The sequence below is a fragment of the Mycobacterium ahvazicum genome (assembly GCF_900176255.2).
GTDB classification, from domain to species: domain Bacteria; phylum Actinomycetota; class Actinomycetes; order Mycobacteriales; family Mycobacteriaceae; genus Mycobacterium; species Mycobacterium ahvazicum.
The window spans coordinates 790,724-847,108 of the sequence record NZ_FXEG02000002.1; the positions used below are offsets into that span (position 1 = coordinate 790,724).

The window sequence follows — 56,385 nt, forward strand, 5'->3', positions numbered from 1 at the left end:
CGCCTGCTTCCGGCTGACGCTTCCGCTGGTCCGCGGCCACAAGGTCACCACCAGCCCGTTGCCGATGAAGCCGATCCCGCAGCCGGCGCCGCCGGCCGGGGAGCCGGTGCCACCGGCGGGCAAAGAACGTCCGCGCCAACATGAGCACGCCGAAAGGAGCGTGTGATGCGGCGGGTCCTCGTCGCACTGCTGGCGCTGTTGCTGGCCGGCTGTGCGGGGGTTCCCAGTACATCGGCGCCGCAGGCCATCGGCACGGTCGAGCGGCCGGCCCCGTCGAATTTGCCCAAGCCAACCCCCGGCATGGATCCCGACGTGTTGCTGCGCGAATTCCTCAAGGCCACAGCCGATCCGGCGAACCGGCATTTGGCGGCGCGGCAGTTCCTCACCCAGTCGGCGTCCAATGCCTGGGACGACGCCGGTAGCGCATTGTTGATCGACCATGTCGTGTTCGTCGAAACCCGTGGTGCAGAACGTGTTTCGGCCACCATGCGGGCCGACATCCTGGGCTCGCTGTCCGACGTCGGGGTGTTCGAAACGGCCGAGGGTGTGCTGCCCGACCCCGGGCCGATCGAGCTGGTCAAGACATCCGGTGGCTGGCGAATCGACAAGCTGCCCAACGGTGTTTTCCTGGACTGGCAACAGTTTCAGGCCACCTACAAACGCAATACGCTCTACTTCGCCGACCCGACCGGTAAGACGGTGGTGCCCGATCCGCGCTATGTCGCGGTCGCCGATCACGATCAGCTGCCCACCGAACTCATCTCCAAGCTGCTGGCCGGGCCTCGGCCCGAGATGGCGCACACGGTTCGCAACCTGCTCGCCCCGCCGCTGCGCCTGCGCGGGCCGGTGACCCGGGCCGACGGCGGCAAGAACGGGGTCGGGCGAGGCTACGGCGGTGCGCGCATCGATCTGCAGAAGCTGTCCACCACCGATCCGCACAGTAGGCAGTTGCTTGCCGCACAGATCATTTGGACGCTGGCCAGGGCCGACATCAGAGGTCCGTATGTGATCAATGCCGACGGCGCACCGCTGGATGACAGGTTCGCCGAAGGGTGGACGACCTCCGACGTCGCCGCGACCGACCCGGGGGTGGCCGACGGTGCGGGCGCGGGGCTGCACGCCCTGATCAACGGATCGCTGGTCGGCCTGGACGGGCAGCGGACCACCACGGTGAACGGCGCGTTCGGCCGGATGGGCGATCAGACGCTCGCGGCGTTGTCCCGCAGCGGCCGGCAGGTGGCGTCCGTCGTGACGCTGCACCGCGGCGCCCCGGACATGGCGGAGTCACTGTGGATCGGCGATCTCGGTGGCGAGGCGGTGCAATCCGCCGACGGGCACAGCCTGACGCGCCCCAGCTGGGCGCTGGACGACGCGGTCTGGGTGGTGGTGGACGGCAACAACGTGCTGCGGGCCATCCAGGAGCCGGCGTCCGGGCAACCCGCGCGCCTGCCAGTGGATTCCGGGGCGGTGGCGAGCAAGTTCGCGGGCCCGATCAGCGACTTGCAACTGTCTCGCGACGGCACGCGGGCCGCGATGGTGATCGGCGGCATGGTCATTCTCGCCGGTGTGGAGCAGACCCAGGCCGGGCAGTATGCGTTGACCTATCCCCGGCGATTGGGTTTCGGGCTGGGCAATTCGGTGGTGTCCCTGTACTGGCGCACCGGCGACGACATCGTCGTGACCCGCAACGACCTTGCTCATCCGGTCTCGTATGTGAACCTCGACGGGGTGAACTCCGACGCCCCTGCCCACGGTCTGCAGATCCCGCTGACCGCGATCGCGGCCAACCCGTCGACCGTCTACGTCGCGGCACCGCAAGGCGTGCTTCAGTATTCGGCGTCTGCGCCGGAAAGCCAGCAGAGTTGGTCGGAGGTGCCGGGCTTGATGACCGGTGGTGCTGCTCCGGTGCTGCCGGGCTGACGCTAGATCTTCGTCGCGATCTGTAGGGCGACGTCGCCGCGGCTCAGCGTCACCGGTTGGGCCGCGGGCTCCAGTCCGGCATCCCGTTGCCATCCCGCGGTGTCACGCGCGGTCCATGCTCCCGAGCGGCTGGTCGCCCCGAAGTACAACTCGTCCAACGCGGCGAATTGGCCTGCAAAATAGCCAGTTTCGAGCCGCAGAGGTTCGATTACCGCAAAGACGCCACGTGGTCGCGGCGGTGAAGTTGTGTGCGAGATCGCACAGCAGCACCACGTCGTAGGTCTTGGCACCGAAGTCATGCGACAGCGCGTGGGCTTCGCGGTGCACGACGCGACCGCCCATGTTCTCGGCGGCCAGCAGTGGCGCCGCCGCCCGGACCGCCTCGGGTAGGTCCAGCACCACCGAATACAGGCGGGAATGACGCCGGCACAACGCAACCGAGTAGCGAGCGTGCGCGCCGCCGACGTCGATCATGTCGGTGGCACCGCCGGGCACCGGAATGAACTGGGCGACTTCTTGCGCCGTCAGACCGGCCAGTGCCCGCATGGACCGAAGGTAATGATCCCACTGCACACCGGTCATGGTCTGGTGCAGTTCGAGCGGGACACCGGTGCGCACATAATCTTCGACATGCATCATCAGCTCCCACTCATCGAACGCGAAGAGCGCCGCGTCGACCATCGAGCGCGGGCTTTCGGTGAGTAGCCAGGTGCGCGCGGTGGTCGTCAGCGCGTATCGGCCGTCGCGGTACAGCAGGTAATCCGACCCGGCGAGGGCGGCCAGCGGTTGCTGCGTCGCCACCGCATCGGTTCCGCAGCGGTCGGCGATTTCGGCGGCCGTCGCTGCCTGGCGGCTCAACGATTCGAACATGCCGAGTTTGGTTGCCGCCATGATCGCGCGTGCGCGACCGAACGCAAAGTTCGTTTCGAACAGTGGCAACGGTAGTTGTCGTGACGCCAGAGCCTTCCATTCGGCCGGGTCGTCGGGGATCATGCCCAGGTGCACGTCAGGCAGTCCGTTCAATGATGTTGCCGGAAGGAATGTTTGGGTTCGCGACCACGATGCGATGTCCTTGCTGATTGTCCCGGTGGCGACAGTGCACGATGTCACCATCCGGCCGAGCTCCCAACGCCGTGAGGCGATCATCTGAAAAGCACTGAACAGGAACAGATTCAACGTGGGTCATAAGCTCACCTCCGGTTTTGCCGACGGGGTCGCTCGCCACGTTACCCACGCTAGACCGTAGGGATGCGTCCATGCCGAGGCTAGCCTAAATGCGCACCGGATTATCCGGATCGCGCACGGCCACCGGCGCGACATGGTGCGATGTTGCTCGACGACGTTAGCTTGTTGGCACGCGGATGTAGAAGGGGCATCAGTGGATTGGTGGGGGGGAGGCGACCGAATGACGGAATCATCGACAGCGAAAGCTTCGGATGCACATATCTGGAAGCCGGTGAAGAATTTCGACGACTTCGCCGCCGTATGCTGCGGCCGGCTCCACATGCGGCTGTTGACCGATCCCGACGGCTTCTCCATCTGTCACCGCGTGGGTCGCATCGGTGCGGCGACCATTTCCGAAATCGCGGTCGGATCCGAGACGTCGCTGGATGCCGGTGAGCTGTGTGGGGCCTATCGAATCGTCGTCCTGCGCGCCGGGCGCGTCGAGGGCGAATACCGGGGTCGGTCGCTGCGGAGCGGGCCCAGTGCGGCCACCATCTACCCCCCGCAGGGTCACGCTGCGTGGACGTGGAGCGCCGGAACCAGGTTCATCTGCGTCAAACTCGATCGTCCGGCGGTCGACGATGCGCTCAGCGACGCACTCGGCTGGCAGGTGATGTCCCAGCCCGAATTCGCACCCGTCATGCGTATCGAGTCGGCCGCGACGCGAAGCTGGATCAATATGGTGGCGCTGTTCAAGGACCAGATTTTCCGGGCCGACAGCCTGCTCAATCAGCCGCTGGTCGGATTGCCGTTCGTCGACAGCCTGGTCCGCGGTTTCCTGCTTGCCGCTGACCATCCGCACCGCGAGGCTCTTGCCAAAGAGGTGCGGCTCGCGCCGCGGGCGATTCGTTCCGCGATCGAAATCATCGAAGAAGAAGCGCATTTGCCGTTGACGTTGACCTCGATCGCCACCCGCACCCACATCAGCGTCCGTACGCTGCAGCAGGGATTTCAGCGCCACCTGGATACCTCGCCGATGGCCTATCTGCGCGAGGTCCGGTTGCGGCGCGCACACCATGCGCTGCTGAGGTCGGACCCGTCGCAGGTGACCGTTGCTTCGGTCGCCTACCGTTGGGGCTTCACCAATCTCGGCAGGTTCGCCGCGGCCCATTCGGCCCGCTACCGCGAGACGCCGACGGAGACCTTGCGCCGCAGGGCGTTCCAGCGCTCCGCCGCCGACGACCGGACTCACCTCGGAACGGCCCGGCGCTGTTAGGGCTCACCTTTTCACCCACGGGACAGTGGATGCTACGCGATCTGTCCAGCAGTCCGCGTCCCGTGGCTACTCCGTCTTACGTTGTCCTGCTTAAGGTTAACCGTATGAACGGCCCTCCTGGAATCGCCCTGACACCCATCCTGCTGGTGGTGGCAGTGTTGTGGTGGGAGACGACGAGCCCCGTCGGGCTGACGCTCGCCAAGCACCGGCACGACCGAAAGGCGCCGGGCACAGCGACGTCAACTGTCAGCGAGTACGCCGGCGCGCCGCTACACCCGGAGCATGACGACGCACACCGGGCGCTGATCGCGTCCGGAATATTCAGCAGGACTGGCCCGGAAGTGGCCACGGCCTTGTGCAAGGAGCTGCATCTGCGGCGCTTTTCGCCCGGGCGGGTGATCGGTGCGCAAAGCGACTGCGACGGCAGCATTTACGTGATCGTATCCGGAAAACTCAAGGTCTCCTATCGGCGTAGCGGCGGTGAAGAGATCCTGCTTAAGATTCTCGGTCCGTCGGAATTCTTCGGTGCCATCACACTTTTCGACCCGGGACCGCAAGACATGAGCGTGACAACGCTCACCGAGGTTCTGGCGGTGCCGATTGCCCGCGATCGGCTCCTGACGTGGATGGTCGAGCACCCGGAAGTGTGCGATCAGGTGCTACGGCTGTTCGCGCGGTGGGTGAAGGCGATGACGAACTCGCTGGTCGATTTCGGGTTGGCGGACGCGCAGGGTCGCGTCGCGAACCGGTTGTTATTGCTGCGGCACCGATTTGGCCAACAGGACGGCGATGTCGTGCGCGTGGTGCACAATCTCACCGCCGACGACTTCTCGCGGCTCGCCGGCGTCGACCCGGAGACGATCGACGCGACGTTACGTCGATTCGAGGCCAACGGCTGGATCCGTCTGGAAGACGGCAGCATCGTCATTGTCGACGGACATGCCCTTAGTCAGGTACGGCAGGTAAGTATGGGGGAGGTATCTGGTGTTTGATCGATTTGCATTGGGGGATTTGACTGTTCGAGTGATCGGCGCGCCGATGGCCGGTGGTCCGTCGACGCCGGCGCTGGCGGCGGCCGTATCGAACGGCGGCGGCCTGGGCTTCCTTGCCGGGGGCCTGTCATCCGCCGATGAATTGGCCGACTCGATCCTTGCCGCACGCCGACTCAGCTCGGGCCCACTGGGAGTGAATCTTTTTGTGCCCCAGCCCAGGATCGCGACAGTCGACGAACTGGGCGCGTTCGCGAAGGCGCTGCAGGACGAGGCCGAACACTACGGCGTCGCGCTGGGTGAACCGCGCGATGCGGACGACGAGTACGCGGCAAAGCTCGACGTGGTGTGCGATCTGCGTCCGGAAGTGGTGTCCTTCACCTTCGGTCCGCCGAGCGAAGCGGCTTGCATCCGACTAGGCGATGCCGGAATCCTCACCCTCGCCACCGTGACCACGGTACGAGAAGCGTTGATCGCCAACAGCTGTGGCGTGAGTGCCCTGGTAGCGCAAGGGCCCGAGGCCGGTGGGCACCGGGCCACGTTCGACCCGATCGCCGCGCCGGCCGCCGACCCCCTCGACGATCTGGTCTCGGCTCTGGTCGCCTGCTTCGACTGCCCCGTCGTCGCGGCCGGCGGACTGGGGACGCCGGCCGCCGTGCGTCGGGCGCAGGATGCCGGCGCCACCGCGGTGCAGATCGGCACCGCGTTATTGCTCGCCGACGAGGCCGGAACCAATCCGGTGCACCGCGGCGCTTTGCGTGATCCGCAGTTCACCGAAACCGTGGTGACGCGCGCGTTCACCGGGCGATATGCCCGCGCGTTGCGCAACGGCTTCATCGACAGGCACGACGGGCACTCCGTGTTCGGGTTTCCCCAGGCCGCCATGATCACCGGCCCCATCCAGGCGGCCGCGGTGAAGTTAGCCGACCCGCACGGCGTCGGCATGTGGACGGGTGCGGGGTTCCGTGACGCGCGAACCGGTTCAGCCACCGACATCGTTCAAGAGCTGGCGGGCTGCTGATGTCACCCCTGCCGGTGACACTGGGGCCGTGCTTGATTTGATCCTGCCGCTGGAGTGCGGCGGTTGCCGGACCGCGTCGACCCGCTGGTGCGACGCGTGCGCCAGGGAACTCGTCGTCAAGCCCGACGAACCGCACCTGATCAGCCCCCGCGTCGACCCGCACGTACCGGTGTTCGCACTCGGGCGTTACGCCGGTGCCCGTCGCCAGGCGATACTCGCGATCAAGGAGCAGGGCCGCCGCGATCTCGTGCCGCCGCTGGCCCAGGCGCTGGCCGTGGGTTTACATCGGCTGCTGACCTGGGGCATCGTCGAGACCCCGCTGACCGTCGTGCCCGCACCGACTCGGCCTGCGGCCGCGCGCCGGCGCGGCGGCGACCCCGTCGCGCGTGTGGCGCACGCCGCCGTGGCCCGGCATCCGGAGGCCACCGTCGTCGCGGCGTTGCGCATGAACGCGCTGACCCGCGACTCGGTCGGTCTCGGCACGGCCGAGCGCGAGCGCAACGTCGCCGGCCGGGTCCTGCTGCGGGGCCGGCCGCCGCGCACCGAGGTGCTGCTGGTCGACGACATCGTCACCACCGGCGCGACCGCGGGAGAGTCGGTCCGGGTCTTGTCGGCGGCCGGGGTGCGGGTGGCGGCGGTGCTGGCGATCGCGGTCGCCTGACGCGGCGAATCTCGGCCTAAACCAGTGAAATTGCCAAGAAGACGTGAAGAACTCGCTACGGGTTCATCAAATCGGTGGCACGGCGAGGCGAACACGAGCTAACGTCGAGAACAACCTTCAACAACTCTTCGGGACCTACCAGGCCCGACTCACTGGTCGCGATTTCCCAGCTTGAGACGGCACGTGCGGAGGGGGTGAGTATTCGACACCTTGCGACGGCGGGCTGCCTGCGGCGGTGATTTTCGCAAACCGTTTCCACCCCGTCGAAGCTTCTTCTAGAAAGCCGGCACGCAGGGCGCGTGGACGTGAAGAGAGAAATGAGTTGTCACGTATGTCAAGGCTCACCGTGGATTCCACTCAGGTTCTGGACGAACCACCGGTACGGATCGACGCACAGGAACCGACCACCACCGCCGAGGTGGTGTTCAAGGGGCGCAACGTCGAGATTCCCGATCACTTCCGCGTCTACGTCTCGCAGAAACTCGCCCGCTTGGAACGATTCGACAAGACCATCTACCTCTTCGACGTCGAGCTCAAGCACGAACGCAACCGTCGCCAACGTAAGTCCTGTCAGCGCGTGGAGATCACCGCGCGGGGCCGTGGGCCGGTAGTCCGCGGTGAGGCGTGTGCCGACAGCTTCTATTCCGCGCTTGAGTCCGCGGTGGTCCGGCTGGAGAGCCGGCTGCGCCGCGGCAAGGACCGCCGCAAGGTGCACTACGGCGAAAAGACCCCCGTTTCGCTAGCCGAGGCCACCGCGGTGGCCCCGCCGGCGAGCACGTTCCACAACAACAATGCGCCCGCCCAGCCGCATCAACACGACACCGGCGACGACGATCGGGACCATCAGCCGGGTCGCGTGGTGCGTACCAAGGAGCACGAGGCCACGCCGATGTCCGTCGACGACGCGCTCTACGAGATGGAGCTCGTCGGACACGACTTCTTCTTGTTCTATGACAAGCAGACCGAGCGGCCGTCGGTCGTCTATCGCCGCCACGCCTACGACTACGGACTGATCAGGCTCTCCTGAGGATCGGCGGCCATCAGCAGGTCGTCACCTACGATGGGAGTCGCCTTACTAACGAAGACTCCTACCCACAGGGGACCTAGCTGTGCTGTCGAAGCTGCTGCGCCTTGGTGAAGGTCGCATGGTCAAGCGCCTCAAGCGCGTGGCCGACTATGTCAACACGTTGTCTGACGACGTCGAGAAACTCACCGATGCGGAGCTGCGGGCCAAGACCGACGAGTTCCGCAAGCGGCTCGACGACGGCGAGACCCTCGACGACCTGCTGCCCGAGGCCTTCGCGGTGGCCCGCGAGGCCGCCTGGCGGGTGCTGGACCAGCGTCCGTTCGACGTGCAGGTGATGGGCGCCGCCGCGCTACACCTGGGCAACGTCGCCGAGATGAAAACCGGTGAGGGCAAGACGCTGACCTGTGTGTTGCCGGCCTACCTCAACGCGCTGGCCGGCAAGGGCGTGCACATTGTCACCGTCAACGACTACCTGGCCAAACGCGACAGCGAGTGGATGGGCCGGGTGCACCGCTTCCTCGGCCTGCAGGTCGGGGTGATCCTGGCCAACATGACCCCCGACGAGCGCCGGGTGGCCTACCACGCCGACATCACCTACGGCACCAACAACGAGTTCGGCTTCGACTACCTGCGCGACAACATGGCGCACTCGGTGGACGACATGGTGCAGCGCGGACACACCTTCGCGATCGTCGACGAGGTGGACTCCATCCTGATCGACGAGGCCCGCACGCCGTTGATCATTTCCGGGCCCGCCGACGGTGCCTCCAACTGGTACCTCGAGTTCGCCCGGTTGGCGCCGCTGATGGAAAAGGACACCCATTACGAGGTCGACCTGCGCAAACGCACCGTCGGTGTGCACGAACTCGGGGTGGAGTTCGTCGAGGACCAGCTGGGCATCGACAACCTCTACGAGGCCGCGAACTCGCCGCTGGTCAGCTACCTGAACAACGCGTTGAAGGCCAAGGAGCTGTTCAACCGCGATAAGGACTACATCGTCCGAGACGGCGAGGTCCTGATCGTCGACGAATTCACCGGTCGGGTGCTGATCGGTCGTCGCTACAACGAGGGCATGCACCAAGCCATCGAGGCCAAGGAGCACGTCGAGATCAAGGCCGAGAACCAGACGCTCGCCACGATCACGTTGCAGAACTACTTCCGGCTCTACGACAAGCTGGCCGGCATGACCGGTACCGCCCAGACCGAGGCGGCCGAGCTGCACGAGATCTACAAGCTCGGCGTGGTCCCGATTCCGACCAACAAGCCGATGGTCCGCCAAGACCAGTCCGACCTGATCTATAAGACCGAAGAGGCCAAGTACATCGCGGTCGTCGACGACGTCTCCGAGCGCTACGAGAAGGGCCAGCCGGTTCTGATCGGTACCACCAGCGTCGAGCGCTCGGAGTACCTGTCACGGCAGTTCGCCAAGCGCCGCATCCCGCACAACGTGCTCAACGCGAAGTTTCACGAGCAGGAAGCCGGCATCATCGCGGTGGCCGGTCGCCGCGGCGGCATCACCGTGGCCACCAACATGGCCGGTCGCGGTACCGACATCGTGCTGGGCGGCAACGTCGACTTCCTCACCGATCAGCGGCTGCGCGCCCGGGGTCTGGACCCGGTGGAGACGCCCGACGAGTACGAGGCGGCCTGGCACGAGGAACTGCCCAAGGTCAAAGAAGAAGCCAATGCCGAGGCCGAAGAAGTCATCGAGGCCGGCGGGCTGTACGTGCTGGGCACCGAACGCCACGAGTCGCGCCGTATCGACAACCAGCTGCGCGGTCGCTCCGGCCGGCAGGGCGACCCGGGTGAGTCGCGCTTCTACCTGTCACTGGGTGACGAGTTGATGCGCCGGTTCAACGGCGCCGCGCTCGAGGCGATGCTCAACCGGCTGAACCTGCCCGACGACGTGCCGATCGAAGCCAAGATGGTCACCCGCGCTATCAAGAGCGCCCAGACCCAGGTTGAGCAGCAGAACTTCGAGGTCCGCAAAAACGTCCTGAAGTACGACGAGGTGATGAACCAGCAGCGCAAGGTGATCTACGCCGAGCGCAAGCGCATCCTCGAGGGCGAGAACCTGCAGGAGCAGGCGTTCGAGATGGTCCGCGATGTCATCACCGCCTATGTGGACGGCGCGACAACCGAAGGCTATGCCGAGGATTGGGACCTCGACGCGTTGTGGTCGGCGCTCAAGACGCTGTATCCGGTCGGGATCGAGCACGAGTCGCTGACCCGTCGGGACGCGGACTCCGAGCACGACGATCTCACTCGCGAGGAGCTGCTCGAGGCGCTCGTCAAAGACGCCGAACGGGCTTATGCCGCAAGAGAAGCCGAGCTGGAGGAGATTGCCGGCGAGGGTGCGATGCGACAGCTGGAGCGCAACGTGTTGCTCAACGTGATCGACCGCAAGTGGCGTGAGCACCTCTACGAGATGGACTATCTCAAGGAGGGCATCGGGCTGCGGGCGATGGCGCAGCGCGATCCGCTGGTCGAGTACCAGCGCGAGGGCTACGACATGTTCATGGCCATGCTGGATGGCATGAAGGAGGAGTCGGTCGGCTTCTTGTTCAACGTCAGCGTCGAAGCGGTTCCCGCTCCGCAGGTCGCGCCGGTGGAAACGCCGGAAGGCCTGGCGGAGTTCGCGACTGCCGCCGCGGCCACCGAACAGCAGCAGGGCGAATCCGCCGCCGCGCCCGCCGCGGTACGCGAGCCGGCGCCAAGCACCTTGCGCGCCAAGGGCATTGATACCGAGGCCCCCGCCCTGACGTATTCCGGTCCGGCAGAAGACGGTTCGGCCGAAGTTCAGCGCAACGGCGGTGGCGCGCAGAAGACTCCGGCCGGCGTGCCCGCCGGGGCCAGCAGGCGCGAGCGCCGCGCCGCCGCCCGTCAGCAAGGCCGGGGCGCCAAGCCGCCGAAGTCGGTCAAGAAGCGCTAGCTTCACCACGCCGAATGTGAGCCTGGCCGCACATTCGGCGGTGAGTGTGCGGCTGGCCGCACATTCGCGAGCAGGGTTTGAGGCATAGGCCTCATGCGCGGGCCCCGCGGTGCCGCGCACCATCGGTGCATGAGTACGTTGCACACTCCCGCCGACGCTGCTTCGGCCGTCCTGCACAGTGCCACGCTGCCCCCCGGCGACGACGAAAGATTCGCCGGTTTCGGGGTTTTGGGGCTCCCCTTCGCCAGCGGACATTACCTCGCGCTGCGTTGCATACCCACGTCGTCGTTCGCGCCGGCCTACCGGTCGGTGTGGCATCGCGATACCGCGGGGGTATGGACGTTTTACGCGACCAGTTCCGGCGAACTCAGCTGCTCCCGCTTCTTCAGCTCGGCCACACCCAATGACGCGGTGCAATGTGAAATCGACGTCGCCTGGGTGACGCCGTGGTCGCTGTACATCCGGATTGCCGGCTTGCTCGAGTGGCAGCTCGATCTCGGGACCAGCGCGTCGACCCGGCTGATGAGCGCGATCGCCCCGCGATTGCCCGCCTGGGCGTGGACCAACCAACGGGCCCTCGGCGCCCTCGGGCGAGTGGCCGGACCGCTGATGGGCACCGGGCGGGTGCGGCTATCCGGCAGCGCGCCGAACGGCCAGCGATTCATGATCGCTCCCAAGCGATTCTGGGCCGTCCGCGATTCGCGCGCGGTATGGCGCGGCGAGGACCTGGGCGTGGTGACCCCGTTGCCGCAGCAGGCCCGCTTGGCCGACTTCTGGGGTCCGCAGCGCGGGCTGTTCGTGACCGGGGGCGGTCGTCTGGAGGCGTTCGACCCGGCCCGTCATCGCGCCGTGCAGCGCACTATTTCGATTTGCTGAAACTTGCCTGCGACCGAAGGGGACAATGGGCCGATGGCGTCGCACCCAGCCGAGCCGGCGCCGGCGGGCGAGGCGCCCAGCCGGGCCGAATTGCTCGCGGCGTTATCGGTGGCGATCGACCTCGGCTTGGGACAGCCCGCCGAGCACATGCTGCGTGCGGCGATGATCGCGACCCGGCTCGCGGATCGGCTGGGATTGACCGACGCGCAACGGGATTGCGTCTATTACACGACACTTGTGATGTGGATCGGATGTCACGCCGACTCCCATGAATACGCGCGGTGGTTCGGCGATGACATTGCGGTCCGGCATGACTCGTATCTGGTCGACTGGTCGGGCCTGCCGTATTGGCGGTTCCTGCTGGGCAACATCGGTCGCGGTCAGCCGTTGACGCAGCGGCTGACCATCATGGCAACCCTGTTCGCCGATGCGCGCGGTCAGCTGTCCCGGCTCATTCACTCGCACTGCACCTCCGCGGCGCTGCTGGCGGATCGCATCGGCCTGGGCCCCAGCGTCCAGGCGTCGCTCGCGTTCGCCTTCGAGCGCTACGACGGCGGCGGCCTGCCTGCCGGCGCCCGCGACGACGAGATTCCGATCCAGATGCGGGTCGCCCAGCTCGCCGAGATGGTCGAGGTGCACCACCGCACCTACGGTGTCGAGGGCGCCGTGGCGATGGCTCGCGGTCGCCGCGGTGGCCAGTTCGACCCGAAGGTCGTCGATACGTTCATCCGCGATGCCGAGGCAATCCTGGCCGGCCCGGGCCCCGGCGATGCGTGGGCCGCGGCCGTGCACGAGGCCCCCGATCGTCATCAGCGGCTCGACGACGAGGGGCTGGACGCACTGCTTGTCGCGTTCGGCGACTTCGTGGACCTCAAATGTCCTTTCACCCTTGGGCATTCGCGTGCGGTGGCCGGACTCGCCGGCGATGCGGCAATCGCGGCCGGCGTTGACGCGGGTTCGGCGGCCCTGACGCGACGTGCTGGCCATGTGCACGACCTGGGCCGCATCGGTGTGTCGAATCAAATCTGGTCCAAGCCAGGGTCTTTGACTGCGGGCGAATTCGAACGGGTGCGACTGCATCCCTATCTCACCACCCGGATCCTCAACCAGGTTCGCGGCCTGGGGCGGCTGGCCGAAGTCGCAGGAAACCACCATGAATGTCTGAATGGATCGGGATATCCACGCGGACTTGCCGGTTCCGCGCTGAGCCTGCCCGACCGTATCCTGGCAGCGGCGGTCAGTTACCAATCCGCTTGTGAGCCAAGACCATACCGCGGCGAGCTGTCGTCCGGCGCGGCGAGCCGGCGGATGCACGAGCGGGTGAGCGCCGGCGAGCTCGACCCTGTCGCGGTCGAAGCGGTGCTGCATGCGGCCGGCCGGCCGGCCGGGCGGCCCAAGCCGCGTCCGGATGGTCTCACCCCGCGCGAGATCGAGGTACTTCGCCTGGTCGCTCGCGGCGCGTCGAACAAGGAGATCGCGGCGGCCTTGGTGATCACCGAGAAGACCGCCCGCAATCATGTGGAGCGAACGTACGCCAAGATCGGCGTCTCGAATCGCATCGGCGCCAGCATGTATGCCCTGCAACAGGGATTGTCCTCACCGACTGCAGAAAATTGAGGCAATCGCCCCATTCCCTCGCCGGGAATTCGGCGGACAATTCATACATGAGTCGATATTTGACAATCTGTTACGGCGCAGTGGCTTATCTGCTGTTCCTGGTGTCGTTCATGTACGCGATCGGATTCGTCGGCAACATCCTGGTGCCCCGCAGCGTCGACCATGCGCTCTCGGCCCCGGTCGGCCCGGCGGTGCTGATTGACGTAGTCCTACTCGGTGTTTTCGCGATTCAGCACAGCGTGATGGCCAGACCCGCGTTCAAGAGATGGTGGATCCGATTTGTGCCCAGGTCGATCGAACGCAGCACCTACGTGATCCTGGCGAGTGCCGCGCTATTGCTGCTCTACTGGCAGTGGCGCACGCTGCCCTACGTCGTGTGGGACGTGAGTCTGCCGGCGGCACGGGTGGTTTTGTGGGCGCTGTTCTGGCTCGGCTGGGCCACGGTGTTCTTCTCGTCCTTCATGGTCAGCCATTTCGACCTGTTCGGCCTGCGACAGGTGTACCTGGCCTGGCGCGGAAAACCTTACCGCGAATTGGACTTTCGTGTTCGCTACCTGTACCGCCTGGTGCGTCACCCGCTGATGCTGGGCTTCCTGATCGCATTCTGGGCGACACCCACGATGACGTTCGGGCACTTGCTGTTCAGCGCCGCCACCTCGGGTTACATCCTGATCGCGGTGCGGCTCGAGGAACACGACCTGGTCGAGTCGCTGGGCGAGCCCTACCGTGCCTACCGCCGCGAGGTGCCGGCCCTGGTGCCCGGGACACGGCGGCACCCGCACGCGGCGGCCGGCCAGCACTAGCCCTGCTCGATATGAACTCCGCCTGTATCGCGGCAACGTGTGCGGTATCAAGCCGGGCGTTCCCGGTATGTTGCGGATATGGATGTCAAGGAGGTATTGCTGCCCGGCGTCGGTCTGCGATACGAGTTCGTCAGCCATAAGGGCGACCGGATCGGCATCATCGCGCGGCGCGGCGGCGACTTCGACGTCGTCCTCTACGGCTCCGACGATCCGGACCAGGCCCGGCCGGTGTTTCACCTCACCGACGAAGAGGCCGACACCGTAGCCCTGATTCTGGGCGCTCCCCGCATTGCCGAGCGGTTCACCGAGCTCACCCGCGAAGTGCCCGGGCTTGAGGCGGGTCAAGTCCATATCGAGCCGGGCAGCCCGTTCGTCGACAAACCGTTGGGCGACACCCATGCTCGCACCCGCACCGGTGCGTCGATTGTCGCGATCGTGCGCGACGAGGATGTGCTCGCCTCGCCGGGTCCTGCCGAATTGCTGCGGGAGCGAGACGTTTTGATCGTCATCGGCACCGAAGAGGGCATCGCAGCCGTCGAGCAAATCGTCGACAAGGGCTGAGCCAGTGCAGGTTTCGGGGGCGCTGCTGTTTCAGCTAGGCGCCCTCCTCGCCGCGCTCGCGGTGTTGGGGGCCATCTCGCGGCGGTTCGCGCTGTCGCCGATCCCGGTCTATCTGATGGCGGGTCTGTCGCTGGGCAAAGGTGGCATCTGGCCGGTGGCCGCCGCCGGTGAGTTCATCACGACGGGTGCGCCCATCGGCGTCGTGCTGCTGCTGCTGACCCTCGGACTGGAGTTTTCCGCGACGGAGTTCGCCGCCAGCCTGCGTCACCACCTGCCCTCGGCCGGGGTCGACGCGGTCCTCAACGCCACCCCGGGAGCGGTGGCGGGGTGGCTGCTGGGGCTGGACGGCATCGCGATTCTGGCCCTGGCCGGCGTCACCTACATCTCGTCCTCCGGTGTGATCGCGCGCCTGCTGGAGGACCTGCACCGGCTCGGTAACCGCGAAACGCCGGCCGTGCTGTCGGTGCTGGTGCTCGAGGACTTCGCGATGGCCGCCTACCTGCCGCTGTTCGCGGTGCTGGCGTCCGGCGGTACCGGGCTGGAGGCGGTCGCGGGGATGGCCGTAGCGATCGGTGCGCTCTTCGTCGCGTTCTTCGCGTCCTATTACTGGGGCCATCACGTGGGCCGGCTGGTGGCCAACGCCGACTCCGAGCAGCTGTTGCTGCGGGTGCTGGGGGTGACCCTGATGGTGGCGGCGCTGGCCGAATCGCTGCACGCCTCGGCGGCCGTCGGCGCTTTCCTGGTCGGGCTCACCCTGACCGGTGACACCGCGAAACGGGCGCGCAAGGTGCTGGGACCGTTGCGCGACCTGTTCGCCGCGATCTTCTTCGTGGCGATCGGTCTGCAGGTGGACCCGCACGAGCTGGTTCCGGTGCTTCCGGTCGCGCTGGCGCTGGCCGCCGTCACCGCGGCCACCAAGGTGGCCACCGGGATCTTCGCCGCCCGGCGCGACGGCGTGGCGCGGCGCGGGCAGTTGCGCGCGGGGACCGCACTGGTCGCGCGGGGCGAGTTCTCGCTGATCATCATTGGCTTGGTCGGCGCGGCGATCCCCACTGTGGCCGCGCTGGCGACGGCGTATGTGTTCGTGATGGCCATCCTGGGTCCGGTGCTGGCCCGATTCTCGGGCGGCCCGTCGCGCGAGGGCGCCGCATCGCCGGCCTAGCCGCTCAACCGAGGTGCAGGGCCACCACCTGCCACCGGATTCCGTTGCTGGTCGGCAGCATCTGGACCCGGGCCGCGATGGCGTGGATGCGGTCGCCGCGGCTGTAAGAGCCGAACACCTCGGCGGCGGTCTCCGCATCCCGGTGCCCGACCGGCTGCAGCCGCATCCGGCGCAGCACCGCGGCGCCCTGGCGCCCGCCGCGCGCCTGGCTCACCGACAGCACGGAGTCGACGAGGCCATGCACCAGCAGCGGCCGAAGCTGGGTGACCGGCCGCCGGTGATCGATGACCTCCAGCACCCGGCGCAGCGCGGCGTCGGCGAAGGCGCCCGCCTGACGCATTGTCGCCGACCAAGCCGCCGCCGGCTCGGGTTGCCTGACCGGCCGCCCGCTGTACGGCCGGCGCGGCCCGCCGCCGCTTCGGCGTGCCACCGCCGGCTGCCGGCAGCCGGCGCTGTTACGCGGCACCTGCCGCGGCGGCGGTTCGTACTCGACGACGGGCACGACGGCGAAATCGTCACGGTGAGCGGGGTTTACGGAGCTGATGGACAACGCGCACTCTCCAAGTAGTCAGTGAACGAGCGGCCTGCAGGAGAGTGACAGACAATTGGTCTTTCAATGCTTTTCAGTTGCCGGCCATCATCGCACAATTCGACATCGCGCGTACCCGCGCCGTGTTGCGCCCTGGCGGACGATTACGGTGAGCGGGAACATCGGGGAACCCGAAGGATTGACCAAGGAGGCCAGGGCCGCAATGGTGACCCGGTTGTCCACAGCGGACGCATCCTTCTATCGGCTCGAAAACAGCGCCACCCCCATGTACGTCGGATCGCTGTCGATCCTGCAGCGCCCGCGCAACGGACTGAGCTACGAGACGCTGCTCGCCGCCGTCGAACAGCGGTTGCCGCAAATACCTCGCTATCGGCAGAAGGTGCGCGAAGTGGGGGTCGGCATGGCCCGGCCGGTCTGGATCGATGACGCCGACTTCGACATCACCTACCACGTGCGGCGCTCGGCGTTGCCGTCGCCGGGCAGCGATGAACAGCTGCACGAGCTGATCGCCCGGCTGGCCGCACGCCCGCTGGACAAGACGCGCCCGCTGTGGGAGATGTACCTGGTTGAAGGCCTGGCCAAGAACCGGGTCGCGCTCTACACCAAGTCGCACCAGGCGCTGATCAACGGGATGACCGCGCTGGAGATCGGCCATGTGATCGCCGATCGGACCCGGCAGCCGGCGCCGTTCCCCGAGGACATCTGGATCCCGGAACGCGAGCCCGGCTCGACGCGGCTGCTGCTGGGCGCGCTCACCGACTGGCTGGTGGGCCCCGGCACGCAGCTGCAGGCCGTCGGCTCCGCGATGGCCGGGGTGGCGACGAACTACGGCGAACTGCTCAACGTGGGTCGCCGGGTCTTCGACATCGCGCGCACGGTCGCGCGCGGCACCGCGCCCAGTAGTCCGCTCAACGCCACCGTTTCGCGTCATCGGCGCTTCACTGTCGCCCGCGGAAGCCTCGAGGACTACCGGACGGTGCGCGCCCGCTACGACTGCGACATCAACGATGTGGTGCTGGCGGTCGTGACCGGTGCCCTGAGCAACTGGCTGATGTCGCGCGGGGAAGGGGTGTCGTCGAGCGCCACCATCCGGGCGATGGCACCGCTTTCGGTGTATGCCGAGGACCAGCACGACTCGACGGGCCCCGGCCAAATGATCAGTCAGGTCTCCCCGTTCCTGGTCGACCTGCCGGTGGGCGAGGCCAATGCGGTGGTGCGGCTGTCGCAGATCGCGCACGCCACCGAATCCAATCCGTCGGCCGCCCGGTTGGTCGACGCCCGGACCATCGTCACGTTGTCCGGGTTCGCGCCACCGACCCTGCACGCCATGGGCATCCGGGTGGCCACCAGCTTCTCGGCGCGGCTGTTCAACTTGCTGATCACCAATGCCCCCGGCGCCCAGTCGCAGATGTATATCGCCGGCACCAAACTGCTGGAGACCTATGCGGTGCCGCCGCTGCTGCACAATCAGGCGCTGGCCATCGGTGTGACGTCGTACAACGGGACGCTGTATTTCGGAATCAATGCCGACCGCGAGGCGATGAGCGATGTCGACCTGCTGCCCGCGCTGCTGAAGCAATCACTCGAGGAACTACTCGACGCTTCCCGCTAGTCGTTAGCGGTGAAAATTGGTATGCGTGCATCTACCATTCGTTGATGTGAGCACTTCGAATGACGGCGCACCAGTGGCGAAGACGAAGAAAAAGAAATCGCCGGCGCGCGCCGTTGCCAGGATCTCCGAGGCCGTGTACGAAGCCGAATTGTTCAGGCTGCAAGCAGAATTCGTGAAGCTGCAGGAGTGGGTACGGTATTCCGGCGCGCGAATCGTGGTGCTTTTCGAAGGCCGTGACGCCGCGGGCAAGGGGGGTGCCATCAAGCGGATCACCGAATACCTCAGTCCCCGTACCGCCAATATCGCCGCCTTGCCGGTGCCCACGGATCGAGAGCGCGGCCAGTGGTACTACCAGCGGTATATCGCGCACCTGCCTTCCAAGGGCGAAATCGTGCTGTTCGACCGATCGTGGTACAACCGCGCCGGCATCGAGAAAGTCATGGGATTCTGCACGCCGCAAGAACATGCGCTGTTTCTGCGCCAGACTCCTATATTCGAGCAGATGCTGATCGACGACGGGATTCTGCTGCGCAAGTACTGGTTTTCGGTTTCCGAGTCCGAACAGTTGCGCCGTTTCAAGGCACGCCGCAACGATCCCGTCCGGCGCTGGAAACTGTCCACCACGGACTTGGAATCGGTGTACCGCTGGGAGGACTATTCGCGCGCCAAAGACGAAATGATGGTGCACACCGACACGCCGGTAAGCCCTTGGTACATAGTGGAATCCGATATCAAGAAGCACGCGCGGCTGAACATGATGCACCACCTGTTGTCCAGCATCTCCTACCACGAGGTCGACCAGCCGAAGGTTGACTTGCCGGACCGTCCGGTCGTCAGCGGCAACTATCATCGTCCGCCCCGCGAGCTGTCGACGTATGTCGACGACTACGCGGCGACCCTGATCGAGGCCTAGGGATGGGCGCGACCCAGGTCTACATTCCGGTCACATTGACGATGCTGCAGCAGCTCGTCGCCGAGGACTCGCTGCGGCCGGTCAACGGCACCGCGTTCGCGGTGACCCCGACACTGCGCGAGGCCTATGCGGAAGGCGACGAGGACGAGCTCGCCGACGTGGCGTTGCGCGAGGCGGCGCTGGCGTCGCTGCGTCTGCTGGCGGCCCACGACGCCGAGTCGGTGCGGCCGCGGCGCGCGGTGCTGACCGCCGAGGTCGACGACGTCACCTTCCGTCCCGACCTCGACGATGCGGTGGTCAGAATCGCCGGGCCGGTCTCGATGGACCAGGTGGTCGCGGCCTATGTCGACAACGCCGGCGCGGAGGAGGCCGTGGCGAAGGCGATCGAGGCCATCGATGCCGCTGACCTGGGGGATGAGGATGCCGATCTGATCGTCGGCGACGCCCAGGATTACGATTTGGCCTGGTATGCGAACCAGGAGCTGCCGTTCCTGCTCGAGCTGTTGTGACCGCCTCGACCGGCCGGCGAATGTGACGCAATCCGGGCGGGTCAGCCTGGAAAAGATAACGTAACTTACGGTACCGTAGCTTTCATTATGGGTAGGAAATACCAATCGGTCACCGCGAATGTGGTCGACACCAAGCGCCCGACGGTCGCGGGCGCGGAACGGCATCCCGGCTGGCATGCGCTGCGCCAGATCGCTGCGCGCATCACGACACCGCTGCTGCCCGACGACTATCTACATCTGGCCAACCCGTTATGGTCGGCGCGGGAATTGCGGGGCCGCATCGTGCAGGTTCGCCGCGAGACGGAGGATTCCGCGACCCTGGTCATCAAGCCGGGCTGGGGCTTCAGCTTCGACTTCGAGCCCGGCCAATACATCGGGATCGGACTGCGGATGGACGGCCGCTGGCGCTGGCGGTCGTATTCGCTGACGTCGAGCCCGGTGGCGCGGTCGGGGTCCGGCCACGAGCGCACCGTGACGATCAGTGTCAAGGCGATGCCGGAAGGCTTCCTGTCCAGCCACCTGGTGGGCGGTGTCGAGCCGGGCACCATCGTGCGGCTGGCCGCACCCCAGGGCAACTTCGTGCTTCCCGACCCGGCTCCGCCGTCGATTCTGTTCCTCACTGCGGGATCGGGAATCACGCCGGTGATGTCGATGCTGCGAACGCTGGTGCGCCGCAAGCAGATTGGTGACATTCAGCACGTCCATTCGGCGCCCACCGAATCCGAGGTGATGTTTGGTGCCGAGTTGACCGCGCTCGCCTCGGTGCATCCCGGGTACCGGTTGCAGGTGCGCGAGACCCGCACGAAGGGGCGCCTCGACCTCGCCCGGCTCGACGACGAGGTACCGGACTGGCGCGAACGTCAAACCTGGGCCTGCGGACCGGAGGGCATGCTGGCCCAGGCCGAGAAGGTATGGGCTGCCGCGGGCATCAGCGACCGGTTGCACCTGGAGCGGTTCGCGGTGGCCAAGTCGGCACCGGCCGGCCAGGGCGGAACGGTGACCTTCGGCCGCACCGGTCGCACGGTGGCCGCCGACGCCGCGACCTCGCTGATGGATGCGGGGGAGGGGGCCGGAATCCAGATGCCCTTCGGCTGCCGGATGGGTATCTGCCAGTCTTGCGTGGTACCCCTGGTGGAGGGTCACGTCCGTGACCTGCGAACCGGGCAGGAACACGAGCCGGGAAGCCGGGTGCAGACCTGCGTGTCGGCGGCTTCCGGCGATTGTGTGCTCGACATTTAGGTATTACTCATAGGTAACCTACGGAGTCGTAGGTTACGATAGCGTAGGTACTGACCACAAGATCGAACGCCGGGAGGTGAGAACGATGGCGATCACAGACATCGACGTATTCGCGCATCTGTCGGACGCTGATATCGAAGCCCTGGCCGTTGAGCTCGATGCTATCCGCCAGGACGTGGAGGACTCACGTGGCGAGCGGGACGCCCGCTACATTCATCGCACCATCGCCGCACAGCGTGCGCTGGAGGTGTCCGCCCGACTGATGCTGGCCGCGAGTTCGCGGCGCTCGGCATGGTGGGCCGGAACTGTGACTTTGGGCGTGGCCAAGATCATCGAGAACATGGAGATCGGCCACAACGTCATGCACGGCCAGTGGGACTGGATGAACGACCCGGAGATCCACTCCTCCTCGTGGGAGTGGGACATGAGCGGCTCGTCCAAGCACTGGCGTTACACCCACAACTTCGTGCACCACAAGTACACCAACATCCTCGGGATGGACGACGACGTCGGCTACGGCATGCTGCGCGTCACCCGCGACCAGCGCTGGAAGAAGTTCAACCTTTTAAACCTGGTGTGGAACACCTTGCTGGCCCTCGGTTTTGAGTGGGGTGTCGGCCTGCAGCACGTGGAAATCGGCAAGATCGTCAAGAAGCGGATGGATCAGGACGAAGCGCGGCAGCGCACGGACGAGTTCTTCGCCAAGGCCGGTCGTCAGGTGCTCAAGGACTATGTCGCATTCCCGGCACTGACCTCGCTGTCGCCCGGCGCGACCTACAAGTCCACGCTGAAGGCCAACGCCGTTGCCAACGTGATCCGCAATGTGTGGGCCAACGCGGTGATTTTCTGCGGCCACTTCCCTGATGGCGCAGAGAAATTCACCAAGACCGACATGATCGGAGAGTCGAAGGGACACTGGTACCTGCGCCAGATGCTGGGCAGTGCCAACTTCGAGGCGGGACCGGCGCTGCGGTTCATGAGCGGCAACCTGTGCCACCAGATCGAGCACCACCTGTACCCCGACCTGCCGAGCAATCGGCTGCATGAGATCTCGGTGCGAGTGCGCGAGGTCTGCGACAAGTACGACTTGCCTTACACCACAGGATCTTTCCTGGTGCAGTACGGCAAGACGTGGCGCACGATGGCCAAGCTGTCGTTGCCCAACAAGTACTTGCTGGACAACGCCGACGACGCTCCGGAAACCCGTAGCGAGCGGATGTTCGCCGAACTGGAAGCCGACTTCGCGGGTACCGACCCGCAGACCGGCCGGCGGCGCGGCCTCAAGACCGCAATCGCCACCGTTCGGGGCTGGCGCCGCAACAAGCGCGCCATGAAGAAGATGGAGCAGATGCTCAAGGACGCCGACGACCTGGCGGCCTAGGCGCTGCGCCTAGAGCTGGGCGAAGAACATCGCCGCGGTGCCGGCGGCAGCGCAAGCTTGATACATCGGTACCAAGCGCGCGGACTGCCGCCGGGCGGCGCAACGGCTTGACCAATACAGCGCCGCAACCGCGAAACCGAGGACCACGATCCAGTTCACCGCGGTGATCCACCCGAATCCTGCTGGGGCCTTGGACATCTCGTGTGCCGGCATCTCCATGCCGGGCATGTTCATGGCCAGCGAATCGGGCTTCGGGTGGCTGACCTGGCCCGGCAGGCTACCGCTCATCACCGCGTACATCCACACCATCGCCGCCGCCATCGCCGCGTAGTAGGCGTTGGTGAGTCGCTCACCGGTGGCGAACGAGCGTCGGCAGGCCGCCCGCACAAACCAGGCGCCTGCCGACGCGAAGATGATCATCGGCGCGGCCGTCGAGACATCCCCTCCGATGTGCCATGCCATCAGGATCATTGTGGCGGCCATCGTCAGGTGCAACAGATGGTCGATCGTGCTTGTCGATCGGTCACGTTGGGCGACAAGGAGATAGACGTAGGTCGCAATGCTGACACCGAAGAGCGCGGTGACAATCCACCGCAGCGTGCAGTCGCCGATCAAGAGCCGGCCGCGCCGTCCAACATGGGCTGGACGGTACCCCCGTAGGGTACCAAGGTCAAGCAGCGCGCCAGCGTGTCGAGTCGGCCGGGGCGACGCGGCAACATGGCCTGGATATTGGTGCGGGTAGCTGCCGCGGGCTCAAGTTAGGCTAACTTCGGGCGACGTCGAGGTGTCGTTGAAGGGATGCTGAGATGGCCGGTAATCGGCGTTGCTGATTCGCCAGTTGTCGCAGCTCGGCCGTGATGGAATTTCACCGGACTTTGGTCGCGCGCTCATTCGTCGTGCCCTGTGGCAGCTAGGAGGTGATTCGCCATGACCGGACCGGTGATGACGAAGGTCGTCTACGAGGAACTGATAGCTCGGGCGAACGAGTTGGAAGCGCCGCTGGTGGATCAGCAAGGACGAGGCATACCCACCGAAGTCCCCCAACCTCCGTGCGGCCTGGCGATTGTCAAACAAGGTGCCAAAGACCTCGGTTATTCCGCTGACAACATGCGCTATTACCTAGGGCTGTTCGAAAAGTCGCGCAAAGACCTGGCCCAGTCGCTGCGGAATGCGGCCAAGGCATATCGCCACGTCGACGAAGATGCGGCAGCGGCGTTGCGCAACGAAACGCCGCTGTCGGGTGTGGCCATGCCCGGGCCCGGGCCCGGCGATGCCGGCCCCGCGATGTTCGGCGCCGGCGTTGCTCCGAACCAAGACGTGCCGGAAGAGGCGATGGACGGGCTACACAACCTCGAACAGGCGGCCTTGGAACTCGAACAAATGGATCAAGGCGCATCGTTTGATCGCTTCGCCGAACAATGGGCTAAATACCACGACGCGTTGCGGCGAGCCCGCGATCGTTTCCGGCCCTTCCGAGAATGGGAAGGTGAGGCTGCCACCGCCGTCGGGGAGAATTTCGAATTGCAGCGGACGTGGTTGGACAATATGGCGAGATTCAGCGATCAGATGTCTCGTCAGGCTCAAACGGTCGCCGACGAGTTCCGCGCCTTGCGCAAGCAACACGTCTGGGGCAAGGACGCTCGCCACGGGAAGCGGGTGAAGTGGGATTACAAGAGCTTGGTCGAGCTCGAGGCGTGGGCCAGAGCCAATATGCACTCCGGCTACGAAACGTTTATGACAACCTACAACGAGGCGTCGAAAAACTCCCTGGCTCTGCTCACTGATTTCCGCGGCAAATCGGGTTTGCCGGTGTCGCAAGTGAATCCGACGGCGCCGCCCAGCGCCAAGAAAATCGATCCGCCCAAGCCGTGGAAGCCGTCGGTGCGGCCGAGCGATGAAGACATCAAGAAGTCTCATGTTCTCAAGCCGCCGCCGCGGCCGGACTGGATACCCGACGACAAGCCGGCGCCTGGGCCGCCCACCCCTTCCGGTGATCAGGGGGGTCTGCCGTTCATTCCATCGACACCGATGATGCCGATGATGCCCTCGACGGCACAGACGCCCGATCCGCAGCTGGCCGAGGCGCTACGGGACATGAAAGGCCAAGGCGCACCGAAGCTTCCGCACGGTGGCGGGGTCAAGCCGGCATCCTTCGGCGGGGCCGGTGTGCCGGGCACGCCGTTGCAATCCTGGGGAGAAGACGGCGCGCCCGCACGGGCCGCTGCCGCGGGAGCGGCAGCCGGGCCCGCAATCGCCGGCCGAGGCGTCCCGGGCGCGGGCGCGATGGGCGGCGGTATGGGCGGGGCTCCCGCCGCGGGTGGCGACAAGGGCACCGGCAAAGCCAAACGCGTGCAAGGGGACGAGGAGGCGCTTTACACCGAGCAGCGGTCCTGGACTGAGGGCGTCATCGGTCTGCGGGGTGCCAAGGAAGTGCCCAAGCAGTAGCCGGCAGTCGTGGAGCGAGGAGTGATCGATGGGGTTGGCGCCGCCGACGGGTGAGCATGCCGAGAAGATGCTTGCCCCGAACGGATGGCCAGAGTCCGACGAGGACATCAACTTTGACCGGGCGGCGCAGTACATGCAGGTTCTGCGAACGGTCAGCGACGTCGCGGATAACTGCCACCGGCAACAGCTGGCCATCTTCGATGGCGATGTGTGGTCGGGAAGCGCCTCCGGTGCCGCCAATCGTCAAGTGGGAACACTCATCGAAGCACTGACGTCACTGCAAGACGGTCTTGCCACCGTGATCACCTGGCACAGAAACATCGGCAGGTCGATCATTCAGGCCAAGTCCGACATCTATGACAACGTCGAAGTCGCCGAGACCAAGATCAAGGCATTGGCGAATGAGTTCAGGCTGACCGAAGCTGAACGGACCGAAGCGATCAGCGCGGTGGTCACTGCCACCCACGAGGCGAATGTCGCGGTGGTGACCATAACCGCCGAGCAGATTCTGGCGAGCAAGGCGTGGAAACCCCCGTCGGGCGCGCTGCAAGACTTGCTTGACCAGAAGGCGCCACCGCTGGGGCTGGGGGATGAAGACCCGTCAGATTCCAGCCCCGCGCTGCCGGGACCGGTCGCACCGCCGGTCGCTGGACCGATTGCGTCCCCGCCCGCCGGGCCGTCGTTGCCCGGAATTCCGGTAGGCGGCCAGTTGCCAACTCCGGCAATCATTCCCGCTATGCCGGCGACGGCCGGCGCCAGCGCGCCTGGTCACCCGACACAGGTCGGCGGCCCCGCAACCGCGGGCGCCGTCCGCCGGCCGGCGACAGTATCGCGGGAGGGCGGTGCCGACGATCCGGATGGGTCGGCGCTGCCGGATGCGCAGCCGTACGAGGTTGGGCCGCATGATGATTCACCGCGGGTTGCACCTGCCAGCGCGGGTGTCATGCCGGCGATGCCGGCCGTGCCGGGAGCCGCAGGCGGTGGTGGAGCGGGCGGGTCCGTTGCGTCGGGTGGCGGGCCGGGTGGTGGCGGTCTCTTTTACACATCTGACGCTGCCGACGATACGCCTTGTGGGGATCTCGGGGGGCGCCGGGTGTTTAGAAAAAAAAAACGTTGAAAGACAGGAGGAGGCGTGTGGAGTGGTGGCGCGGTGCCGGCCGTGGGCGGCGGGGCCGGGCGAGTGTCCCCGGGGCAGTCTTCGGGTGTCCGACCGGCCGCGGCAACGCGTCGCCGGGCGCCGCGTGACGATCGCGTCGCACAGTCGAGGGATGCGGCTCACGTTGCGGAAGTCGCCGGGGTCGCGGCGATTCCGGTCTCACCGGCTCGTCTTGAACGCGACGCGGTGGCCGAGGCGGCAACTGCCGACGCGGCACGCCGACGCGGCGCCGATCCGCTGCAGTTGGCGCGGCGCATCGCGGCGGCATTGAACGCACCCCTCGGTGACAGGCCGCCGGACTTCGGCTTCTTCTGGGTGACCGGCGTGACCACCGACGGCGCGATCGTGGTGGCCAACAGCTATGGGCTGGCCTATATCCCGGATGGCGTGCAGTTGCCCGAGCGGGTGTGCATGGCCACGGCCGATGACGCGATTCCGCCCGCCGAGCGGGCTCGCTGGGCCACCTATCCGGTGGTCGCCGTGCAAAGTTGGGCGACTCAGCGCGACATGACGTTGCGCGCGGTGATCGCCACCGAAGAGCAGTTGGCCGATTCCGACCCGGGCGTGGCGAAGGTGGTACTCAACGCCGATGACATCCCGGACAGCGGGGGGATGGTCGGCCGGTCGCGATTGGAGGTGGTGAATCCCGAAGCGGCCGAGCGGCTGGCGCAGACGCCCGACGCGCGTCTGCGTGAACTTCTACCACCGGCGGAAGCGAACCCGCCCGCGGACGAGCGCTTCATGAAGTGGCTACAGGTGATGAAGCCGATGGTCAGCAACGACCCGCGTCGTCAGGCGCCGCACCTGCAGGCTTTTGCCGCCTACGTCGCTCACGCCCAGCACGTTGTCCGCGGCGATGCGCACGCCGCGGCCGACCCCGCAGAACTGCGCAGCGCCATCGCCGACTGGCTGTACTGGAACAATCTCGCTGGGCTGCTCGACGCCGCGTTGTCTCCGGTGTCGTGAGTCTCCGCGCACCTACCGCCAAGGTCTACTCTCGGAAACATGCTTGCAGCGTTTGGATTCGAAACCCTGGGCGTGGTCGTCGGGGATATGTTCTTCGTCGACCCGACCCCGAACGAAGGCCAGGAAACCCCGGAACGCGGAGTCAGACTGGAACTCCGAGTCGTCGATCGGGCCGAGCCGCGGGGATCGATATACGCGGGCATTCCGATCGCCTTCAACCGTCCGGTCTGGCGGGTGGATCTGTTCGGGTCCACCGAGAGCCCGCCGGGGACGCTGGACCGGGCCCATCACCACCCCAAATTCAAGGGCTGGGAGCCCGGGCGCCGGCACTTCGTCCCCGAGCTGTCAGCCGACCCGGTGTCGTGGTTGGCCGAGCAGCTGGCTGATCCGGCCGCCGTGCTGGCGCGGGCGGGCGTCGAACCTGACGAGGTTCCCGAGGCCGATAAGGCCGGACTCGCCGCGGCCGCCCCGGACATTGTCGCGGCGGTGAAGCGGATGCTCGATGGCGTGCGAGACGGGGAATTGGCCCCCGCGCCCGCCGAGCCCGTTGCCGCCGCACGCACCGGCTGGCTCTGATCTCGCCCCGCCCGGGCGCGCGCCAAAGAGATTGCCGGGCAACGCCGTTACTATGGCGTGCTGGGATGGTCCATTTCGACGAGCTTGCGGGCGATGTCCACCAGTCGGGTGTTCGCCTCCTGCGACAGCTTCGCCAACAGCTCGAATGCCGCTGCCGCGTCGACAGAAAACCGCTCCATCAGCATGCCCTTGGCCTGGCCGATGATGTCGCGGGTTTCGACTGCCCGGTGCAGCTGCTCGATCTCGCCGGCCATCGCCCGCGACCGGCTCTCGTCCTGCCGGGCCTTGGCGGCCAGCGCCGCCAGCACGTGCATGTGTTCGGCCGCCACGAGTGACTCACCGCCGGCGACGTTCTGCGATAGCGCCGACAACGCGTCGTCGAGTGAGGTGACCTCGGCTACCTGGTGCAGCACCCCGAATTGCTCGTCGCCGTCGTCGACCGCGACGTTCTGGCATGTCCACAGCTTCGGCAGAAAGACGTCCGGATCCTGTGGGTCGGTGATGTCGTACCGCACGATTGGCATGCTGTCGGTTCCCCGCCGGCGCATCGCCGATTCCACCGACGCGGCAAGCTGCGCCGTGCCGCTGGCCTGCGCGTCGTCGGGGTTGTCCGGAAACACGTCGGACACGAGTTCGCCAATCAGTTCGCCGCGCGGACGCAACGAAAGGATTTCGTAGGTCGCATTGACGCCGCGGATACGCAGGTCGCGGTCGAGCAACATCAGCGCCGCGTCGGACGCTTCCGGTGCCAGCGCCGCTGACACGGCATCGAAACGATGCTGGTCCAGCACTCGACGCGGCGCATACATTGGGCAGGGGTACCCGATTCGGGCGTGATCGAATCCGCAGCCGAGCGCGGTACTACTGGACCGCGGTGCCGAAGAGATGGCCGATGCCGTAGGTGAACGCTAGACCTGCCGCGCCTCCGAGCACGACCCGCAACACCGCCCGCCGTACGCTGCCACCGCCGATGCGGGCGCTGAGCGCACCGGTGAGCGCCAAGGCCGCGAGCACGGCGACGAATGTCACCGGGACCCGAAAGGCGGTGGGCGGCAATAGGATCGATATCAACGGTAGCAACGCTCCAATGATGAACGACGCTGCCGACGCCGCGGCGGCCTGCCAGGGGTTGGCCAGCTCCTCGGGGTTGATGTTCAGTTCGGCGTGCGCGTGCGCGGTCAGCGCATCGTGTTCCGTCAGCTCCTTGGCAACTTGCGCTGCGGTTTCAGCCGATAGGCCCCGGTCCTGATAGATGGCGGTGAGCTCGGCCAATTCGGCATCGGGTATGTGCCGAAGCTCATGTCGCTCGGTCGCAAGCTGCGCCTTCTCGCTGTCCCGCTGGCTCGAGACCGACACGAATTCACCCAGCGCCATCGAGGCCGCCCCGCCCACCAGGGCAGCCAGTCCGGCGGTGAAGATCGGGCCGCGCTCTGAGGTTGCCCCGGCCACACCGACCACCAGGCTGGCCACCGAAACGATGCCGTCGTTGGCGCCTAACACCGCCGCCCGAAGGCTGTTCAGCCGGCCTGAGCTGTGGCCGGCATGCGGTTCGGCCGCATGCGTTGGTTCGTCTTGCTGAAGTGGCTGCTCGTCACCCATGTCGCCTAGCCAAGCGCATTTCCACCCTGTCGCGCCAGCAAGTGCAGCCTCATCAAACTTTTTCGGAGTAGCCGTATTTAGCTTTGCCTTTGCAGCGGTGAACGACGTTATGATCACGCTCGCCCGACCTCACTGGGCGTCCGTTCCAGCCAGCCGCCGGACAAGCGACGACGTTGGCGCCCGAGGTATTTCGACGTCGCAAAGGACCTTCATGACGGTCATTCATGGCTTGCCCGCCCATGTGCTGCTGGTGCATTTCCTCGTGGTGCTCGCGCCCCTGACGGCTCTGCTGGAGATCGTGTGCGCCCTGTGGCCTGCCGGCCGGCGGGGACATCTCGTCTGGCTGACCGGCATACTCGCCGTCGTGACGGCGGTGCTGACACCGATCACGGCCAACGCCGGTGGATGGTTGTATGACTTGCGGCGCAATCCGAGCCCGATACTGCGCGAGCACGCCGAGCTGGGCGACACCATGATCTATTTTGCTGTTGCCCTATTGGTCGTTGCCGCCGCACTTTTGGCGCTCGGGTTGGCCGAACGCCGGTCCGGCCCGCGTCACCTGGGCGTCACCGCGACGGTGGCAATTGTCACGCTCGCCGTCGGTATCGCGACGATGGTTCAGATCTACCGCATCGGCGATGCTGGCGCGGATTCGGTGTGGGGCAACGAGATAACGCACCTGAAACAGGCCAACAGCAAGTAGTGGCGATTCAGGGTGGTCTCATCACGCCGCGCCGGGACCCATCATTGCTTGCATCATCGCCGGCATGCCCTCGTTCATAAATCCGGTGACCTCTCGGGCGTGTGCCCGGATTGCTTCCGTGAGGGCGGGATCGTCAGCGGTCTCTTCGGCGATCACGCCCGTAGAGGTCAGCGTGAGCCTGCGGCGATAATCGCCGGCGTGACCGAAAAGAACGGGCAGGCTTTGGCTCATGCACATGACCTCGGTTCCCTGATCGAGATGGGCATACATGCTTGAGACGTGCGCCTGCAGTTGGGCGGTCAGGTCTGCGGACTTCGATTCCGTGGTGGTGCGCACGCCGCCGGGAATGTCTTCGACCACCCGGCTGATCTCGTTGTGTCGCTTGAACATTTCCATGTAGCGGCTCATGTCCATGTGACCGGCACCCATGAAACCGCCTCCGTCGGTGAGGCGGATAGCCGAGGACGGTTCGCCCGGACGACGGAAGGGCAGTAGACGCGCACCGGAATGCCGCTGTCGGACAAATCAGGAGCAACGTAGTGGAGATGATTTACCGATGTGAGTCCTGTGGTGGCCATGTATTTCGCGGTGACGGCTACATCCACACGACCGCGACCGGCTGGGCGATTCATCACCGTGGATGTTTCGACTTCGCCAAGTGTTACTGCATTGCTGTCCCGCGCCATTGGTCGGATCTGCTTACAGCGCGTCACTACTACGCCGAGCACAAGTCGACTGCTTAGAGTAATGAGGAGTAACGTTGTCTGACAACTATATTGACGACATCACACTGACTGACCTTGAGGCCATAGCTGCGTTCGAACACCACGGACAGTTCGTCTTCGCCTGCATGGGTGGAGACGGTGAACTGCACACGTCCGCGTTGACACGCAACAAGCTCGCTCACGTGGCCACCGTAATCCTGAAGGGGAACCATTCAGCTATTGCGAAATCTCGGCTACGCCTGACTATCAGAGGTCGTCGCGGTAAGTTTCGATTGTGTATAAGCCCTTGCGTTTAGGCTTGGGCGCATCCCCACTCGAAGCCTCCGGCATAACGGTGATCGTCTGCCACTCAGCTTCGGAATAGAGGGTGCCGTCGACCACCAGACTCTCGCCTTCAAAGTGTGGTGCACCTACCACCGTAGCGGGACCGTTGACACCAGATGACCATTCGACTGTGAAGTACATGCCGACATCTTGACACGGAGCAGTAGCGGTAAACCGGGAAAGTTCAAATGAAGCTGTGCGTCGAATGCGGTGTGCCTTGCGAAGGGTCAACGTGCCGCGACCACAAGCGGCGCAGGACCGGCCGAGGGTCGGCGACCGAACGCGGCTATCCCGCTTGGTGGGCGGTTATCTGAACGGGCGCGACAGCTACAGCCGTAGGTTGTCTGGTGTACCGAGCCCAGAAGCGTGGTCGCTCATTGAACAGGGCAAGAGACTGACCTTTAAGCACGTCGCGGCAGGTCTGCTCACCGTTGTATGTGCTGGGTGGAATCGGCAGCATGGTGCAGCTCGCGGGCGGCACGTGAGCCGGCGATACGCGTAGATTCGTGTTCTCGCATGTCAACGGCTATGCAATGCGGCACCATCGACACCTGGGGGACACCCCTGCCTAGGGGCTCAGCCGGGACGCCCGGTCGATAGCAGAGTTTGAGTTACTCATCCTCGCTGCCCATTTCGACGACCAGTTCGGCTACATCCTGAAGGGCTTCTTCAGGCGTGATGTCCTTTGCAAGGCATATCTCCGCAATGAACGCAATGCAGAGGTTGATTAGTCCGCCGACGAGTCGGGTGTGACCGTCCTCTGGGTTTTCGTTCGCGAAGTCGGTAGCGATCTGGCCCGCGAGTTTTTTGTGTCTGCCTTTTTCTCCGTGCGCGGCTGTGACAAGCGAGAGCGCCGTGAGTGTGTCCTCTGTCAATTGATCTGCCATGAATCGAGTGTTTCATGCGTGCTGGGGCGAAGGGTGCAGTTGCGGTATCGCCGCGATCGTTCTCGGGCTATCCGCATGACCGTGCGAAGCGCCGCGAACGGTTCATTCGTGAGTATCTGGTGGTGCCGCGTGGGCATGGTGTTGGTAAGCCGTTCCGGCTGAGGGGTTTTCAGCGTGAGATTGTTCGAGATGCGTTCGCTACGGGTATTCGCACTGTGCTGATGAGCATCCCGCGTGCCAACGGAAAGACGATGTTGGCGGCTGCGTTGGCGTTGGCAGAGTTATTTGTCGGTCCGCCATCGGCTGAGGTGCTGGTGGTCGCTTCAGATCAGCGTCAGGCAAACATCACTCTTCGCTATGCGAAGCGCATGGTGGAGCTGAATCGCGTTCTCGCTGAACGTGTCCAGGTGTAGGCCGACCACCTTTACCTCCCGGAAAACGACAGCGTCCTGCTTCCTCTCCCGGCAGAACACGGCGCTCTTCACGGGCACGATCCAGGTCTGCTCATCGTGGACCGGCGAGAACGCTAATAACTGGGACCCAGCCAACTTACTACTGGGTTGAAACAACCACTAGCACTTAGGAATGAAAATGGCAGACAAGCGAGACGACAGGTTCTATGCCGTGGCCCCATTCAAGGGTAAGGACGGCAAGGCCGCTCAAGAGAAGTTCGAGCGCCTAGCCGCCGAGAAGACGAAGAACGACAAGTAGGAGTGCGTCCGGTCACGGGTAGTTGTGGAAGGTTCCCAGCCGGACGTTTGTAGGGGTGATGGGTCGCCCCGCACATGCCCCACCCGGCATTTAGCCTTTGCCCAGGGTGGGGTTTCGTGTGTCTAGAGCAACCCGGTTTGATTGTGGGCCGGGGGCATCGCTGACAAAGAGGCGATACCAGGGATGCGCTCGTCGTCTCACGACTGCGGGGGCGTTCGCTATCTTGGGCAAAAACGCCGCGATTTAGTGTGGGCACTATGCCAGACTGACTCACGTGATGCACGTGGTGACTTTTATCGGTGTAGTCGTTCCCGAAAACCATGGTTGGCATTACGAGAACCCCATGACCATCCGGCTTCCCGGTGACGAGACAACCGTAATCGTCATCAAGGGCTCGATAGTGAATGTCCGCGTTCTGTCGCCGGGCGATGCAGACAGTGACGATTGGCTTGAGAGGCTCTCGTACAGGACTTCATCGCTCGTCCGAGCCAGCATTGATGTAATGGGGTTCCATCTTGGTGCTTCTCTAGATCTCAAAATGCTAACTGGCACACTGGATAACGAGACAACCCTCTTTCCCGCCGTAGCGCATCAAATGTTGGTGGGCACGGTGGACGGACCGTATGTATCCGGCGAGTTGACGGCTCCGTATTTCGGCCAGGCCGTTGCTGATGCGAACTTTCGCCATGCGCTCGCTGACATGCGGCAAGCCACTAGGCTGGACGATGACAGTGCGTTCTACTCTTACCGTGCTATCGAGGATCTTCGACAGTCCTACGTCGAGGACGAGGATTCTGGTAGGTCGGCTTCGTGGGTTCGGCTTCGGAACGAACTTGGATTGACCAGAGAGGAATTGCGAGAGCTTCAAGACGCTGCAACAGCGCGTAGGCACGGTGACACCCAGGTGCTGGATCCGGCCGATACATCCACGAAAGTAAAGTTCGTGGATCTGGCCAGGCGACTGGTCATTCGTTACGTAACAATCCGTCATCCAAGCCTTGAGCAGAGCGCTGGTCCTGACTCTCAGACCTGAATCTCCCTTGGAGTGTGCTGCCATGGTTCCGGCAATCATCGCTGCGAGCGTGGCGCCCGTGGTGGCGGTCTTGACGCCTACCCTCACGGTGTGGCGGGCACGCCGCCAGGCGGGCGTGTCAAGATAACTGTGTAAGTTGTTGTAGCCGTTTATCTTTGGGGTCATAGGGGGAGTCGGTCGGGGAATTGGATGGCGAAGGTGTTCAGGGCTTCGGTCCAGCGGTAGGTTCCTGGTCCGTGGGATCCTCGTTTCTGGTTGATGTTGCGGATGGCCAGGTAGAGCAGTTTTAGGGCGGCGGCGTCCGAGGGGAACGAGCCGCGGGCCTTGGTGACCTTGCGGAGTTGATAGTTGAGCGACTCGACGGCGTTGGTGGTGTGGATGATCTAGCGGATCTCGACGGGGACCGCTAGAAACGGCACGAAGTCGGCCCAGGCGCGATCCCATACGGCTACCGCACCGGGCGATTTGGTTTTCCATTGGGCGCGAAAGTCCTCGAGGGCGAGTTTGGCGGCCTCTTCGGTGGGCGCGGTGTAGATCGGACGCATCGCGGCGGCCATCTTGCGGCGCTCGGTGTAGGAGGCATAGCGCATCGAGGAGCGCAGCAGGTGCACCACGCAGGTCTGGATCACCGCGGCTGGCCACACCGCCGCGATCGATTCGGGTAGCCCGCTCAACCCGTCGCAGCACACGAACAGCGCGTCGCGACACCCGCGGTTGCGCAGCTCGGTGAGCACCCCGTGCCAGAACTTCGCGCCTTCGCTCTGCTGGATCCAGATCCCCAGGACCTGCTTGATGCCGTCGATATCGACGCCGATGACCACGTGGGCGGCCTTGTTGGCCACCACCCCGGAGTCGCGGATTTTGAGGCGGATGGCGTCGATATACAGGATCGGATAGACCGGATCGACCGGTCGGGACTGCCAGGCGGCGATCTCCTCGGTCACGACGTCGGTGACTCGCGAGATGGTGGCTGCTGACACGGTGGCGCCGTAGACCTCGGCCAGATGCTCGGTGATATCGCGCGTGGACATTCCCCGCGCGTACAGCGACAAGATCATGTCCTCGACCTGGCCCAAGCGGCGTTTACGCTTGGGCACGATCACCGGGCTAAAGGTGCCGTTGCGGTCCCGGGGCACTTCGAGCTCGACCGGCCCGGCCGTGGTCAACACGGTCTTGCGGCCACGCCCGTTGCGGGAGTTACCCGAGCCATAACCGGCCGGATCGCCGTGCTCATAGCCCAGGTGATCGGCGATCTCGACATCCAAAGCGCGTTCGAGCACCGCCTTGGTCATCTGCGCCAACAGTCCGTCAGGACCATCGATCGGCGTGCCCGAGGCCTCGGCATCGGCCAACAAAGCATCCACCGCCGCCGCCGGCAACAGCTCGGCCAGCTTGGCAGCCGCATCGTCCCTGGGCGAGTCAGATTGAGACAACTGAGAACTCCTGTCTGGTGGTCACCCACCATTCAGGCCCAACCACTTACACAGTCAATGAGACACGCCCCGCCAGGCGGTCGCCGACCTTTTTGACGACGCCATCAGCGCTCGAGCGTGGCAACCTCCGCCCAGTGGCGACGCCACTCCGAAGGGCTAAGAATCATCCTTTCGCGAAGGAGCTGCAGCTGTTGAGGGAGCTGGGCCTCCGCTAGCCTCACTTCGGCGTGGTTGCCAGACGCGTTCATCCATCAATCAGCAAGACTCCCCGACACACTGGCATACGTCAGTTCTTGGGCACTCCGAGTGTGCAATAGCCGCGAAACGTGTGAACGCCACCACCGAGATCCGCCCGCCGGAGTTGGAACTCCCTCTTCATTTAGTACGTCGCAAATACTCTGATACGTCAACCCTTCGTTGCGCATCGCAACAACATGCAGGAGCAATCTGTCAGAACATAAGCGCGGGCGGCCGCGACGCCTTTTCGCGCTCATCGCTTACTCCGGTTGCAACGAAATAGCGCCTGCAGCGCATCGAGGAGGTCAACCAAGATGAGTCGTGCACGCTCGCTGCGTTCCCTCTCAGCCAACAGCGCGACCGCCGTCGTACAGATCAACAACAGTGTGATGACAAACGGCGGCAGTAACAGCGCAACTGCCGCAAAGTGTAAGAAACCGGGTCCCAAACCCAGATATGAACTGAAACAGGTGAACACATAGCCCTCCGGCGTACGGCAGGACTACGTGCGACGGGCTTAGACCGGCACGGACCCTGCAGGTGATTGATTAGGGCGAATCAACCTGCGGTAGTTGGGGCCCCGTGCGACATGAGGCCTAGTTGTTACAAGTGCGCCCGGATTCTCTTCGTTTCCGCGGCGCCGCGTCGACAGCGCGCGGAGAAAGACCCGGGTCTCCTGGTCAAGGTTGCTCTTGCGGCAGCGACGCAGAGCGCGGTTCGTTTTCGAGAGTTTCCGCCAGTAGTTTCGCAAGTCCGCAGCCACCGCGGCACCTGCCTTAGCCAGCTGGTGGACGAGTTCATGCCATTCGTGCGTGTCAAAGACCGCTGCCAAGTCAAGGCTCGGTTCCCTCGCAGTCCTCATAACCTCAAGGCTATATGACACCCAAACGTGTTCCGCTAATTCCTTTGCGAGCTGGACGCGATCAGCGCTGCCTCGCGGCAGGGCCGTGTAGGTGGAATAGTTCTGACACGAGGTCGTGTCAGAACTAAAGATTTGAGAACCGACGTCGGCACAAGAAGCTGCGCCTCACGGTCTGCGTGCAGCGTGCGCTTCCCGTCGACGAAGAACCTTCAACACTCGTTGCCCGAGGAAGAGGCGGCGGTCCACACATCCTCACGACGGGCGAACTTGATTAGTTTGGCGCGACCAGCTCATTCGAGGCCAGTAGTCGGGATTAAGCAAATCATGCTGCCTCAAATTGCGAGGCCCAATCGATTGTGGCTTTAACGCATGTCAGCTTTGTGAACTCTGTCGAATCGATCGCAAGAATGAGTGTCGGTTCGATCTTAGTCGATACCTTTCCATTGCCGTACTTTCTGCAGCAATGAAGGATCGCATCGAGTAAGTCATGACTATTGATTAAGAATTCCGAACTCACATCACCGCTACATTCCAAAGCTATATTTTGAAAGTCAGACGGCAATGGGGCGGGGGCCGATTTCGCTCTCTCTCCAACGTGATGGGCAACACGGGCATGCTCGACCGCTGAGTTGTGATCAGGTATCACGAGGTGCATAGGAAATCTTGCAAGATTTACCTGCCAACATTTGACATGAGCAGCATATCGAAATGATCCAACCATTGCTGCCGCTTCAAATGCGATTTCCAGGATCGAACCCGGGTCTAATTTAGCTTTGTCCGGATGCGAAAAAGCACGGATCACGGAGAGAACCGGCCTAGCGGTCGACATTACGATATCGCACATTAGATCGTAATGCACGGTGGCAACAATATGATTTGGAGGATAGGATGTTATCGCTCCTGTCAATCGGTCAAAGTCCGCATCAATGAGAAAAAGGACACGATCAACTTGATCCTCAGAACTCTTCTCAGCAGCCCTGATTGACTCGGATTTCCCATAACTAGTTATGAGGAAAAATGGTATCGACGTGCCGAGCTTCTCTTCAAAAAGTGTATGATCCGATTCACCCTCAACGACGAGTATAGGCGTCGTCCGAGCCGCTAGTAACATTCGGATGTTGTTATATAGCGTGTCACCGCTCAGATACTGCCGCATCTTCCTCTTCCTCGCCCGGTCCTAATTGCTTGGTCCGTGACCACCATTTGTCAATTATTTGCGGTGAGTGGGTAGCGACAATAAATCGAAACTCGCTCGAATGGGCTATACGCACTACGTCGTCGAGGAAACTCATCTGCCAGGCAACGTGCAACGATATTTCCGGCTCATCGATCAGCACTAGCGTGCCAGGCCGCACCCTAAACAAAAGGTTGTACATCAAAACGAGTTCGTGCTGCTCTCCAGACGAAAGCCCTTTCGGCGGTATGACGGTACCCCTGGTAGTTGAGATGACTTGAAGTCCATCATCGGCGCTTACTCTTATCCGCTTGCGCAGAAATCGGCGGTTTATAAGATCTTCCAGGAGTGTGATTTTCCCCAGTAGCTCATCGAAAGTCGATAGCTTTGTAGCGTTATCGTCTAGATACGTCGTAAGAACCGCCCGTTGCCAATTCTCGAGCTCTTTGGCCGGTAACGGTAAATCGCTTTCACCACCCGTGAGTCCGATACTCGAGAGCCTAGCGCGTTGCTCATTCTGCTCTTGATGCCGCGCGCGAATTTGCGCTTCTGACGACGCTTCACTTACAGATTGGTTCATTATCCGTGAGGGGAACGTTCTGTCGAGACGTTGTGATTCTATGGAATTCTGAGCCAAAGCGCGCTCGATTCGTCGCTTTAAGTCTCGTGAGTACCAGTCTACCGTCCATTTCGGGGAGGCCTCGGATCTAACGTCAACCAGACCCCGCCGTCGCTCAGCGGCAGAACGCAACGCCGACGGGAATCCTAACCGTTGCGTTTCGATGAGGTAGGTGGGATGTTCGTCGATAAATTCTTGCAGTAATCGCGGCCGGGGATTTCCCTTTCCCGAACCGACAGGAAACCGATCAATATAGTTGTAGCGTTCAGCCAGTTCTTTCATATGCAGGATCTCGCCGTCGGTCGTATCCTGCCAATAATCTCCATCTACACGTACCCACGGCGTCTCTCTGATGAGAAAACGCGTAAAGCCTGGATCATATTCTGCGGAGGCTTTCCAATGTGGACAAAGTCTTTTTTTCCTCCTATCGAACAACGAGTAGATGACGACCGCATCGGGAACTGATTCATCGCTGGATCGTATTTCCAACGATTTTTCGATAGTAATGTACTTTCCGCTGTCGGCTGTCAACGTGAGCTTTTCGAACTCGACTTCAGCAAGTTTATGCAGATCAAAATTCATGCCCGCGTTGATTAGTTCGAGAAATCTGGTCTTTCCCACGCCGTTTAAGCCGAAGGCAATGACGAACTCCCAGTCGGGTTCGATAAATATCTCGTGATTGAATTCGTCGAACAATCCCAAGACTTCAGCCTTGGTAAGCATCAAGTGTCCTCTCGGTGCTGGAGCCTGAGGCTCGCTTCGGCGTCACGGCTCGCTGGCACGTCAGCGTACTCATGATGGGCGCCAGTTCGTAGCGCGTTGTGCTATCGCGCCGGGACGAGTTCAGGGATGCGAACGGTGCAGCTACCGCGCGGCGGACGGAGTTGTCGCGCACGTAGAGCGGTACGTTTTCCCTCCTGACTGCCGTTGTCAACTAGTGGCGACAGTCGATAAAAACGAGCACGTTAGCAGCCAACTGCCGATGGTTTCCCCCACTAATCCGCGCGAGCCATCTTCCCTAATCGCCGTCGTTCGGGACGAAGAGGCCGTGCGTTGCAATGACTCAGGCGGGGTCGGTTTGCTCGTGAGCCCTACTCTGGTGTCCATGCTCGATAAACGGGAATGGCCCAAGTCGTACGGTGTCGCAGGCTTGGGTGGTCACTGGACGTCTCGCTGCCACTGACGCGCGGAGTCTCCGGTCGCGGTATCGAGCACGGGACCGAAATCGGCGAAACCCAGTTTCAGGAGGATCCTTGCGGAAGCTATCGCCGATTCGTCGTCGGGATCGAGTGATGTCTTGCCGATGACGGCGTCGACTGCTCCCGTGGCTGCAGCACGATCAAGGAGTTCTTCGACGGCGGCGGTGGCACGCCCTTTGGCAGCGAACCCAGGGGCGATCTCGTAACCTATTTCAACTGTCCGGTTCACCGGCGGCCCATGAAACCCGCCAGAGCCGACAAGGACTCCGTCCTCAAAGAACAGGTAGACAAGCCATTCTGCTTCCTCGGGATGTCCTCGCAGCCTGTCGGCGGCGTACTCAAACATTTCGCGTTTCAGCGGCCAGCCCTCGGGTGCGGCAACCCCAGAGGCGTTGGCAAATTCCGTGTGGTCATCTAGCGCAGCGCGCAACTCCTCGACCGTCGCAGGCCTTATCGAGATTCTTGGCATGCCCTGGGTGTCCGATCTCCGACGTTCTTAATGCGGTGGATGCCCTAGTGGCCTCACGGCTGCGGGGCATCACCGAATCTAGACGAGGTCCCACTTATCGCGTTCAAGACGGTTGATTTCTTCGTCAAGCATGTTGGGGAGTTCGCCAATGCGCTCGGCCAGGGGTCGTTCAGTCAATGTGTCGATTCGCCTCAACGCCGCTGAGGACAGCTCGCGCTTGAGGGTGTGAAACCAGGACTTCGTAGACACGTCGACGTAGTCGGGAGATGGCACCCCCGCGTCGATGTACTCTTCGTGGGCGGGTCGTCCAGTGATGCTGTCACCAAGTGAAAGCGGTTTTCGGTACCGCACCCGCTTGCCGTCGCGGTGTTCGGCTTCTCTCAGTTCGGTGACGCCGGCTCGCCACTCTTTGATCCGCTGCACCCGATTCTCTCGCCGTAGCCGTCGCTTCTCGATACCCCAGTTGGCCCACGGGGCGATAAGTGAGCTGATCGTCCCCGTGACGGCGCCGGTCAGTAGGCCTGCACCGCCGCCGATGAACGCGACTGCAACATCTGATGTCACCACCCCAGTGTCCCTGCGGCAGGTGTGCAGATACACGAGGACACACTCGCACGCGACCTGCTGTCGGCTGGCGGTTGCCATGCCGGCGCTCAGCGCAACCTCAGTAACCGGCGCTTGTCGGGCGCCGACACTGCCCCTAATCCAGGCGTTCGATGATGGTGGCGTTGGCCATGCCGCCGCCCTCGCACATGGTCTGCAGGCCATACCGTCCGCCCCGCTGTTCGAGCGCGTTGACCATGGTGGTCATGATGCGAGCGCCGCTGGCGCCCAACGGATGTCCGATCGCGATGGCGCCGCCGTTGACGTTGGTCTTGGCCAGGTCGGCGCCGGTGTCGTGAGCCCAGGCCAGCACGACCGGCGCGAAGGCCTCGTTGACCTCGAACAGGTCGATATCGGCGAGCGTCAATCCCGCTCGCTGCAAGACCTTTTCGGTCGCGGGGATGACGCCGGTCAGCATGTACAGCGGGTCATCGCCCACCACGGTCGTGGTGTGGATGCGCGCCAGCGGCCGCAGGCCCAGCTTCTTGGCGACCTCGCTGGTGGTGATCAGCACCGCTGCGCTACCGTCCGAGAGCGGCGACGAGTTGCCCGGCGTGATCTCCCAATTGATCTGCGGGAAGCGCTGTTCCATCTTCTCGCTGTAGAACGCGGGCTTCAGCGTGGCCAGCGTCTCGACCGTGGTCGCGGGACGAATGATCTCGTCGGTGTGCAGCCCGGCGATCGGGATCAGCTCATTCTCGAACAAGCCGTCCTTGGTGGCGCGGGCGGCCTTGTCATGGCTGCCGGCGGAGAACTCGTCGAGCTGGCTGCGCGAAAAACCCCACTTCGCGGCGATCAGCTCGGCGCTAATGCCCTGCGGCACCAGACCTTCGGGGTAGCGCGCGGCCATACCCTCGCCGAACGGGTCACTGCCCGGCAATACCTGGGTGCCCATCGGCACGCGGCTCATCGACTCCACGCCCGCGGCGATCACCAGGTCGTAGGCGCCCGCGATGACGCCGTGGGCGGCGAAGCTGATGGCCTGCTGGCTGCTGCCGCACTGCCGGTCGATCGTGACGCCGGGAACCGACTCGGGGAAACCCGCGCCCAGCAACGCATTGCGTGCGATGTTGACCGCCTGATCGCCGACCTGGGTGACGGCCCCGGCGATGACATCGTCAACCTGTGCCGGGTCCACGCCGGTGCGGGCCACCAGTTCGCGCAGGCTGTGCGCCAACAGGTCGACGGGCAGCACGTCGTGCAGTGCACCGCTGGCCTTGCCCTTGCCGATCGGGGTGCGGACGGCGCCGACGATCACGGCGTCGCGGCCCGGGGAACCGGTCGAGAATACGGTCATGACTCCTCCTCGAGTCCTGAGTATTACTTGCTATACCCAGGTAAACGCCTAGGTATACTAAAATCAACCCAGACGGGAGGTGATCTACATGACATTTCTGCAAGGCGCCCTGGCGGATCGGGAGAAGTGGTCGGCGGTCGGTCAGTGCGCGATCGAGAAGACGATGGCGGTGGTCGGCACCAAGTCCGCAATGCTGATCATGCGCGAGGCGTACTACGGCACCACTCGGTTCGACGATTTCGCCCACCGCGTCGGTATCACCAAGGCGGCCACCTCGGCACGCCTGTCCGAGCTGGTCGAGCTGGGGTTACTGGCGCGCCGGCCCTATCAGGAGCCGGGGCAGCGCAGCCGCGAGGAATACGTGCTGACCGAGGCCGGCATCGATTTCATGCCGGTGGTCTGGGCGCTGTTCGAATGGGGGCGACAGCACCTGCCGGGCCGTCACCGGCTGCGACTCACCCATCTGGGCTGTGGCGCCGAGGCCGGCGTCGAAATTCGATGCACCGAAGGCCATCTGGTGCCGCCCGACGAGCTCGGCATGCGGCTGGCTAAGTCTCCCTGAGCGCCGCGAGCAGCCGGCGGGCCGCCTCGACTCGGCGAACGGCGGGACCGGAGAGCGTGTCCAGCGCACACTCCGGGTCGGCCGGCGGTCCCATGTGGCCGCATCCGCGTGGGCAATCCTGCACGGTCTCGGCCAGATCCGAGAACGCCATCAGCACGTCGTCGGGCCGGATATGGGCCAGTCCGAACGAGCGGATGCCCGGAGTATCGATCACCCAGCCCGAACCCGCTCGCGTCGGTTTCAGCGGCAGCGCGACCGACTGCGTTGAGGTGTGTCGGCCCCTGCCGATGTCGGTGACCTCACCAACCGCCCGATCAGCTTCTGGCACAAGGCGATTCACCAGTGTGGACTTACCCACTCCGGAGTGTCCCAGCAGCACTGTGATCTTGCCGGCGAGCAGGTCCGCCACCGCCAGCAGCGGATCGTCGCGGCCCGCGGCGACCACCGTCAGGTCCAGATCCGCGAACTGTTTCGCGAACGGCTCGGGCGGGGCGAGGTCGGTCTTGGTGAGGCACAGGATCGGCGTCAACCCACCGGCATACGCCGCGATCAGCGCACGGTCGACCAGCCCGGTGCGCGGCGGCGGATCGGCCAGGGCCACCACTATCAGCAGTTGATCGGCGTTGGCGACCACCACCCGCTCGGTGGGATCGGTGTCATCGGCGGTGCGCCGCAACACCGTTCGCCGCGGACCGCGACGCACGATGCGAGCCAGTGTGTCCGGCCGTCCGGACAGGTCGCCGACCACGTCGACGTCGTCGCCGACCACGATCGGGGTGCGGCCCAGCTCGCGCGCCCGCATGGCGGTGACCCGGCAGTCGGGCCGCTCGCTCAGCACGCATCCCCACCGGCCCCGGTCGACACTGACCACCATCGCGGCCTCGGCGTCGGCGTGCTCGGGACGGGTTTTGGTCCGGGGTCGTGAACCCCGGCCGGATCGGACCTTGACGTCGGACTCGTCGTAGTCACCCGGTCTCAAACGCTGGACTCCCCGTCGGCCAGCATCCGCGCCCACAACTGGGCGAATTCCGGCAGTGTCTTGGTGGTGGCGCCGATGTCGTCGATCCGGACTCCGGGTACTCGCAGCCCGACGATCGCGCCGGCCATCGCCATCCGGTGGTCGGCGTACACCCGCCAGATGCCGGAATGCAGTGGGGTCGAGGTGATCAGCAGACCATCGGCGGTCTCCTGGCAGTCACCCCCCAGCCGGTTGATCTCGGCGCTCAGGGCAGCCAGGCGGTCGGTCTCGTGGCCCCGCAAATGGGCGACGCCGGAAAGCCGTGACACCGAACCAGGGGTTGCCAGCGCTGCCAGGGCCGCGACCGACGGCGTCAACTCGCCGACGTCGCGCAGGTCGACGTCGAAGCCGTCGTAGCCCTCGGGGCCCTGCACTTCGAGCGATGAATCAGTTTGGGTGACAACGGCATTCAGCTTGCTCAACACGTCGAGAATGTCGCTGGCGGGTTGTACGCTCATTGCTGGCCAGCCGGTGATACGGACGCTGCCGCCGGTCACCACCGCCGCCGACAGGAACGCAACGGCATTGGTGAGGTCCGGCTCGACCTCCCAGTGCCGGGCCGCGACGGTACCGGGGCGCACGTGCCAGCGGTTGGGCACTGAATCGTCTACGTCGACTCCGGCTTGCCGCAGCATCACGGTGGTCATCGCGATGTGCGGAGCCGAGGGGAGCGACGCACCGGTGTGCTGCACGGTCAGGCCGTTGCTGAACGACGCGCCGCACAGCAACAGGCCGGAGACGAACTGTGACGACGCCGACGCGTCGATTGCCACGGTGCCACCGGCGACCGATCCGCTGCCCAGCACCCGGAACGGCAGGCCGGTTCCCTCGATCGGCACGCCCAGTTCGCGCAGCGCATCCAGCAGCGGCGCGATCGGCCGGACCCGGGCCTGTTCGTCGCCGTCGAATTCCACCGGAGTGTTCGCCAGCGCCGCCAGCGGCGGCACGAAGCGCAATACGGTGCCGGCCAGGCCGCAGTCCACGCGGGCGCCGGGGCCGGGGTCGAGCCGGCCGCTGACCGTCAGCTCGGAACCGTCCCCGTCCACGCGCAGGCCCAATGAGGTGAGCGCGCCGATCATCAGGTCGGTGTCGCGGCTGCGCAGCGCGCCGGTGATGGTGGAGGCGCTCTGGCCCTGCGCACTCGATAGACCCGCCAGCACTAGCGCACGGTTGGTCTGCGATTTCGAGCCCGGCACGGTCACGGTTGCGTGCACCGGCGTCCGCGCGATGGGGGCCGTCCAGGGGTCGGTGCTCACGGCTTCATCCTGCCGTGTCGGCGGGTGTCGTGGGTACGGGGCACCATGGAAGTCATGTGCGGACGGTTTGCGGTCACGACGGATCCGGCCCTGCTGGCCGAGAAGATCAAGGCGATCGACGAAGCTACCGGTACCACGGAGCGTGCGTCGGAGCCCAACTACAACGTGGCCCCCACGACCACGGTCGCGACGGTGGTCTCCCGCCACAGCGAGCCGGACGACGAGCCGACTCGCCGGGTGCGGCTGATGCGCTGGGGACTGGTTCCGCCGTGGGTCAAGGCCGGTCCCGACGGCGGGCCGGACAATAAGGGGCCGCTGCTGATCAACGCCCGCGCCGACAAGGTCGCCACGTCGCCGGCCTTCCGCGGCTCGGCCAAGAGCAAGCGTTGCCTGGTGCCGATGGACGGCTGGTACGAATGGCGACCCAATCCGGACAACGCTGCGGGCAAGAAGACCGCCAAGACGCCGTTCTTCATGCATCGCGACGACGGTGAGCCGTTGTTCATGGCCGGTCTGTGGTCGGTCTGGAAGCCGGACACGGAAGCGGACCCGCTGCTGAGCTGCACGATCATCACCACCGACGCCGTGGGTGAGCTGGCCGCGGTCCACGACCGGATGCCCCTGATGCTGGCCGAGCGCGACTGGGATGACTGGTTGAACCCCGATGCCCCGCTGAACACCGAACTGCTGACGCGTGCTCCGGATGTGCGTGGCATCGAGCTGCGCGAGGTGTCGAGGCTGGTGAACAGCATCCGCAACAACGGGCCGCAACTCCTCGAGCCGGCCGAGCCGGAACCCGAACAGATCACGCTGTTGTAGTCGCTAGGCCGCCTCGTCATCGTCACCTCCGTCGCGGAGCAGCTTCTGCGGGTGGTGGTAGGTGTTGGTGCGGGGTTGGCCGCGATCCAAATGGGGTGGGGGGATCCATTCGGTGTGGCCGTTGGGGTGTTTTCGGGTGGTCCAGCCGCGGGGTTGTAGGAGTCGGTGGTGGGGGCCGCAGGCCAGGGTGAGGTTGTCGATGTCGGTGTCGTGGCATTGGGTGTAGTCGGTGATGTGGTGGACTTCGCAGTAGTAGCCGCCGACGGTGCAGCCGGGAGCGGTGCAGCCGCGGTCTTTGGCGTACAACACGATTCGTTGTCCGGGGGAGGCGAGGCGTTAGGCGTGGTATAGGACGACGGGTTTGCGTTCATCGAAGAGGGTGAGGTAGTGGTGGGCGTGGCGGGCCAGGCGGATCACGTCGGAGATGGGTAGCCAGCTGCCGCCGCCGGTGATCGCGTGGCCGGCGGCGGCTTCAAGCTCTTGCAGGGTGGTGGACACGATGATGGTGGCGGGTAGCCCGTTGTGCTGGCCCAGTTCCCCGGAGGCCAGGACCGCGCGCAGGGCGGCGTTGAGCCCGTCGTGGTGGCGTTGCGCGGGTGAGCGGGGGTCGTGGTCGATGGCGTCCTGTGTCGGAGCCCCGTCCACGCAGGGGGTGTCGTCGTCGGGGTTGCACATGCCGGGGGCGGCGAGCTTGGCCAGCACCGCTTCCAGCGACGCCCGCGCCTCCGGGGTGAGCCAGCCACTGAGTGCGGACATGCCGTCGAGTTGTTGGGGGCCCAGGGTCAGCCCGCGCCGCCGCGCCCGGTCGGTGTCGGTGTAGTTGCCGTCGGGGTCAAGCAATCGGTCAGGTGTTCGGCGAACCCGAGGAGTTGATCGGGCCGGTACTGGGTGGCCAGCCGCGCCAGGTCGGCTTCGGCGCGGGTGCGGGTCTCGATGTCGATCCAGCCCGGTAGCTGGTGGTAGAAGCGGCGGATCACCGCGACATGCTCGCGGCCCAGCTTTCCGGCCCGTTGCGCGGTGGCGGTCGCGGCCAGCACCGGCGCCAACGGTTCGCCGGTCAACGCCCGCCGCTCGCCCAGGTCGGCGGCTTCGCGGACCCGCCTCCCGGCGTCGGCGCGGCTGATCAGCGTGGCATCGGCGATTGCGTGGGACAGTTTGCCGCCCAACTCCGCCGGCGTAGCCTCCTGCTGGAGTTGAGTGATCAGTGGGTGCTCGCCGGCGGATAGGCGGCGCCGCACCTTTTCGTAGCGGGCCAGCCGGTCCAGGCGCTCGCGGGTGTTCAGCATCGAGGAGTCCAACCCGAGCACGGCATCGAGGGCGGCGTCCAACGCCTCAAAGGCCACGTCCTGCGCGGGGGCCACACCTGAACTCATGCCCTGAAACTATCGGCACCCACCGACAGAAAACCCCCACCCAGAGACCACTGAAACGAAAGTGGCACAAGAGAATTCACCCGTGTGCACCCACGCCGATTGTCGCTACGAGGCGGGCAAATCACCGCGTGGTCCGAACACTTCGGCAGGCGACCGGCCCCAGCCTGCCAGCCCAAGCCCACGCCGATTGTCGCTACGAGGCGGGCACAACGACACCCGGCCGAGATCTGCGTAGTTTCGCACGGAACTCGCTGGGTGGCCCTGAAAAGGGCTTGGATTTGCTGCTCAAGACGCTGGCGTCAATTGCCGCCCGGGCGGTCACCGAACCGCGGGCGTCCACGCTCATCCGGATCTGCTCACCCAAAAGCATTGCAGCCGAATCCGTTCGGCGGCATCCGAAAGGAGAAATTCATGACGACCGGCAATCCCGTGACAGTACATTCGTCCGATGCGAAGCATGCAGACGCACCGCCCGTTCGGCCCCTCGGCCGGCGCGGCGCCGAAACCAAACCTTTCTACCGGACAACGGAATTCATCGTCTTCATCGTGGCGACCGTCGCAGTCTTGCTTGCGTCTTACCTTGTCAAGACGAACGACGGGCATAACGACTATTTCCATGCCGACAAGGCCTGGCTGTACGTCGTGATCCTCAGTGTCGGTTACATGGTGAGCCGGGGACTGGCGAAGTCCGGCACCCGCCACCGCGACGACTTGTAAGGAACTGGCCCCTGGAGCTTTACCATGCACATGTGACTGGTTCGTACACCTACACCTTCGAAGACATCAAAGACCGCCCCGTCGCGGTGATCGGCGCGGGTACCCTGGGCCGCCGCATCGCCCTGATGTTCGCCACCCGGGGCGGAACGGTGCGAATCTACGCGCGGCGCAAGGAACAACGTGACGAAGCCATCGAGTATGTGGCACAAGCGCTACCGAAGGTATTGGCCGACAGGGGATTTGGCGAAGTCGGCGTCGTAACCGCCACCGCGTCGCTCGACGAGGCGTTGGACGACGCGTGGCTGGCCGTCGAGTCGGTCCCCGAGAAGCTCGAGATCAAGATTCCGTTGTGGGGCGAGATCGACCGGGCGGCGCCGGCGGGCACCATCTTCGGAACCAACTCGTCGTCCATCCCATCGCGGCTGATGGTCGAAAACATCAGCGACAAAACACGTTTGTGCAACATGCACTTCTACATGCCACCGGACATCAACGCGATCGAGTTGATGTCGGACGGCCAGACCGACCGGGGTCTGCTCGACACGCTGCTGGCGGTACTACCGGAATTCGGCGTGCAGCCCTTCGAAGCGCGCAAGGAGAGCACGGGTTTCATCTTCAATCGCATCTGGGCGGCCATTAAGCGCGAGTCGCTGGCGGTGGTCGCCGAGGGCGTGGCCCGCCCGGAGGATATCGACGGCATATTCAAGCTCGCCCTGGGCGTATCGGTCGGCCCGTTTCAGATGATGGATCTGGTCGGCCTGGACGTCGTGCTCGACATCGAGAACCATTACGCCGCGGAGCTTCCGCACCTACCGAAGAGCGTGCGCGATCTGCTGCAGTCCTACATCGACGCCGGCAAGCTCGGTATCAAGACCGGCGAGGGCTTCTACAGCTACTAGTTGCTGAGAACCAGCTTCCAGTTGCCGTTGACGTTGCGGTCCGGCACGCACCAGAAGTTGTTCCAGTTGCCCGGCGTCGACGCCTTCACGCCCGGGCCGGCGTCCTGGCACGCCTGCCGTGTCGGGTAGTTGCCCTCGGTCTGAATCGTGTCGGCGTTGCTGACGCCCAGTCCGGCCGTCATCAACGCCGCAACAGCCAGCACACCGCCGGCGACGAGTCGCTTCATGTTCATGGGCAACACGTTAAGCGTTGTCAGGCGGCCGCATAGGGGTTTTCGCCGCGATGCTCAGGCCCGCTGCAGCGAGACCGCGGTGGCCACGGCTTCCAGCAGCCCAGTGAGTTGCTCGGCGTTGCTGATCGTGCGGTCGCCGCCGGCGAGCCGCGTGAAGACACCCGCGATGAACGTGGTGACGGCCGTCGTCTGCGCATCGAGCAGTTCGGGGTCGTCGGTACCGGGCTGCAGATGCGCGATCGCCTCGCGGGCCATCGCGTTCATCCGGGCGGCGAACGCCTGGGACGTCTCGGCGACATCGGGATCGCGCACCGCCCCCATCAGCAATTCATGCCGCGCCCGGTTGAGCATCAGCCCGGGCCCGTCGGCCTGCATCATGGTCAGCTCGGCCAGGTGCGCGAACGGCGAGAGGGGGTCGAGCGGCTCGTCGATCACCGTCTGCAGGTTGGCGACGTCGATCTCGGCGACCCGCTTGCCGACACCGCGCAATAGCGCGGCCCGGGTGCGGTAGTAGTACGACGTGGTGCCCTCCGGCACTCCCGCGTAGCGATCGACCTGCCCGTGCGTCAGCCCGCGCGATCCCTGCTCGGCCAGCACCTGGATCGCGGCGTCACATAGTGCGCGACGGCGCTCGTCGCCGTTGCGTTTCCGGGACCCGCTGCTGGCTGCCATGACTCACCGAAGGACGGTGCCGCCGTCGATGTTGACGACCTGACCGTTGATCCACTCGCCTTCCTCGGACAGCAGGAACGCGACCAGTGCGGCGATGTCCTCCGGAGCCCCGACGCGGGTGCCGCGAATGCGCTTGAGCGCACCGGCCTGCAGGTCCGGCCACTGCGGAACCGAGCGGATGGCTTCGGTCGCGGTGAAGCCCGGCGCCACCGCGTTGCAGCGGATGCCTTGCTTGCCCCACCGCGATGCGACGTGGCGGGTCAGCGCGCCGATGCCGGCCTTCGCGGTGGCGTAGGCGGGCCGGGCCGGCTCGCCCTGGAACGCCGCCGCCGAGGACATGTTGACGATCGCGCCGCCGCCGCTGGCGAGCATGCGCGGAATGGCGTATTTCATCGCGGCGACGTAGCCGCGCAGGTTGACGGCCATCACGCGATCCCACACGTCGAAGTCGATGTCGACCACATCGGTGTCGGCCCGGATCGTGCTCATGTCCGCACCGACGTTGAACAGCAGGTCCACTCCGCCGTAAGTCGTTGCGGCCGAATCGATCAGGTTGGATACCGACGTTGGATCGGCGAGATCGAACCCGACGTGGGTTGCCGTGCCGCCGGCGGCGCAGATGCGGGCGGCGGTCTGCGCCGCGGCGTCGGCCGCGACGTCGCCGATGACGACCCGGCAGCCTTCCGCCCCGAGCCGGCCGGCCGTCGCGGCGCCGATGCCGGTGGCCCCGCCGACCACGACCGCAACCCTTTCGGCCAAGCCGCGTAGTCCCATGGATATTGACTTTACCTCTAGAACTATAGAGGATCGCACGTCATGGCCGGAATTCACCGGCAATGCCTTCTGATGGGGTCTGGCTCGCCGAATCCATCAACGAATTGAGGGACGACAGATGAACTCCATCCAGTTCGACTTCACCGGCGCCAATGTGCTGGTGACCGGCGGCACCAGCGGCATCGGCAACGCGATCGCCGCCGCATTCGCCACGGCGGGCGCCGCCGTCACGGTGACCGGGACTCGCGGGTCGACCGCCGACTATCCCGATACGGATCTGAGCGCATTCACCTACCGCCAGTGCCAGATTCAGGATCCCGACGCCGTCGACGCGCTGGCGGACTCGCTGGGTGAACTCGACGTCTTGATCAACAACGCCGGTGGGCTGTATCCCGCCGGCGACGAGTACGACCCGGACGGCTACGTCGCATCGGTGACGCAGAACATGCTGGGCCCCATGCGGTTGACGATGCGATGCTACGAGCGGCTGAAGGCGAGCAAGGCGGCCGGCGGGGCCAGTGTCGTCAGCGTGGTCTCGATGTCCGCGTTCCGTTCGGCGGTGTTCGTCCCGGGGTATGCCTCCTCGAAGATGGGCCTCGTCGCGTTGACGATGAACCTCTCCCGTCGGTGGGCCCACGACGGCATCCGGGTCAATGCAATCGCGCCGGGGCTGATCGACACCCGAATGACACAACCGGCCATGGGAATTCCCGAGGTGATGGACGTCGAGATCGGCTTCCACACCCCGTTGGGCAGACCCGGAACACCCCAGGACTGCGCTGGTGCGACGCTGTTCTTGTGTACCGACGCCGCCTCCTACATCACCGGCAGCACGATCGCCGTCGACGGCGGATACCTGACGGTCTAGACATCAGTTGCCGCCGACAAGGTGGTGGTCACCTTCTGAACGCGCGCTATTTGGCGGCCAGGTAGTCCAGCGCGAGGTTGGCGGCGTTGGCGCCACACATGCCGTGCGCGCCGGGACCGGGCGGGGTGGCCGCCGAACAGATATACATGCCGGGAATGCCAATGCTGTAGGGCGACAGCGTGATTCGAGGTCCGAAGGTGAGCTGGCGAATGTCCTTCGAGCCGGTCATGATGTCGCCACCGGCATAGTTGGCGTTGAACGTCGCCATCTGCGTCGTGGTGCGAACGGTCTGGCCGACGATGCGTTCGGAGAATCCCGGCGCGAATCGCTCGATCTGGGCGATGATCGCCTCGGTGGCGTCGCCGGCGTAGCCGTTGGGGACGTGCGCGTAGGTCCAGACCGGATGCGTATTGCCCACTGACCGTTGCGGATCGGCCAGGTACTGCTGACCTATCAGCACGAACGGCCGCTCGGGCATGCGCCCGGCGTGGATGTCGCGCTCGGCCGCGGCCAGCTCCGCGTAGCTGCCGGCCAGATGCACCGTGCCGGCCCGGTGCGCGTCCGGGTTGGTCCAGGGCACGCCGCCCTCGACGGCGAAGTCGACCTTGAACGCGCCGGGTCCACGCCGAAATCTGGTGAAGGCAGCCGCAATTCGGCGGGGGAGACGGTCGCCGAGGATGCCGGCGACCGCGCTTGGCGCCAGGTCGAACATCGTGACGTCGGCCGGCGGCAGCTGCGACGTGTTCTGCACCCGGACACCGGTTTCGATCTTGCCGCCCAGGTCGCTCAGCAGAGCGACCATCGCGTTGGCAATCGACTGCGATCCGCCCGCGGCCACCGCCCAGCCGTGCCGGTGCCCGGCCGTGATGATGCCCATCCCGATGGCCGAGGTCATCGGGTAGTGCAGCGGCCGGAAGGAGTGGGCCGCAATACCACCGAACAACGCCCGGGCTTTCTCGGTGCGGAACGCCCGTGCGAACGTCGACGCGGGAAGCACCGTCGGCGCACCGAACCGGGCCAGCATCAGCGGATGGTGCGGGACCCGCAGCAGCGGCCCCATGATGTCGTCGCTCAACGCGTCGAAACGCGAGGCCGGGTAGCCGAACGCGAGGCGCCAGCGCGACCCGTCACGACCCAGGCCGGCCGCGGTCTGCTCGACCGAGCGGTACAGCACGCCGGCGCTGCCGTCGTCGAGCGGATGGACGCAGTCGATCTCCGGCCAGCGCCACGACAATCCGTACCGCTGCAGGTTGAAGCCGTTGAGGAATTGCGAGCCGACTGCCATCGGGTGAATCGCCGAGCAATGGTCGTGCAGCAGGCCGGGAACGATTGCTTCGGTGCTGCGGGTGCCCCCGCCGACTTCGTCGGCGGCTTCCAGCACGGTGACCTGCACGCCCTTGGCGGCCAGGCGGATTGCGGCGGCGAGCCCGTTGGGCCCACTGCCCACCACCACTGCGGTACTCATCGTTGCACGTTACCGCGAGCGCACGGTACCTCAGCACCTCGGATCCGGCATTGTTGTCAATACCCGTGCGCGATACGGAATTGTGTCGCCGCGGACATTTTCTTTTCACCAATTTTGGCTAATGATATTGAGATGACTATTCGCGACGATACCGTTTTCGAAGGTCCTCTTCGGCAACTTGCCCGCAGCGCATGGCAAGTGCTCCTCCTCACCGGCATCCTGGCGATCGCGCTGGGTGTCATCGTGTTGGCCTGGCCAGGACAGACACTGTTTGTTGCCGGCGTCCTGTTCGGCATCTACCTGGTGGTTTCCGGGATCGGCTACGTGTTCGCCGCCTTCGGGTCGCACGCCGGCGCCGCGATGCGGGTGCTGACGTTTATCACCGGCATCGTGTCGCTGATTCTGGGATTCTTTTGCTTCCGCGAAGAATTCGAGGCGGTCACCCTATTGGCCATCTGGATCGGCATCAGCTGGCTGTTCCGCGGGATGACGCTGCTGGCCGCGGCATTGTCCTTCGACCACATGCCCGGCCGCGGCTGGCAGGCGCTGTCCGGGCTGGTGATCGTGGTCGGCGGCGCCGTGCTGATCGTTTCGCCGCTGCACTCGATCGCCGTGCTGACCCTGGTCGCCGGCTGCTGGCTGATCGCCATCGGCATCGTCGACGTGATCAGTGCGATGCAAGTTCGCAACCGGGCGAAGGCTGCCTGACCTGACAACGAAATCCCTTGCAGCACAACGCCGATCGCATGCGGTCGGCGTTGTGTGCAGGACGGCCGGTCGCGGGATGCCGGTGCGGCACCGGCTGTCGATCAGGCCGTAGTGCGGCCGTGCCCGGGTGACACGTTTCAAGGTTTGCTAACCGCGGGGCAGCACGGACGGCGGTAGTCGGCTAGGAGGACGCATGCCGACAATCAGCGGGCTCGTGTTGTTTGCTGAAGATGAGCTGCGCGGGTGCGCCACGGGCGCTCTATACACTGTGACACCTGGGGGAGTCGATCCAGTTCGATCGCACACCGTAAAGCCCACTCACACGCGATCGAGAAAGTTGTGCCTTGTCCTCAAAAGAAAACGAAAGTCCGGGCTTGAAGCCGCATTTCGAGGACGTGCAGGCGCACTACGACCTCTCTGACGAGTTCTTCGCGCTTTTCCTGGACCCGACGCGCACCTACAGCTGCGCCTATTTCGAGCGTGACGACATGTCGCTCGAAGAGGCGCAGTACGCCAAGGTCGACCTGTCGTTGGGCAAGCTCGGACTGCAACCCGGCATGACGCTGCTCGATATCGGCTGTGGCTGGGGCACCACCGTCGTGCGCGCACTCGAGAAGTACGACGTCAACGTCGTCGGCCTGACTCTGAGCCGCAATCAGCAGGCGCACGTGCAGCAGCGCCTGGACAACCACCCGTCGTCGCGAACCAAGCGGGTGCTGCTTCAGGGCTGGGAGCAGTTCGACGAGAAGGTCGACCGCATCGTGTCAATCGGCGCCTTCGAGCACTTCGGCCGCGATCGCTACCCGGACTTTTTCAAGATGGCCTATGAGGCGCTGCCGGATGACGGGGTGATGATGCTGCACACCATCATCAAGCCCAGCGACGAGGAATTCGCCGACCGCGGACTGCCCATCACCATGACCAAGATCCGCTTCATGAAATTCATCATGGACGAGATCTTTCCGGGCGGGGACCTGCCACAAGCCAAGAATGTCGAAGAGCACGCCAAGCGTGCCGGGTTCACGCTCGACCGCTACCAGCCGCTGCGGCTGCACTACGCGCGCACCCTCGACAACTGGTCGGCCGCGCTGGAGGCGAGGCGCGACGAGGCCGTCGAGATTCAGTCGCAGGAGGTCTACGACCGGTACATGAAGTACCTGACCGGTTGCGCGGACCTGTTCCGCGAGGGCTACACCGACGTCGCGCAGTTCACCCTCACCAAGGGCTAGGCCTGAATGCCGGCGGTGACCGCGCCGGTGACGCCGATCAGATCCTGCGGGGCCACGGCGACGTCCCAGCCGCGGCGGCCGGCGCTGCAGAACACCCGCTCCCAGGCCAGCACGCTGGAATCGACGACCGTCGGCAGCGCTCTGCGCTGACCGAACGGCGAGACCGCGCCGACGATGTACCCGGTGGTCCGCTCGGCGACCGCGGGTTCGGTCAGCGTCGCTCTGGTCACGCCCAGCGCCGCGGCGGCCGCCTTCAGCGACAGCCGGGCGGGGGCCGGCACGACGGCCACGGCCAGCCCGTCGGGCACCGCGATCACCAGCGTCTTGTAGATCTGCCCGGGCGCGATACCGAGCTTGGCCAGCGCTTTGACGGCTTCGGAACCAAACGAGTGGTCGCGTGGATCGTGGCCGAACTTCACCACCTCGTGCGGCACACCGGCTTTGGTCAGCGCCGCCAACGCCGGCGTCGCGGCCACGTCAGTGCCCTTTTACGGCCCGCTGTACCCCGGCGGGTTGACGCCGTCTACCCAGAAGTCGACGCCGAGAGTGCCGCCGGGCACGCAGTTGTAGACCGACAGGTCGGTGACGCCGTTTTCCAGCAGCACGTCCTCGCACAGCAGCATGTTGCCGGTGAATTCCTTGGACGGCTTGTTCAGGATGATGTAGGCCGCGTCCGAGTAGACCTCGGGCTTACGGGCCCGGCCCATCGCCTCGTCGCCGCCGAGCAGGTTCTGCACCGCGGCGGTGGCCACCAGCGTGCGCGGCCACAGCGTGTTCGACGCGATGCCATCGGCGCGCATCTCCTGCGCGATGCCCAGCGCGCACAGCGTCATGCCGAATTTGGCCATCATGTACGCCGTAGGCTTCAGCCACTCCTGGCCGAGCAGCACCGGCGGGGACAGCGTCAGGACGTGCGGGTTCTCCCGGCCCTTCATGTGGGGCAGGCACGCTCGCGACACGGCGTAGGTGCCGCGCACCTGGATGCCGTTCATCAGGTCGAACCGCTTCATCGGGACCTCGGCGATGGACCCCAGGTTGATCGCCGACGCGTTGTTCACGCAGATGTCGATGCCGCCGAATTGCTCGACGGTCTTGGCCACCGCGGATTCTACGGATTCCGGATCACGGACGTCGCCGACGATCGGCAGGGCCTGGCCGCCGGCCTCTTCGAGTTCCTTGGCGGCGGTGTACACCGTTCCCGGCAGTTTCGGGTGCGGCTCGGCGGTCTTGGCGATCAGTGCGATGTTGGCGCCGTCCTGTGCGGCGCGTTTGGCGATGGCCAGGCCGATACCGCGGCTGGCGCCGGAGATGAACATGGTCTTGCCTTGCAATGACGTGGCATGGGACATGGCGTCACAGTAACGCCCGGTCCCAACCGGTCGGTTGGGGGGACCTGGCACCGGAAATAGCACGTCGGCTGGTGCTGTTGATCATGTCGGTCTCGACAAACGCATGTGAGCGACCCGGGCAAACATTGTCGGTCGCAGCCTCTAGATTGGGAGGAGGATCTGGTGTCAACGGCGACAAGCCTGTTAGGCAGTTCAATAGGCGCAGAGCAGTTGGCTCGCTTGTTTGCGAGTTCGGTGTCGCTAGCAGTGCTGGGTGGCGACGCTGCAACGGAAGGGACCGTGTTAATCGAGATGGCCGACTTAGACGATGGCCCAGACGGAGTGACCGGTTCCGACATTGTCGAGCCTGTTGAAGAAACCGACGAGGAGCTGACCGCGCGCTTCGAGCGCGACGCGATTCCCCTGTTGGACCAGCTCTACGGCGGCGCGCTGCGCATGACGCGCAACCCCGCGGACGCCGAGGACCTGCTGCAGGAAACGATGGTTAAGGCCTACGCCGGATTTCGGTCGTTCCGGGCCGGCACCAACCTCAAGGCGTGGCTGTACCGGATTCTGACCAACACTTACATCAACAGCTATCGCAAGAAGCAGCGCCAGCCCGCGGAGTATCCGACCGAGGAGATCACCGACTGGCAGCTGGCGTCCAACGCCGAACACTCCTCAACCGGGTTGCGCTCGGCCGAGGTCGAGGCCCTGGAGGCGCTGCCGGACACCGAGATCAAAGCCGCGTTGCAGGCGCTGCCGGAGGAGTTCCGGATGGCCGTCTACTACGCCGATGTCGAGGGTTTCCCGTACAAGGAGATCGCCGAGATCATGGATACCCCGATCGGAACGGTAATGTCTCGGCTGCATCGGGGCAGACGCCAGCTGCGCTCGTTGTTGGAAGACGTGGCCAAGGACCGCGGGTTCATCCGGAGTCAGCAGACGCACGAGGAGGTGTCGTCATGAGCGAGTTTTCGCCCGACGGCGCCCCGGCGGGCTCGGATCCGCGCACGAAGGCCGAATGCGCTGAATTGATCGCCGAGGTATGGACGCTGCTCGACGGCGAATGCACGGCGGAGACGCGGAAAAAGCTCAAGCAGCATCTCGACGAATGCCCGCCATGCCTGCGGCTGTTCGGGATCGAAGAGCAATTCAAGGCGCTGATCGCGACCAAATGCAGCGGCGACAAGGCCCCCGAGGGCCTGCGCGAGCGGTTGCGGCTGGAGATTC

56 protein-coding genes and 3 pseudogenes (2 of these 59 only partly in view) are annotated in these 56,385 nt (G+C 64.8%); 34 read left to right on the top strand and 25 right to left on the bottom strand.

Features of this window, described 5'->3' with window-relative positions; genetic code table 11:
• Together mtrB and lpqB are read left to right on the top strand one after the other, a co-directional pair.
• A protein-coding gene (mtrB, locus tag MAAFP003_RS05990) for an MtrAB system histidine kinase MtrB (RefSeq protein WP_096285276.1) crosses the window boundary here: on the top strand, window positions 1-166 show its 3' end. It extends 1,526 nt beyond the left edge of the window; only the last 166 of its 1,692 coding nucleotides appear in the window; its start codon lies beyond the left edge, outside the window; the stop codon is at window positions 164-166.
• Window positions 166-1,920 carry an MtrAB system accessory lipoprotein LpqB gene (gene lpqB, locus MAAFP003_RS05995; protein WP_165796309.1) on the top strand — a complete coding sequence of 585 codons (1,755 nt, stop codon included), beginning with the start codon at window positions 166-168 and terminating at the stop codon, window positions 1,918-1,920. The genes mtrB and lpqB overlap by 1 nt, the downstream gene beginning before the upstream one ends.
• 102 nt (window positions 1,921-2,022) lie before the next feature.
• Here lpqB and MAAFP003_RS06000 read toward each other — a convergent pair whose 3' ends face one another.
• Window positions 2,023-2,943, bottom strand: coding sequence for a class I SAM-dependent methyltransferase (locus MAAFP003_RS06000; protein ID WP_165796310.1), 921 nt, complete (start codon window positions 2,941-2,943; stop codon window positions 2,023-2,025).
• Window positions 2,927-3,145: a hypothetical protein gene (locus MAAFP003_RS29060; RefSeq protein ID WP_165796311.1), complete on the bottom strand. Its 219-nt coding sequence runs from the start codon at window positions 3,143-3,145 to the stop codon at window positions 2,927-2,929. Before MAAFP003_RS29060 ends, MAAFP003_RS06000 begins: the two co-directional genes overlap by 17 nt.
• Before the next feature lie 180 nt (window positions 3,146-3,325).
• On the opposite strand from MAAFP003_RS29060, the gene MAAFP003_RS06005 reads away from it, so the two are divergent.
• From MAAFP003_RS06005 to MAAFP003_RS06055, 11 genes are all read left to right on the top strand, one after another.
• Entirely contained in the window at window positions 3,326-4,360 is a 1,035-nt protein-coding gene (locus tag MAAFP003_RS06005; RefSeq protein WP_165796312.1) for an AraC family transcriptional regulator, read from the top strand.
• 104 nt (window positions 4,361-4,464) lie between these two features.
• Entirely contained in the window at window positions 4,465-5,352 is an 888-nt protein-coding gene (locus tag MAAFP003_RS06010; RefSeq protein WP_165796313.1) for a Crp/Fnr family transcriptional regulator, read from the top strand.
• On the top strand, window positions 5,345-6,370 hold the full coding sequence (locus MAAFP003_RS06015; RefSeq protein ID WP_279304385.1) for a nitronate monooxygenase: 1,026 nt from the start codon (window positions 5,345-5,347) through the stop codon (window positions 6,368-6,370). Before MAAFP003_RS06010 ends, MAAFP003_RS06015 begins: the two co-directional genes overlap by 8 nt.
• Window positions 6,371-6,398: 28 nt before the next feature.
• Entirely contained in the window at window positions 6,399-7,031 is a 633-nt protein-coding gene (locus MAAFP003_RS06020) for a ComF family protein (protein WP_096285286.1), read from the top strand.
• A 346-nt stretch (window positions 7,032-7,377) separates the two neighbouring features.
• A complete protein-coding gene (gene hpf / locus MAAFP003_RS06025) occupies window positions 7,378-8,058 on the top strand; it encodes a ribosome hibernation-promoting factor, HPF/YfiA family (protein WP_423790881.1) in 681 nt (226 codons plus the stop codon).
• An 82-nt stretch (window positions 8,059-8,140) separates the two neighbouring features.
• A complete protein-coding gene (secA, locus tag MAAFP003_RS06030) occupies window positions 8,141-10,990 on the top strand; it encodes a preprotein translocase subunit SecA (protein WP_096285290.1) in 2,850 nt (949 codons plus the stop codon).
• 129 nt (window positions 10,991-11,119) lie between these two features.
• Window positions 11,120-11,866: a hypothetical protein gene (locus MAAFP003_RS06035; protein WP_096285292.1), complete on the top strand. Its 747-nt coding sequence runs from the start codon at window positions 11,120-11,122 to the stop codon at window positions 11,864-11,866.
• 33 nt (window positions 11,867-11,899) lie between these two features.
• A complete protein-coding gene (locus tag MAAFP003_RS06040; protein ID WP_096285294.1) occupies window positions 11,900-13,483 on the top strand; it encodes an HD domain-containing phosphohydrolase in 1,584 nt (527 codons plus the stop codon).
• 47 nt (window positions 13,484-13,530) lie between these two features.
• Window positions 13,531-14,286, top strand: coding sequence for a methanethiol S-methyltransferase (mddA, locus tag MAAFP003_RS06045; RefSeq protein WP_096285296.1), 756 nt, complete (start codon window positions 13,531-13,533; stop codon window positions 14,284-14,286).
• 78 nt (window positions 14,287-14,364) lie between these two features.
• Window positions 14,365-14,847: a cation:proton antiporter regulatory subunit gene (locus MAAFP003_RS06050; protein ID WP_096285298.1), complete on the top strand. Its 483-nt coding sequence runs from the start codon at window positions 14,365-14,367 to the stop codon at window positions 14,845-14,847.
• 4 nt (window positions 14,848-14,851) lie between these two features.
• A complete protein-coding gene (locus MAAFP003_RS06055; RefSeq protein ID WP_096285300.1) occupies window positions 14,852-16,009 on the top strand; it encodes a cation:proton antiporter in 1,158 nt (385 codons plus the stop codon).
• Between the two features lie 4 nt (window positions 16,010-16,013).
• On the opposite strand, the gene MAAFP003_RS06060 is transcribed toward MAAFP003_RS06055, so the two are convergent.
• The gene (locus tag MAAFP003_RS06060; protein ID WP_096285302.1) at window positions 16,014-16,559 is read right to left on the bottom strand and encodes an Rv3235 family protein; all 546 of its coding nucleotides are present in this window, start codon (window positions 16,557-16,559) and stop codon (window positions 16,014-16,016) included.
• Between the two features lie 202 nt (window positions 16,560-16,761).
• Here MAAFP003_RS06060 and MAAFP003_RS29375 point away from each other — a divergent pair, with 202 nt between their 5' ends.
• The 5 genes from MAAFP003_RS29375 to MAAFP003_RS06085 all read left to right on the top strand — a co-directional run bounded on the left by MAAFP003_RS29375 (window position 16,762) and on the right by MAAFP003_RS06085 (window position 22,213).
• Window positions 16,762-18,171, top strand: a complete 1,410-nt coding sequence (locus MAAFP003_RS29375; RefSeq protein ID WP_096285304.1) for a WS/DGAT/MGAT family O-acyltransferase — start codon at window positions 16,762-16,764, stop codon at window positions 18,169-18,171.
• A gap of 73 nt (window positions 18,172-18,244) precedes the next feature.
• On the top strand, window positions 18,245-19,084 hold the full coding sequence (gene ppk2 / locus MAAFP003_RS06070; protein WP_423790882.1) for a polyphosphate kinase 2: 840 nt from the start codon (window positions 18,245-18,247) through the stop codon (window positions 19,082-19,084).
• 2 nt (window positions 19,085-19,086) lie between these two features.
• Window positions 19,087-19,593, top strand: coding sequence for a DUF6912 family protein (locus MAAFP003_RS06075; RefSeq protein WP_096285308.1), 507 nt, complete (start codon window positions 19,087-19,089; stop codon window positions 19,591-19,593).
• Between the two features lie 87 nt (window positions 19,594-19,680).
• Complete coding sequence (locus MAAFP003_RS06080; protein ID WP_096285310.1) at window positions 19,681-20,832, top strand: ferredoxin reductase; 1,152 nt, start codon at window positions 19,681-19,683, stop codon at window positions 20,830-20,832.
• Between the two features lie 85 nt (window positions 20,833-20,917).
• Complete coding sequence (locus MAAFP003_RS06085; protein WP_096285312.1) at window positions 20,918-22,213, top strand: fatty acid desaturase family protein; 1,296 nt, start codon at window positions 20,918-20,920, stop codon at window positions 22,211-22,213.
• Between the two features lie 9 nt (window positions 22,214-22,222).
• Here MAAFP003_RS06085 and MAAFP003_RS06090 read toward each other — a convergent pair whose 3' ends face one another.
• Window positions 22,223-22,828 (bottom strand): DUF5134 domain-containing protein, encoded by a 606-nt coding sequence (locus MAAFP003_RS06090; RefSeq protein ID WP_096285314.1) that lies wholly within the window; start codon window positions 22,826-22,828, stop codon window positions 22,223-22,225.
• A gap of 312 nt (window positions 22,829-23,140) precedes the next feature.
• Between MAAFP003_RS06090 and espB the strand changes: the two genes are divergently transcribed.
• Genes espB through MAAFP003_RS06105 form a run of 4 tightly spaced genes read left to right on the top strand, consistent with a single transcriptional unit; the run spans window position 23,141 to window position 27,356 of the window.
• Window positions 23,141-24,658, top strand: a complete 1,518-nt coding sequence (gene espB, locus MAAFP003_RS06095) for an EspB family ESX-1 secretion system-associated protein (protein ID WP_096285316.1) — start codon at window positions 23,141-23,143, stop codon at window positions 24,656-24,658.
• Between the two features lie 28 nt (window positions 24,659-24,686).
• Window positions 24,687-25,775, top strand: coding sequence for a hypothetical protein (locus MAAFP003_RS30005; RefSeq protein WP_341477074.1), 1,089 nt, complete (start codon window positions 24,687-24,689; stop codon window positions 25,773-25,775).
• 15 nt (window positions 25,776-25,790) lie between these two features.
• Window positions 25,791-26,780 (top strand): hypothetical protein, encoded by a 990-nt coding sequence (locus MAAFP003_RS30010; protein ID WP_341477075.1) that lies wholly within the window; start codon window positions 25,791-25,793, stop codon window positions 26,778-26,780.
• Between the two features lie 39 nt (window positions 26,781-26,819).
• Window positions 26,820-27,356, top strand: a complete 537-nt coding sequence (locus tag MAAFP003_RS06105; protein ID WP_096285318.1) for a hypothetical protein — start codon at window positions 26,820-26,822, stop codon at window positions 27,354-27,356.
• Window positions 27,357-27,406: 50 nt separating this feature from the next.
• On the opposite strand, the gene MAAFP003_RS06110 is transcribed toward MAAFP003_RS06105, so the two are convergent.
• Both MAAFP003_RS06110 and MAAFP003_RS06115 read right to left on the bottom strand, forming a co-directional pair.
• Window positions 27,407-28,165 carry an ANTAR domain-containing protein gene (locus MAAFP003_RS06110; RefSeq protein ID WP_103175399.1) on the bottom strand — a complete coding sequence of 253 codons (759 nt, stop codon included), beginning with the start codon at window positions 28,163-28,165 and terminating at the stop codon, window positions 27,407-27,409.
• 52 nt (window positions 28,166-28,217) lie between these two features.
• A complete protein-coding gene (locus MAAFP003_RS06115) occupies window positions 28,218-28,955 on the bottom strand; it encodes a VIT1/CCC1 transporter family protein (protein ID WP_096285320.1) in 738 nt (245 codons plus the stop codon).
• A gap of 211 nt (window positions 28,956-29,166) precedes the next feature.
• Here MAAFP003_RS06115 and MAAFP003_RS06120 point away from each other — a divergent pair, with 211 nt between their 5' ends.
• Window positions 29,167-29,658 carry a DUF2231 domain-containing protein gene (locus MAAFP003_RS06120; protein WP_096285321.1) on the top strand — a complete coding sequence of 164 codons (492 nt, stop codon included), beginning with the start codon at window positions 29,167-29,169 and terminating at the stop codon, window positions 29,656-29,658.
• 21 nt (window positions 29,659-29,679) lie between these two features.
• Here the strand turns inward: MAAFP003_RS06120 and MAAFP003_RS06125 are convergent.
• The 3 genes and pseudogenes from MAAFP003_RS06125 to MAAFP003_RS06130 all read right to left on the bottom strand — a co-directional run.
• Window positions 29,680-30,102 (bottom strand): annotated as a pseudogene (locus MAAFP003_RS06125) (hypothetical protein); the annotation flags it as partial.
• A 527-nt stretch (window positions 30,103-30,629) separates the two neighbouring features.
• Entirely contained in the window at window positions 30,630-30,848 is a 219-nt protein-coding gene (locus MAAFP003_RS28915; protein ID WP_133160820.1) for a hypothetical protein, read from the bottom strand.
• A gap of 470 nt (window positions 30,849-31,318) precedes the next feature.
• Complete coding sequence (locus MAAFP003_RS06130; RefSeq protein WP_096285322.1) at window positions 31,319-31,594, bottom strand: hypothetical protein; 276 nt, start codon at window positions 31,592-31,594, stop codon at window positions 31,319-31,321.
• A 14-nt stretch (window positions 31,595-31,608) separates the two neighbouring features.
• Between MAAFP003_RS06130 and MAAFP003_RS06135 the strand changes: the two genes are divergently transcribed.
• A complete protein-coding gene (locus MAAFP003_RS06135; RefSeq protein WP_243393789.1) occupies window positions 31,609-32,007 on the top strand; it encodes a terminase large subunit domain-containing protein in 399 nt (132 codons plus the stop codon).
• A gap of 575 nt (window positions 32,008-32,582) precedes the next feature.
• The gene (locus tag MAAFP003_RS06140) at window positions 32,583-33,338 is read left to right on the top strand and encodes a DUF8168 domain-containing protein (RefSeq protein ID WP_480212823.1); all 756 of its coding nucleotides are present in this window, start codon (window positions 32,583-32,585) and stop codon (window positions 33,336-33,338) included.
• Between the two features lie 161 nt (window positions 33,339-33,499).
• Here MAAFP003_RS06140 and MAAFP003_RS06145 read toward each other — a convergent pair.
• The 7 genes and pseudogenes from MAAFP003_RS06145 to MAAFP003_RS06170 all read right to left on the bottom strand — a co-directional run bounded on the left by MAAFP003_RS06145 (window position 33,500) and on the right by MAAFP003_RS06170 (window position 41,231).
• A pseudogene (locus MAAFP003_RS06145) lies at window positions 33,500-34,729 on the bottom strand (IS256 family transposase).
• A gap of 293 nt (window positions 34,730-35,022) precedes the next feature.
• A complete protein-coding gene (locus MAAFP003_RS30075) occupies window positions 35,023-35,265 on the bottom strand; it encodes a recombinase family protein (protein ID WP_096285324.1) in 243 nt (80 codons plus the stop codon).
• Window positions 35,266-36,192: 927 nt separating this feature from the next.
• Window positions 36,193-37,026: a hypothetical protein gene (locus MAAFP003_RS28920; RefSeq protein ID WP_133160821.1), complete on the bottom strand. Its 834-nt coding sequence runs from the start codon at window positions 37,024-37,026 to the stop codon at window positions 36,193-36,195.
• A complete protein-coding gene (locus MAAFP003_RS06155; RefSeq protein WP_096285326.1) occupies window positions 37,004-38,386 on the bottom strand; it encodes an AAA family ATPase in 1,383 nt (460 codons plus the stop codon). The genes MAAFP003_RS28920 and MAAFP003_RS06155 overlap by 23 nt, the downstream gene beginning before the upstream one ends.
• Window positions 38,387-38,821: 435 nt before the next feature.
• Window positions 38,822-39,331: a GNAT family N-acetyltransferase gene (locus MAAFP003_RS06160; RefSeq protein WP_096285328.1), complete on the bottom strand. Its 510-nt coding sequence runs from the start codon at window positions 39,329-39,331 to the stop codon at window positions 38,822-38,824.
• Between the two features lie 78 nt (window positions 39,332-39,409).
• Window positions 39,410-39,895, bottom strand: a complete 486-nt coding sequence (locus MAAFP003_RS06165; protein ID WP_133160822.1) for a hypothetical protein — start codon at window positions 39,893-39,895, stop codon at window positions 39,410-39,412.
• A gap of 136 nt (window positions 39,896-40,031) precedes the next feature.
• Window positions 40,032-41,231 carry a thiolase family protein gene (locus tag MAAFP003_RS06170; RefSeq protein ID WP_096285332.1) on the bottom strand — a complete coding sequence of 400 codons (1,200 nt, stop codon included), beginning with the start codon at window positions 41,229-41,231 and terminating at the stop codon, window positions 40,032-40,034.
• Between the two features lie 88 nt (window positions 41,232-41,319).
• Here MAAFP003_RS06170 and MAAFP003_RS06175 point away from each other — a divergent pair, with 88 nt between their 5' ends.
• Window positions 41,320-41,793, top strand: coding sequence for a winged helix-turn-helix transcriptional regulator (locus MAAFP003_RS06175; RefSeq protein WP_096290910.1), 474 nt, complete (start codon window positions 41,320-41,322; stop codon window positions 41,791-41,793).
• Here MAAFP003_RS06175 and rsgA read toward each other — a convergent pair.
• A complete protein-coding gene (rsgA, locus tag MAAFP003_RS06180; RefSeq protein WP_096285334.1) occupies window positions 41,780-42,772 on the bottom strand; it encodes a ribosome small subunit-dependent GTPase A in 993 nt (330 codons plus the stop codon). The two genes, MAAFP003_RS06175 and rsgA, sit on opposite strands and share 14 nt — an antisense overlap.
• Window positions 42,769-44,067, bottom strand: coding sequence for a 3-phosphoshikimate 1-carboxyvinyltransferase (gene aroA / locus MAAFP003_RS06185; protein WP_096285336.1), 1,299 nt, complete (start codon window positions 44,065-44,067; stop codon window positions 42,769-42,771). Before aroA ends, rsgA begins: the two co-directional genes overlap by 4 nt.
• A gap of 54 nt (window positions 44,068-44,121) precedes the next feature.
• Here aroA and MAAFP003_RS06190 point away from each other — a divergent pair, with 54 nt between their 5' ends.
• The gene (locus MAAFP003_RS06190; RefSeq protein ID WP_096290911.1) at window positions 44,122-44,886 is read left to right on the top strand and encodes an SOS response-associated peptidase; all 765 of its coding nucleotides are present in this window, start codon (window positions 44,122-44,124) and stop codon (window positions 44,884-44,886) included.
• Window positions 44,887-44,889: 3 nt separating this feature from the next.
• Here MAAFP003_RS06190 and MAAFP003_RS06195 read toward each other — a convergent pair.
• A pseudogene (locus tag MAAFP003_RS06195) lies at window positions 44,890-46,259 on the bottom strand (HNH endonuclease signature motif containing protein).
• A gap of 411 nt (window positions 46,260-46,670) precedes the next feature.
• Here MAAFP003_RS06195 and MAAFP003_RS06200 point away from each other — a divergent pair.
• Window positions 46,671-46,976, top strand: a complete 306-nt coding sequence (locus MAAFP003_RS06200; protein WP_096290912.1) for a hypothetical protein — start codon at window positions 46,671-46,673, stop codon at window positions 46,974-46,976.
• 32 nt (window positions 46,977-47,008) lie between these two features.
• On the top strand, window positions 47,009-47,875 hold the full coding sequence (locus MAAFP003_RS06205) for a 3-hydroxyacyl-CoA dehydrogenase family protein (protein WP_096285338.1): 867 nt from the start codon (window positions 47,009-47,011) through the stop codon (window positions 47,873-47,875).
• Here MAAFP003_RS06205 and MAAFP003_RS06210 read toward each other — a convergent pair.
• Genes MAAFP003_RS06210 through MAAFP003_RS06220 form a run of 3 tightly spaced genes read right to left on the bottom strand, consistent with a single transcriptional unit; the run spans window position 47,872 to window position 49,554 of the window.
• Window positions 47,872-48,108, bottom strand: coding sequence for a hypothetical protein (locus MAAFP003_RS06210; protein WP_096285340.1), 237 nt, complete (start codon window positions 48,106-48,108; stop codon window positions 47,872-47,874). The genes MAAFP003_RS06205 and MAAFP003_RS06210 overlap by 4 nt on opposite strands.
• A gap of 54 nt (window positions 48,109-48,162) precedes the next feature.
• Window positions 48,163-48,780: a TetR/AcrR family transcriptional regulator gene (locus MAAFP003_RS06215; RefSeq protein ID WP_096285342.1), complete on the bottom strand. Its 618-nt coding sequence runs from the start codon at window positions 48,778-48,780 to the stop codon at window positions 48,163-48,165.
• Between the two features lie 3 nt (window positions 48,781-48,783).
• Complete coding sequence (locus MAAFP003_RS06220; RefSeq protein ID WP_096285344.1) at window positions 48,784-49,554, bottom strand: SDR family NAD(P)-dependent oxidoreductase; 771 nt, start codon at window positions 49,552-49,554, stop codon at window positions 48,784-48,786.
• Between the two features lie 118 nt (window positions 49,555-49,672).
• Here MAAFP003_RS06220 and MAAFP003_RS06225 point away from each other — a divergent pair, with 118 nt between their 5' ends.
• The gene (locus MAAFP003_RS06225; RefSeq protein WP_096285346.1) at window positions 49,673-50,422 is read left to right on the top strand and encodes an SDR family NAD(P)-dependent oxidoreductase; all 750 of its coding nucleotides are present in this window, start codon (window positions 49,673-49,675) and stop codon (window positions 50,420-50,422) included.
• Between the two features lie 46 nt (window positions 50,423-50,468).
• On the opposite strand, the gene MAAFP003_RS06230 is transcribed toward MAAFP003_RS06225, so the two are convergent.
• On the bottom strand, window positions 50,469-51,887 hold the full coding sequence (locus MAAFP003_RS06230; RefSeq protein ID WP_096285348.1) for a phytoene desaturase family protein: 1,419 nt from the start codon (window positions 51,885-51,887) through the stop codon (window positions 50,469-50,471).
• A 132-nt stretch (window positions 51,888-52,019) separates the two neighbouring features.
• Between MAAFP003_RS06230 and MAAFP003_RS06235 the strand changes: the two genes are divergently transcribed.
• Both MAAFP003_RS06235 and MAAFP003_RS06240 read left to right on the top strand, forming a co-directional pair.
• A complete protein-coding gene (locus MAAFP003_RS06235) occupies window positions 52,020-52,595 on the top strand; it encodes an HdeD family acid-resistance protein (RefSeq protein ID WP_096285350.1) in 576 nt (191 codons plus the stop codon).
• A 344-nt stretch (window positions 52,596-52,939) separates the two neighbouring features.
• Window positions 52,940-53,824: a cyclopropane mycolic acid synthase family methyltransferase gene (locus MAAFP003_RS06240; RefSeq protein ID WP_096285352.1), complete on the top strand. Its 885-nt coding sequence runs from the start codon at window positions 52,940-52,942 to the stop codon at window positions 53,822-53,824.
• Here the strand turns inward: MAAFP003_RS06240 and MAAFP003_RS06245 are convergent.
• Together MAAFP003_RS06245 and MAAFP003_RS06250 are read right to left on the bottom strand one after the other, a co-directional pair.
• Window positions 53,821-54,300 carry an aminoacyl-tRNA deacylase gene (locus tag MAAFP003_RS06245; protein WP_096285354.1) on the bottom strand — a complete coding sequence of 160 codons (480 nt, stop codon included), beginning with the start codon at window positions 54,298-54,300 and terminating at the stop codon, window positions 53,821-53,823. The genes MAAFP003_RS06240 and MAAFP003_RS06245 overlap by 4 nt on opposite strands.
• A 12-nt stretch (window positions 54,301-54,312) precedes the next feature.
• Window positions 54,313-55,173 carry an SDR family oxidoreductase gene (locus MAAFP003_RS06250; protein WP_096285356.1) on the bottom strand — a complete coding sequence of 287 codons (861 nt, stop codon included), beginning with the start codon at window positions 55,171-55,173 and terminating at the stop codon, window positions 54,313-54,315.
• 291 nt (window positions 55,174-55,464) lie between these two features.
• Between MAAFP003_RS06250 and MAAFP003_RS06255 the strand changes: the two genes are divergently transcribed.
• The gene (locus MAAFP003_RS06255; protein WP_165796316.1) at window positions 55,465-56,121 is read left to right on the top strand and encodes a sigma-70 family RNA polymerase sigma factor; all 657 of its coding nucleotides are present in this window, start codon (window positions 55,465-55,467) and stop codon (window positions 56,119-56,121) included.
• Window positions 56,118-56,385, top strand: the 5' portion of a protein-coding gene (gene rsrA / locus MAAFP003_RS06260) for a mycothiol system anti-sigma-R factor (protein WP_096285360.1). 29 nt of this gene lie beyond the right edge of the window; only the first 268 of its 297 coding nucleotides appear in the window; the start codon lies at window positions 56,118-56,120; its stop codon lies off the right edge, out of view. Before MAAFP003_RS06255 ends, rsrA begins: the two co-directional genes overlap by 4 nt.

Bases quoted from the DNA above. Each gene is read 5' to 3' on its own strand.
- lpqB (WP_165796309.1), top strand. From the start codon at position 166: ATGCGGCGGGTCCTCGTCGCACTGCTGGCGCTGTTGCTGGCCGGCTGT.
- MAAFP003_RS06005 (WP_165796312.1), top strand. From the start codon at position 3,326: ATGACGGAATCATCGACAGCGAAAGCTTCGGATGCACATATCTGGAAG.
- MAAFP003_RS06010 (WP_165796313.1), top strand. From the start codon at position 4,465: ATGAACGGCCCTCCTGGAATCGCCCTGACACCCATCCTGCTGGTGGTG.
- MAAFP003_RS06035 (WP_096285292.1), top strand. From the start codon at position 11,120: ATGAGTACGTTGCACACTCCCGCCGACGCTGCTTCGGCCGTCCTGCAC.
- MAAFP003_RS06040 (WP_096285294.1), top strand. From the start codon at position 11,900: ATGGCGTCGCACCCAGCCGAGCCGGCGCCGGCGGGCGAGGCGCCCAGC.
- mddA (WP_096285296.1), top strand. From the start codon at position 13,531: ATGAGTCGATATTTGACAATCTGTTACGGCGCAGTGGCTTATCTGCTG.
- MAAFP003_RS06050 (WP_096285298.1), top strand. From the start codon at position 14,365: ATGGATGTCAAGGAGGTATTGCTGCCCGGCGTCGGTCTGCGATACGAG.
- MAAFP003_RS29375 (WP_096285304.1), top strand. From the start codon at position 16,762: ATGGTGACCCGGTTGTCCACAGCGGACGCATCCTTCTATCGGCTCGAA.
- MAAFP003_RS06075 (WP_096285308.1), top strand. From the start codon at position 19,087: ATGGGCGCGACCCAGGTCTACATTCCGGTCACATTGACGATGCTGCAG.
- MAAFP003_RS06080 (WP_096285310.1), top strand. From the start codon at position 19,681: ATGGGTAGGAAATACCAATCGGTCACCGCGAATGTGGTCGACACCAAG.
- MAAFP003_RS06085 (WP_096285312.1), top strand. From the start codon at position 20,918: ATGGCGATCACAGACATCGACGTATTCGCGCATCTGTCGGACGCTGAT.
- espB (WP_096285316.1), top strand. From the start codon at position 23,141: ATGACCGGACCGGTGATGACGAAGGTCGTCTACGAGGAACTGATAGCT.
- MAAFP003_RS30005 (WP_341477074.1), top strand. From the start codon at position 24,687: ATGGGGTTGGCGCCGCCGACGGGTGAGCATGCCGAGAAGATGCTTGCC.
- MAAFP003_RS06105 (WP_096285318.1), top strand. From the start codon at position 26,820: ATGCTTGCAGCGTTTGGATTCGAAACCCTGGGCGTGGTCGTCGGGGAT.
- MAAFP003_RS06110 (WP_103175399.1), bottom strand. From the start codon at position 28,165: ATGTATGCGCCGCGTCGAGTGCTGGACCAGCATCGTTTCGATGCCGTG.
- MAAFP003_RS06115 (WP_096285320.1), bottom strand. From the start codon at position 28,955: ATGGGTGACGAGCAGCCACTTCAGCAAGACGAACCAACGCATGCGGCC.
- MAAFP003_RS06120 (WP_096285321.1), top strand. From the start codon at position 29,167: ATGACGGTCATTCATGGCTTGCCCGCCCATGTGCTGCTGGTGCATTTC.
- MAAFP003_RS28915 (WP_133160820.1), bottom strand. From the start codon at position 30,848: ATGTACTTCACAGTCGAATGGTCATCTGGTGTCAACGGTCCCGCTACG.
- MAAFP003_RS06130 (WP_096285322.1), bottom strand. From the start codon at position 31,594: ATGGCAGATCAATTGACAGAGGACACACTCACGGCGCTCTCGCTTGTC.
- MAAFP003_RS06135 (WP_243393789.1), top strand. From the start codon at position 31,609: ATGCGTGCTGGGGCGAAGGGTGCAGTTGCGGTATCGCCGCGATCGTTC.
- MAAFP003_RS06140 (WP_480212823.1), top strand. From the start codon at position 32,583: ATGCACGTGGTGACTTTTATCGGTGTAGTCGTTCCCGAAAACCATGGT.
- MAAFP003_RS30075 (WP_096285324.1), bottom strand. From the start codon at position 35,265: ATGAGCGCGAAAAGGCGTCGCGGCCGCCCGCGCTTATGTTCTGACAGA.
- MAAFP003_RS28920 (WP_133160821.1), bottom strand. From the start codon at position 37,026: ATGCGGCAGTATCTGAGCGGTGACACGCTATATAACAACATCCGAATG.
- MAAFP003_RS06155 (WP_096285326.1), bottom strand. From the start codon at position 38,386: ATGCTTACCAAGGCTGAAGTCTTGGGATTGTTCGACGAATTCAATCAC.
- MAAFP003_RS06160 (WP_096285328.1), bottom strand. From the start codon at position 39,331: ATGCCAAGAATCTCGATAAGGCCTGCGACGGTCGAGGAGTTGCGCGCT.
- MAAFP003_RS06170 (WP_096285332.1), bottom strand. From the start codon at position 41,231: ATGACCGTATTCTCGACCGGTTCCCCGGGCCGCGACGCCGTGATCGTC.
- MAAFP003_RS06175 (WP_096290910.1), top strand. From the start codon at position 41,320: ATGACATTTCTGCAAGGCGCCCTGGCGGATCGGGAGAAGTGGTCGGCG.
- MAAFP003_RS06190 (WP_096290911.1), top strand. From the start codon at position 44,122: ATGTGCGGACGGTTTGCGGTCACGACGGATCCGGCCCTGCTGGCCGAG.
- MAAFP003_RS06200 (WP_096290912.1), top strand. From the start codon at position 46,671: ATGACGACCGGCAATCCCGTGACAGTACATTCGTCCGATGCGAAGCAT.
- MAAFP003_RS06210 (WP_096285340.1), bottom strand. From the start codon at position 48,108: ATGAACATGAAGCGACTCGTCGCCGGCGGTGTGCTGGCTGTTGCGGCG.
- MAAFP003_RS06215 (WP_096285342.1), bottom strand. From the start codon at position 48,780: ATGGCAGCCAGCAGCGGGTCCCGGAAACGCAACGGCGACGAGCGCCGT.
- MAAFP003_RS06220 (WP_096285344.1), bottom strand. From the start codon at position 49,554: ATGGGACTACGCGGCTTGGCCGAAAGGGTTGCGGTCGTGGTCGGCGGG.
- MAAFP003_RS06225 (WP_096285346.1), top strand. From the start codon at position 49,673: ATGAACTCCATCCAGTTCGACTTCACCGGCGCCAATGTGCTGGTGACC.
- MAAFP003_RS06230 (WP_096285348.1), bottom strand. From the start codon at position 51,887: ATGAGTACCGCAGTGGTGGTGGGCAGTGGGCCCAACGGGCTCGCCGCC.
- MAAFP003_RS06235 (WP_096285350.1), top strand. From the start codon at position 52,020: ATGACTATTCGCGACGATACCGTTTTCGAAGGTCCTCTTCGGCAACTT.
- MAAFP003_RS06250 (WP_096285356.1), bottom strand. From the start codon at position 55,173: ATGTCCCATGCCACGTCATTGCAAGGCAAGACCATGTTCATCTCCGGC.
- MAAFP003_RS06255 (WP_165796316.1), top strand. From the start codon at position 55,465: ATGGCCGACTTAGACGATGGCCCAGACGGAGTGACCGGTTCCGACATT.